General features: G+C 66.2%; 53 protein-coding genes, 1 pseudogene and 1 riboswitch. Of the genes and pseudogenes, 34 read left to right on the top strand and 20 right to left on the bottom strand.

Going from position 1 to position 56,611, the window contains the following annotated elements; translation table 11 throughout:
• The 7 genes from ffh to NLR35_RS32315 all read left to right on the top strand — a co-directional run.
• Positions 1-1,407: signal recognition particle protein (ffh, locus tag NLR35_RS32345; protein WP_257170601.1), on the top strand; the 1,407-nt coding region annotated here is incomplete at its 5' end.
• 137 nt (positions 1,408-1,544) lie between these two features.
• Positions 1,545-1,877 (top strand): 30S ribosomal protein S16, encoded by a 333-nt coding sequence (rpsP, locus tag NLR35_RS32340; protein WP_257170600.1) that lies wholly within the window; start codon positions 1,545-1,547, stop codon positions 1,875-1,877.
• A 128-nt stretch (positions 1,878-2,005) separates the two neighbouring features.
• On the top strand, positions 2,006-2,602 hold the full coding sequence (gene rimM, locus NLR35_RS32335) for a ribosome maturation factor RimM (RefSeq protein WP_257170599.1): 597 nt from the start codon (positions 2,006-2,008) through the stop codon (positions 2,600-2,602).
• A gap of 205 nt (positions 2,603-2,807) precedes the next feature.
• Positions 2,808-3,581, top strand: a complete 774-nt coding sequence (gene trmD / locus NLR35_RS32330) for a tRNA (guanosine(37)-N1)-methyltransferase TrmD (protein ID WP_257170598.1) — start codon at positions 2,808-2,810, stop codon at positions 3,579-3,581.
• Between the two features lie 107 nt (positions 3,582-3,688).
• Entirely contained in the window at positions 3,689-4,075 is a 387-nt protein-coding gene (rplS, locus tag NLR35_RS32325) for a 50S ribosomal protein L19 (protein ID WP_011923604.1), read from the top strand.
• Positions 4,076-4,525: 450 nt separating this feature from the next.
• Entirely contained in the window at positions 4,526-5,932 is a 1,407-nt protein-coding gene (gene leuC / locus NLR35_RS32320; protein ID WP_257170597.1) for a 3-isopropylmalate dehydratase large subunit, read from the top strand.
• A gap of 195 nt (positions 5,933-6,127) precedes the next feature.
• Complete coding sequence (locus NLR35_RS32315; protein WP_257170596.1) at positions 6,128-6,343, top strand: hypothetical protein; 216 nt, start codon at positions 6,128-6,130, stop codon at positions 6,341-6,343.
• An 82-nt stretch (positions 6,344-6,425) separates the two neighbouring features.
• On the opposite strand, the gene NLR35_RS32310 is transcribed toward NLR35_RS32315, so the two are convergent.
• The 4 genes from NLR35_RS32310 to NLR35_RS32295 all read right to left on the bottom strand — a co-directional run bounded on the left by NLR35_RS32310 (position 6,426) and on the right by NLR35_RS32295 (position 8,586).
• Positions 6,426-7,106 (bottom strand): hypothetical protein, encoded by a 681-nt coding sequence (locus NLR35_RS32310; RefSeq protein WP_257170595.1) that lies wholly within the window; start codon positions 7,104-7,106, stop codon positions 6,426-6,428.
• Positions 7,107-7,340: 234 nt separating this feature from the next.
• Positions 7,341-7,676 (bottom strand): hypothetical protein, encoded by a 336-nt coding sequence (locus tag NLR35_RS32305; RefSeq protein ID WP_257170594.1) that lies wholly within the window; start codon positions 7,674-7,676, stop codon positions 7,341-7,343.
• A 92-nt stretch (positions 7,677-7,768) separates the two neighbouring features.
• Positions 7,769-8,041: a hypothetical protein gene (locus NLR35_RS32300; RefSeq protein WP_257170593.1), complete on the bottom strand. Its 273-nt coding sequence runs from the start codon at positions 8,039-8,041 to the stop codon at positions 7,769-7,771.
• A gap of 230 nt (positions 8,042-8,271) precedes the next feature.
• Complete coding sequence (locus tag NLR35_RS32295) at positions 8,272-8,586, bottom strand: hypothetical protein (RefSeq protein WP_257170602.1); 315 nt, start codon at positions 8,584-8,586, stop codon at positions 8,272-8,274.
• 138 nt (positions 8,587-8,724) lie between these two features.
• Here NLR35_RS32295 and NLR35_RS32290 point away from each other — a divergent pair, with 138 nt between their 5' ends.
• The 5 genes from NLR35_RS32290 to NLR35_RS32270 all read left to right on the top strand — a co-directional run bounded on the left by NLR35_RS32290 (position 8,725) and on the right by NLR35_RS32270 (position 11,627).
• Positions 8,725-9,123 (top strand): metallopeptidase family protein, encoded by a 399-nt coding sequence (locus NLR35_RS32290; protein WP_257170592.1) that lies wholly within the window; start codon positions 8,725-8,727, stop codon positions 9,121-9,123.
• A gap of 94 nt (positions 9,124-9,217) precedes the next feature.
• Entirely contained in the window at positions 9,218-9,823 is a 606-nt protein-coding gene (leuD, locus tag NLR35_RS32285) for a 3-isopropylmalate dehydratase small subunit (RefSeq protein ID WP_257170591.1), read from the top strand.
• 84 nt (positions 9,824-9,907) lie between these two features.
• Positions 9,908-10,705, top strand: a complete 798-nt coding sequence (locus NLR35_RS32280) for a hypothetical protein (protein WP_257170590.1) — start codon at positions 9,908-9,910, stop codon at positions 10,703-10,705.
• Positions 10,706-10,804: 99 nt separating this feature from the next.
• The gene (locus NLR35_RS32275) at positions 10,805-11,221 is read left to right on the top strand and encodes a hypothetical protein (protein ID WP_257170589.1); all 417 of its coding nucleotides are present in this window, start codon (positions 10,805-10,807) and stop codon (positions 11,219-11,221) included.
• A gap of 34 nt (positions 11,222-11,255) precedes the next feature.
• The gene (locus NLR35_RS32270; RefSeq protein ID WP_257170588.1) at positions 11,256-11,627 is read left to right on the top strand and encodes a cytochrome c; all 372 of its coding nucleotides are present in this window, start codon (positions 11,256-11,258) and stop codon (positions 11,625-11,627) included.
• A gap of 25 nt (positions 11,628-11,652) precedes the next feature.
• Here the strand turns inward: NLR35_RS32270 and NLR35_RS32265 are convergent, their stop codons facing one another.
• Positions 11,653-12,531 (bottom strand): CoA ester lyase, encoded by an 879-nt coding sequence (locus NLR35_RS32265; RefSeq protein WP_257170587.1) that lies wholly within the window; start codon positions 12,529-12,531, stop codon positions 11,653-11,655.
• A 102-nt stretch (positions 12,532-12,633) separates the two neighbouring features.
• Here NLR35_RS32265 and NLR35_RS32260 point away from each other — a divergent pair, with 102 nt between their 5' ends.
• Complete coding sequence (locus NLR35_RS32260; protein WP_257170586.1) at positions 12,634-13,278, top strand: carbonic anhydrase; 645 nt, start codon at positions 12,634-12,636, stop codon at positions 13,276-13,278.
• A gap of 72 nt (positions 13,279-13,350) precedes the next feature.
• On the opposite strand, the gene NLR35_RS32255 is transcribed toward NLR35_RS32260, so the two are convergent.
• Positions 13,351-13,917 (bottom strand): TIGR00645 family protein, encoded by a 567-nt coding sequence (locus NLR35_RS32255; RefSeq protein ID WP_257170585.1) that lies wholly within the window; start codon positions 13,915-13,917, stop codon positions 13,351-13,353.
• A gap of 148 nt (positions 13,918-14,065) precedes the next feature.
• Entirely contained in the window at positions 14,066-15,100 is a 1,035-nt protein-coding gene (locus NLR35_RS32250; RefSeq protein ID WP_257170584.1) for an aspartate-semialdehyde dehydrogenase, read from the bottom strand.
• Between the two features lie 114 nt (positions 15,101-15,214).
• On the opposite strand from NLR35_RS32250, the gene NLR35_RS32245 reads away from it, so the two are divergent.
• Both NLR35_RS32245 and NLR35_RS32240 read left to right on the top strand, forming a co-directional pair.
• Entirely contained in the window at positions 15,215-16,018 is an 804-nt protein-coding gene (locus tag NLR35_RS32245) for a hypothetical protein (RefSeq protein WP_257170583.1), read from the top strand.
• Positions 16,019-16,245: 227 nt separating this feature from the next.
• A complete protein-coding gene (locus NLR35_RS32240; protein ID WP_257170582.1) occupies positions 16,246-16,617 on the top strand; it encodes a hypothetical protein in 372 nt (123 codons plus the stop codon).
• Between the two features lie 1,328 nt (positions 16,618-17,945).
• On the opposite strand, the gene NLR35_RS32235 is transcribed toward NLR35_RS32240, so the two are convergent.
• The 4 genes from NLR35_RS32235 to leuB all read right to left on the bottom strand — a co-directional run bounded on the left by NLR35_RS32235 (position 17,946) and on the right by leuB (position 23,236).
• Entirely contained in the window at positions 17,946-18,887 is a 942-nt protein-coding gene (locus NLR35_RS32235; protein WP_257170581.1) for an ABC transporter substrate-binding protein, read from the bottom strand.
• 82 nt (positions 18,888-18,969) lie between these two features.
• Positions 18,970-20,007: an ABC transporter permease gene (locus NLR35_RS32230; protein WP_257170580.1), complete on the bottom strand. Its 1,038-nt coding sequence runs from the start codon at positions 20,005-20,007 to the stop codon at positions 18,970-18,972.
• Positions 20,004-21,524 (bottom strand): sugar ABC transporter ATP-binding protein, encoded by a 1,521-nt coding sequence (locus NLR35_RS32225; protein ID WP_257170579.1) that lies wholly within the window; start codon positions 21,522-21,524, stop codon positions 20,004-20,006. The genes NLR35_RS32230 and NLR35_RS32225 overlap by 4 nt, the downstream gene beginning before the upstream one ends.
• A 599-nt stretch (positions 21,525-22,123) precedes the next feature.
• Positions 22,124-23,236: a 3-isopropylmalate dehydrogenase gene (leuB, locus tag NLR35_RS32220; protein WP_257170578.1), complete on the bottom strand. Its 1,113-nt coding sequence runs from the start codon at positions 23,234-23,236 to the stop codon at positions 22,124-22,126.
• 268 nt (positions 23,237-23,504) lie between these two features.
• Here leuB and NLR35_RS32215 point away from each other — a divergent pair, with 268 nt between their 5' ends.
• Complete coding sequence (locus NLR35_RS32215; protein ID WP_257170577.1) at positions 23,505-24,701, top strand: MFS transporter; 1,197 nt, start codon at positions 23,505-23,507, stop codon at positions 24,699-24,701.
• 165 nt (positions 24,702-24,866) lie between these two features.
• Here the strand turns inward: NLR35_RS32215 and NLR35_RS32210 are convergent, their stop codons facing one another.
• From NLR35_RS32210 to NLR35_RS32200, 3 genes are all read right to left on the bottom strand, one after another.
• Entirely contained in the window at positions 24,867-25,649 is a 783-nt protein-coding gene (locus NLR35_RS32210; RefSeq protein WP_257170576.1) for a molybdopterin-dependent oxidoreductase, read from the bottom strand.
• Positions 25,650-25,663: 14 nt separating this feature from the next.
• The gene (locus NLR35_RS32205) at positions 25,664-26,293 is read right to left on the bottom strand and encodes a cytochrome b/b6 domain-containing protein (RefSeq protein ID WP_257170575.1); all 630 of its coding nucleotides are present in this window, start codon (positions 26,291-26,293) and stop codon (positions 25,664-25,666) included.
• 198 nt (positions 26,294-26,491) lie between these two features.
• Complete coding sequence (locus NLR35_RS32200) at positions 26,492-27,046, bottom strand: fasciclin domain-containing protein (RefSeq protein ID WP_257170574.1); 555 nt, start codon at positions 27,044-27,046, stop codon at positions 26,492-26,494.
• Positions 27,047-27,526: 480 nt separating this feature from the next.
• Between NLR35_RS32200 and NLR35_RS32195 the strand changes: the two genes are divergently transcribed.
• The gene (locus tag NLR35_RS32195) at positions 27,527-27,892 is read left to right on the top strand and encodes a hypothetical protein (RefSeq protein ID WP_257170573.1); all 366 of its coding nucleotides are present in this window, start codon (positions 27,527-27,529) and stop codon (positions 27,890-27,892) included.
• Positions 27,893-27,898: 6 nt separating this feature from the next.
• On the opposite strand, the gene NLR35_RS32190 is transcribed toward NLR35_RS32195, so the two are convergent.
• Positions 27,899-29,086 (bottom strand): DNA topoisomerase IB, encoded by a 1,188-nt coding sequence (locus NLR35_RS32190; protein WP_257170572.1) that lies wholly within the window; start codon positions 29,084-29,086, stop codon positions 27,899-27,901.
• Positions 29,087-29,467: 381 nt separating this feature from the next.
• Here NLR35_RS32190 and acs point away from each other — a divergent pair, with 381 nt between their 5' ends.
• The 7 genes from acs (at position 29,468) to cysN (ending at position 39,143) form a co-directional block, all read left to right on the top strand.
• The gene (gene acs / locus NLR35_RS32185; protein WP_257170571.1) at positions 29,468-31,420 is read left to right on the top strand and encodes an acetate--CoA ligase; all 1,953 of its coding nucleotides are present in this window, start codon (positions 29,468-29,470) and stop codon (positions 31,418-31,420) included.
• 3 nt (positions 31,421-31,423) lie between these two features.
• Complete coding sequence (locus NLR35_RS32180; RefSeq protein WP_257170570.1) at positions 31,424-32,245, top strand: hypothetical protein; 822 nt, start codon at positions 31,424-31,426, stop codon at positions 32,243-32,245.
• Between the two features lie 201 nt (positions 32,246-32,446).
• Entirely contained in the window at positions 32,447-32,980 is a 534-nt protein-coding gene (locus NLR35_RS32175; protein WP_257170569.1) for a L,D-transpeptidase, read from the top strand.
• A gap of 164 nt (positions 32,981-33,144) precedes the next feature.
• Positions 33,145-35,175 (top strand): methyl-accepting chemotaxis protein, encoded by a 2,031-nt coding sequence (locus tag NLR35_RS32170; RefSeq protein WP_257170568.1) that lies wholly within the window; start codon positions 33,145-33,147, stop codon positions 35,173-35,175.
• Positions 35,176-35,260: 85 nt separating this feature from the next.
• Positions 35,261-36,280 (top strand): sulfotransferase family protein, encoded by a 1,020-nt coding sequence (locus NLR35_RS32165; protein WP_257170567.1) that lies wholly within the window; start codon positions 35,261-35,263, stop codon positions 36,278-36,280.
• Between the two features lie 35 nt (positions 36,281-36,315).
• Complete coding sequence (gene cysD / locus NLR35_RS32160; protein WP_257170566.1) at positions 36,316-37,248, top strand: sulfate adenylyltransferase subunit CysD; 933 nt, start codon at positions 36,316-36,318, stop codon at positions 37,246-37,248.
• Entirely contained in the window at positions 37,248-39,143 is a 1,896-nt protein-coding gene (cysN, locus tag NLR35_RS32155; RefSeq protein WP_257170565.1) for a sulfate adenylyltransferase subunit CysN, read from the top strand. Before cysD ends, cysN begins: the two co-directional genes overlap by 1 nt.
• Positions 39,144-39,178: 35 nt before the next feature.
• Here cysN and NLR35_RS32150 read toward each other — a convergent pair whose 3' ends face one another.
• Entirely contained in the window at positions 39,179-39,373 is a 195-nt protein-coding gene (locus NLR35_RS32150; protein ID WP_374940876.1) for a DUF1674 domain-containing protein, read from the bottom strand.
• A gap of 246 nt (positions 39,374-39,619) precedes the next feature.
• Here NLR35_RS32150 and NLR35_RS32145 point away from each other — a divergent pair, with 246 nt between their 5' ends.
• From NLR35_RS32145 to purH, 3 genes are all read left to right on the top strand, one after another.
• Positions 39,620-40,972, top strand: a complete 1,353-nt coding sequence (locus NLR35_RS32145) for an RsmB/NOP family class I SAM-dependent RNA methyltransferase (RefSeq protein ID WP_257170563.1) — start codon at positions 39,620-39,622, stop codon at positions 40,970-40,972.
• A 269-nt stretch (positions 40,973-41,241) separates the two neighbouring features.
• Positions 41,242-42,933: a heparinase II/III family protein gene (locus NLR35_RS32140; RefSeq protein WP_257170562.1), complete on the top strand. Its 1,692-nt coding sequence runs from the start codon at positions 41,242-41,244 to the stop codon at positions 42,931-42,933.
• Between the two features lie 392 nt (positions 42,934-43,325).
• Positions 43,326-43,406: riboswitch (ZMP/ZTP riboswitch) on the top strand.
• A 26-nt stretch (positions 43,407-43,432) separates the two neighbouring features.
• Positions 43,433-45,025: a bifunctional phosphoribosylaminoimidazolecarboxamide formyltransferase/IMP cyclohydrolase gene (purH, locus tag NLR35_RS32135; RefSeq protein ID WP_257170561.1), complete on the top strand. Its 1,593-nt coding sequence runs from the start codon at positions 43,433-43,435 to the stop codon at positions 45,023-45,025.
• Between the two features lie 116 nt (positions 45,026-45,141).
• Here purH and NLR35_RS32130 read toward each other — a convergent pair whose 3' ends face one another.
• Positions 45,142-46,545: an MFS transporter gene (locus NLR35_RS32130; RefSeq protein WP_257170560.1), complete on the bottom strand. Its 1,404-nt coding sequence runs from the start codon at positions 46,543-46,545 to the stop codon at positions 45,142-45,144.
• A 145-nt stretch (positions 46,546-46,690) separates the two neighbouring features.
• Between NLR35_RS32130 and ggt the strand changes: the two genes are divergently transcribed.
• Both ggt and NLR35_RS32120 read left to right on the top strand, forming a co-directional pair.
• Positions 46,691-48,397, top strand: coding sequence for a gamma-glutamyltransferase (gene ggt / locus NLR35_RS32125; RefSeq protein ID WP_257170559.1), 1,707 nt, complete (start codon positions 46,691-46,693; stop codon positions 48,395-48,397).
• 163 nt (positions 48,398-48,560) lie between these two features.
• Positions 48,561-49,982, top strand: coding sequence for a serine hydrolase (locus tag NLR35_RS32120; RefSeq protein WP_257170558.1), 1,422 nt, complete (start codon positions 48,561-48,563; stop codon positions 49,980-49,982).
• 4 nt (positions 49,983-49,986) lie between these two features.
• Here the strand turns inward: NLR35_RS32120 and NLR35_RS32115 are convergent, their stop codons facing one another.
• Positions 49,987-50,652 (bottom strand): glutathione S-transferase family protein, encoded by a 666-nt coding sequence (locus NLR35_RS32115; RefSeq protein ID WP_257170557.1) that lies wholly within the window; start codon positions 50,650-50,652, stop codon positions 49,987-49,989.
• Positions 50,653-50,821: 169 nt separating this feature from the next.
• Here NLR35_RS32115 and NLR35_RS32110 point away from each other — a divergent pair, with 169 nt between their 5' ends.
• The 5 genes from NLR35_RS32110 to panE all read left to right on the top strand — a co-directional run bounded on the left by NLR35_RS32110 (position 50,822) and on the right by panE (position 55,437).
• Positions 50,822-51,394, top strand: a complete 573-nt coding sequence (locus tag NLR35_RS32110; RefSeq protein WP_257170556.1) for a DUF2239 family protein — start codon at positions 50,822-50,824, stop codon at positions 51,392-51,394.
• Between the two features lie 113 nt (positions 51,395-51,507).
• On the top strand, positions 51,508-52,854 hold the full coding sequence (locus NLR35_RS32105) for an MATE family efflux transporter (RefSeq protein WP_257170555.1): 1,347 nt from the start codon (positions 51,508-51,510) through the stop codon (positions 52,852-52,854).
• A gap of 108 nt (positions 52,855-52,962) precedes the next feature.
• Positions 52,963-53,571: a 2-hydroxychromene-2-carboxylate isomerase gene (locus NLR35_RS32100; protein WP_257170554.1), complete on the top strand. Its 609-nt coding sequence runs from the start codon at positions 52,963-52,965 to the stop codon at positions 53,569-53,571.
• Between the two features lie 104 nt (positions 53,572-53,675).
• On the top strand, positions 53,676-54,413 hold the full coding sequence (locus NLR35_RS32095) for an SDR family oxidoreductase (protein ID WP_257170553.1): 738 nt from the start codon (positions 53,676-53,678) through the stop codon (positions 54,411-54,413).
• A 100-nt stretch (positions 54,414-54,513) separates the two neighbouring features.
• Entirely contained in the window at positions 54,514-55,437 is a 924-nt protein-coding gene (panE, locus tag NLR35_RS32090; RefSeq protein WP_257170552.1) for a 2-dehydropantoate 2-reductase, read from the top strand.
• A gap of 213 nt (positions 55,438-55,650) precedes the next feature.
• Here panE and NLR35_RS32085 read toward each other — a convergent pair whose 3' ends face one another.
• Together NLR35_RS32085 and NLR35_RS32080 are read right to left on the bottom strand one after the other, a co-directional pair.
• Positions 55,651-56,226, bottom strand: coding sequence for a cytochrome c (locus NLR35_RS32085; protein ID WP_257170551.1), 576 nt, complete (start codon positions 56,224-56,226; stop codon positions 55,651-55,653).
• Positions 56,227-56,374: 148 nt separating this feature from the next.
• A pseudogene (locus NLR35_RS32080) lies at positions 56,375-56,611 on the bottom strand (sorbosone dehydrogenase family protein); the annotation flags it as partial.

The following is a 56,611-nucleotide window of genomic DNA, read 5'->3' as shown; positions in this document are numbered from 1 at the left end:
GTCCGCAGCTTCACCGAGCGCGTGCGCGAGCAGGCGATCGGCGCCACCGTCGTCAAGTCGGTCACTCCGGGCCAGATGGTCGTCAAGATCGTCCATGACGAGCTGGTCAAGACGCTCGGCGACGACGGCCAGACCATCGACCTCAACGCCGTGCCGCCGGTGCCGATCATGATGGTCGGCCTGCAGGGCTCCGGCAAGACGACCACGACCGCCAAGCTCGCCCGCCGCATGGTCCAGCGCGACAAGCGCAAGGTGCTGATGGCCTCGCTCGACGTCTACCGTCCGGCCGCCATGGAGCAGCTCGCGGTGCTCGGCCGCGACCTGGACATTCCGACGCTGCCGATCGTCGCCGGCCAGATGCCGCCGCAGATCGCGCGCCGCGCCATCGAGGCCGCCAAGCTCGGCGGCTACGACGTGGTGCTGCTCGACACCGCCGGCCGCACCACGCTCGACGAGGACATGATGAAGGAGGCGGCCGAGATCAAGGCCGTCGCCAATCCGCACGAGATCCTGCTGGTCGCGGACTCCCTGACCGGCCAGGACGCCGTCAACCTCGCCCGTTCGTTCGACCAGCGCGTCGGCCTCACCGGCATCGCGCTGACGAGGATCGACGGCGACGGCCGCGGCGGTGCGGCGCTGTCGATGCGCGCGGTCACCGGCAAGCCGATCAAGCTGCTCGGCACCGGCGAGAAGACCGACGCGCTCGAGGACTTCTATCCCTCGCGCATCGCCGGCCGCATCCTCGGCATGGGCGACATCGTCTCGCTGGTCGAGAAGGCCGCGGCGAACATCGACGCCGAGAAGGCCGCGCGCGCCGCCGAGAAGATGCGCAAGGGTCAGTTCGACCTCAACGACATGCGCGAGCAGCTGTTGCAGATGTCGCAGATGGGCGGCATCAGCGGCCTGATGGGCATGATGCCCGGCATCTCCAAGATGAAGAACCAGATCGCGGCGGCCGGGATCGACGACAAGATCCTCAAGCGCCAGGTCGCGATCATCGATTCGATGACCCGCGACGAGCGCAAGCATCCCGACCTGCTCAAGGCGAGCCGCAAGAAGCGCATCGCCGCCGGCTCCGGCCAGAGCGTCGAGCACGTCAACAAGCTGCTCAAGATGCACCGGAACATGGCCGACGTGATGAAGGCCATGGGCTCCGGCAAGCGCGGCCCGCTCGCCGGCATCGCCCAGGCGATGGGTTTCGGCGGCGGTGGCGGCATGCCCTCGCCGGAGCAGCTCAAGGCGATGGCCGAGAAGATGCCGGGCGGCATGCCCGGCGGACTGCCGAATTTGCCGAAGGATCTGCCCGCCGGCCTGCGTGGTGGTTTGCCCAATCTGCCGGGACTCACCGGTCTCAGCGGCAAGCCGAACCTGCCGGGTTTGGGCCTGCCCCCGGGAAAGAAGAAATGACCTCACTCCCGTCATTGCGAGCGGAGCGAAGCAATCCAGGGCGTCACGCGCGACTCTGGATTGCTTCGTCGCTTCGCTCCTCGCAATGACGCCCCATCCAACTTCGTATCAAGACATCGACACTCAGGAGAACTTTCATGTCCGTCGTCATTCGTCTCGCCCGTGCCGGCACCAAGAAGCGCCCGGTTTATCACGTCGTCGTCGCCGACTCGCGCTTTCCGCGTGACGGCCGCTTCATCGAGCGTCTCGGCCACTTCAATCCGCTGATGGCAAAGGACAACGAGGCGCGCCTCAAGCTCGACATGGAGAAGGTGAAGGCCTGGCTCGCCAAGGGCGCGCAGCCGTCCGACCGCGTCGCCCGCTTCCTCGATGCCGCCGGCGTCAAGAAGCGCGACGCCCGCCAGAACCCGATCAAGGCCGTGCCGCGCAAGGAGCGCAAGGCGCAGGCCGAAGCCGCCGCCAAGGGCTAACGTCCTTTGGCGATCATGGCCTCATGCGTCGAGACGCACGGCTTCCGCCGTGCTCCCTGGCATGAGGGGTTGGCTCCTCGTCCTGAGGAGCGCGCCCTGGCGCGCGTCTCGAAGGACGAGGCCGGCTGATGTCCAAGCTCATTTGCGTCGCCAAGATCGGCGCCGCGCACGGCGTGCGCGGCGAGGTGCGGCTGTGGACCTTCACCGAGGATCCGCTGGCCGTGCTGCACTACGGCCCGCTGACGACCAAGGACGGCAGTCGTTCGCTCGAAGTCGCGAAGGCGCGCGAAGCGAAGGATCATCTGGTCGCGAGCTTCAAGGGCGTCACCGACCGCAATGCAGCCGAGCGGCTCAACGGGCTCGAGCTCTACGTTCCGCGCGATCGCCTGCCCGAGACCGATGACGACGAGTACTATCACGCCGACCTGATCGGTCTCGCCGCGGAAACCACCGCAGGGGCGCCGCTCGGCCGCGTGCTCGCGATCCATAATTTCGGCGCCGGCGACATCATCGAGATCGCCCCGCCCTCCGGCAGCACACTGATGCTGCCGTTCACGAATGCCGTGGTGCCGACGGTGGATCTGGCCGGTGGGCGCGTGATCATCGAGTTGCCGACGGAAATCGAGGGCGAGGACAAAGACGCCGCCGATGAGCCGGCTTCGCAAGAGGACGACTCTGCCTCCACGCCCTCCGCTCGTCGTCCCCGCGAAAGCGGGGACCCATAACCACCGCAGCCGATTGGTTGGCGCGTGACGGGCCGCGTGCCCCTTTCTAACATGACGCGGTATGGGTCCCGAATCGGCGCCGCGATGCGCTGACGCGCGTCACGGCTTGTCCGGGACGACACCGGTGGTGGAGCCGCACCAATCTTGGCGCTCAGCGCTCTGAGTAGGGCTCGATCTCATCGCGCCGGTGCCGTAACAGTTCATCATGACCACTTCGTCCTCTCCCACCGCGCCCTGGCGGGCCACCGTGCTGACGTTGTTTCCCGAGATGTTTCCGGGGCCGCTCGGCGTGAGCCTCGCCGGCCGCGCGCTCGCCTCCGGCATCTGGGCGCTGGAGGCGCGCGACATCCGGGCGTCGGCCACCGACAAGCACCGCAGCGTCGATGACACGCCGGCCGGGGGCGGCCCTGGCATGGTGCTGCGCGCCGACGTTCTGGCGGCCGCGATCGACGCCGCCGCCGTCGCACCCGAGCGGCCGAAGCTGCTGATGAGCCCGCGCGGTCGGCCATTGACGCAAGCGCTCGTCCGCGAGCTCGCCGCCGGTCCAGGACCGCTGATCGTGTGCGGCCGCTTCGAGGGCATCGACCAGCGTGTGATCGACGCGCGCGAGCTGGTCGAGGTCTCGATCGGCGACTACGTGCTGTCGGGAGGTGAGATCGCGGCGCTGGTGCTGATCGACGCCTGCGTGCGGCTGCTGCCGGGCGTGATGGGCAAGCTCGAATCCGGCAGCGACGAGAGCTTCTCCCACGGCCTACTGGAGTACCCGCAATACACCCGGCCGCAGCTGTTCGAGGGCCGTAGCATTCCGGATGTGCTGACATCCGGTGACCACGCCAAGGTCGCGGCGTGGCGGCGCGCGCAGGCCGAGGCCCTCACTGACGCGCGAAGGCCGGATTTGTGGGCCGAATGGCAGGCGCGTCAGCCCCGAGAACAAAGCAGGACCCGCCAAAAAGCGCCAAAAAGCACGACAGACGGGTGACAAGCCTCGCGCTTTGCCTTATAGGAGCGCCCAATTCCGCAAGTGACGGCAGGAACAAGCGCAGCCCGCGTGACCCGGCTGGGCGCGCCGCCGATGGAGATTTACCCGTGAACCTGATTCAGCAGCTCGAAAAAGAGCAGTTCGACAAGCTGTCCGCCAACAAGACCATTCCGGAGTTCGGCCCGGGCGACACCGTGATCGTCAACGTGAAGGTCGTCGAAGGCGAGCGCACCCGCGTGCAGGCCTATGAAGGCGTCTGCATCGGTCGTTCCGGTGGCGGCATCAACGAGAGCTTCACCGTCCGCAAGATCTCCTACGGCGAGGGCGTGGAGCGCGTGTTCCCGATCCTCTCCCCCATGATCGACTCGATCAAGGTCGTGCGCCGCGGCAAGGTGCGTCGCGCCAAGCTGTATTACCTGCGCCAGCTGCGCGGCAAGTCGGCCCGCATCGTCGAGAAGCAGGACCGCCAGCAGGCCGCCGCGGTCAACGAGTAATCGTTGCTTCCACTGGATTGACGAAAAGCGCGGGCTGGTCCCGCGCTTTTTTGTTTTGGCCACGCCGTCATTCGGGGCAGCCCCGAAGGGGCTGAACCCGGAATCTCGAGATGGGATGATCAGCTCGGGATTCCGGGCTCGATGCTGCGCATCGCCCCGGAATGACGGCTGAGAGACCCAGCGAGTCTTCCCTGCGACAAACGCATCTCGCACTCCCGCGCCTGCGTGCTATATATCGCCCTGAAATGGTTCTAGATCGCACCAGCATGGCCTGCCGCCGCGTCGTCATCGACGATCATAGCCGGCTGCCCGGGCGGTTCTTCGGACGCTTCGCCACTTCGGCAACGTCAGAGCTTAGGCACGCGCTGTAAGCCGCAGCGCCGCTCTGCCTGTTCACGCGTGCCCGTCACGCGTCCTGTTTCAAACCTTCATTCCCGGGAGCATTCGCTCATGTCGAAGCCGACCACCCTGTACGACAAGATCTGGAACGACCATCTGGTGCACGAAGCCGAGGACGGCACCTGCCTGCTCTACATCGACCGCCACCTGGTGCACGAGGTGACCTCGCCGCAGGCGTTTGAAGGCCTGCGCGCCACCGGGCGCAAGGTGCATGCGCCGGAGAAGACGCTGGCCGTGGTCGATCACAACGTGCCGACCACCGACCGTTCCAAGCCGAACCCCGATCCGGAGAGCATCGAGCAGATCAAGGCGCTGGCCGAGAACGCCAAGGAATTCGGCGTCGAATATTACAACGAGTTCGACCGCCGCCAGGGCATCGTCCACGTCATCGGCCCGGAACAGGGTTTTACGCTGCCCGGCACCACGATCGTGTGCGGTGACAGCCACACCTCGACGCACGGCGCGTTCGGCGCACTGGCGCACGGCATCGGCACCTCAGAGGTCGAGCACGTGCTGGCGACGCAGACGCTGATCCAGAAGAAGGCAAAGAACATGCGCGTCACCGTCGACGGCAAGCTGCCGGACGGCGTCACGGGCAAGGACATCATCCTCGCCATCATCGGCGAGATCGGCACGGCCGGCGGCACCGGCTACGTGCTGGAATACGCCGGCGAGGCGATCCGTGCGCTGTCGATGGAAGGCCGCATGACCGTCTGCAACATGTCAATCGAGGGCGGCGCCCGCGCCGGCCTGGTCGCGCCGGACGAAAAGGCCTACGACTTCCTGCGCGGCCGTCCCAAGGCGCCGCAGGGCGCCGCCTGGGACGCGGCGATGCGCTATTGGGAGACGCTGCGCTCCGACGACGGTGCGCATTTCGACCATGAGCTGCGGCTCGACGCCGCCAAGCTGCCGCCGATCGTCACCTGGGGCACCTCGCCCGAGGACGTGATCTCGGTGACCGGCATGGTGCCCGATCCGGACAAGATCGCGGATGAGGCCAAGCGCATCTCCAAGCATCGCGCGCTGAAGTACATGGGCCTGACCGCGGGCACGAAGATCACCGACATCAAGCTCGACCGCGTCTTCATCGGCTCCTGCACCAATGGCCGCATCGAGGATCTGCGCGCCGCCGCCAAGATCGCCGAGGGCAAGACCGTGTCCGGTCATGTCAACGCGATGGTCGTGCCAGGCTCGGGCATCGTCAAGGAGCAGGCCGAGGCGGAAGGTCTGGACAAGATCTTCATCAAGGCCGGCTTCGAGTGGCGCGAGCCGGGCTGTTCGATGTGCCTCGCCATGAACCCGGACAAGCTGGCGCCGGAAGAGCGCTGCGCCTCGACCTCGAACCGCAACTTCGAAGGCCGCCAGGGCTTCAAGGGCCGCACCCACCTGGTGTCGCCCGCGATGGCCGCAGCGGCGGCGATCGCCGGCCACTTCGTCGACGTGCGCGACTGGCGCTGAGACCTCTTCGCCGGCGCGGCAGAGCTGCGCGGCGACCGACCTGCAAACGAGCGCGGCGGCTTCCAATGAGGCCGCCGCGTTTTCATTTCGACTCAACGTCGATCAGACGCGGCAATCGCTTATTAAAATCTCTTGACGCACAATCCTACCGCAGGGCGCGCCGCGTCCGCAGAGGAACGTGCCGAGGAGCCTGCCATGGCCAACAAGCCGGAATACGTCGACCTCATTCGCGACGCGACACGTCAGCGCCGCAAGACGCCGCCCGCCAAGATCATCGCCAAGCCCGAAGAACCGAAGGAGGAGCGCCGGCTGTCGAACTGGCCGCCGGGACGCTTTGCCAAATGGCGGCTGGACACGTTGGTGCCGTGGAAACTGAGCGTGAAGAACTGGCAGTTCAAGGACTGGCTCTGACGCAGTGCCGAATTCTCCCCGCTGAAACGACAGAAGGACGCCGTTGGGCGTCCTTCATTGTTTCGATCAGCGCTCAGACGAATCAGTAGTAGCGGTGGTGACGGTGATGCCACCGATGATGATGGCGCCAGTGATGACCACGCCAATGCCGGTAGTGGCAGATGCGGCGCGGGCCGTAATAGGTGTAGACGATCCGGCAGCGACGATAGGGGTAGTAGTAGCCCGTGGTGTAGGTCGGGGTGTAGTAGCTGCGGTAGCCGTAGAAGTGCCGGCGGTGATGGTGGTAATATGGCCGATAGCCGTAATGCGGGCGATGATAGTAGCCGCCGCCATGGAACACCGGCCGCGGACCGCCTCCGCCATGGAACACCGGACCGCCGCCGTGGAACACGTGACGCGGGCCCCCGCCGCCGAATGCGTGACCGCCGCCGCCATGGAAGGCGGGAGCACCTCCGCCTCTGAACATTCCACCACCACCATGGAAGGCCGGGCCGGCGTGAAAGCCGCCACCACCATGGAAGCCACCGCCGCCGTGGAAGCCACCGCCACCACCGCCGAAATGTCCGCCGCCATGGCCGCCCGGACCACGGACCTGAATTGTCACGGCGTCAGACGCGGCCTGTGTCGCAGGCCCAGCGCCAGGCCCAACAGGCGACATCGCCGACGCGGGCCGACCGGACGCACCTGCGAATACGAAAAGTGCTGCCGCCGCAAGACTGAGGCGACGAGCAAGACCAGCACGCTGGTCCTTCATCCTCATCATGGTCCCTTCTCCCTGAATGCCGTGAAATAACGATGGACCCATGCAGCGCCTTTGCTGGTCGTCCGATCGATGGATTGGCGCACCCCCAACATGAACGTAGAGATAGCGACGTGAATGCGGCATGAATGATGCACGCTGCGCGCGCATCTGCGGCGTGGCGTCGCGGCAAGAGATCATCTGCATGAGCGCCTGCGTCGTCGAGCGAACGCGATAGGCGGCGCGGCGATAGCAAGCTCAGTCGAAGAACGGCGTGAACAGGACGACAGGGCCGGGCGGATAAGCAGGCACATATTCGATAGGGCGCCCGTGATAGCGAGGCGGCACGATGATCGATCTTGCAACTTGCCGCGAACGAGGCTGCCGATGGGCGCCCACGTCCGTCGCGGCTGCCAAACGGCCGGCCGCAACGTCAGCGGAAGCCGCGATCACGGGCGAGGTAGCGGCGGAGCTTGCGATCAACATAGCGACGGTGACGACGCCGATACCGAGCCAAGTCTTGTTGATCGAATAAGTCTTGTTAATCGAATAAGTCTTGTTGATGGAATAAGTCTTGTTGATGGAAGATGCCATGACGGACCCCATTCCCAGCCCACCATAACGTACAGGCCCGCAGAGCGGGCCTGTTTGATGTCGATCATGGATCGGCAGCGCTGGAGCCGCGCTCACCAACGGCCGTGATGGCGATGGCCGTAATGATGCGGGCGCCAGTGGTGGCGCGGATGATAGTGATGCCGCGGATAATAATGCCGGCGCGGATGCCAGTGGTGGCGGCGTCCATGCCAATGCGCCTGGGTGGTCTCCTGTGCCGCGCCCTGCTGCACTGCTGTCGCAGCGCCAGGATTGCTCAGCGACAGCGCCTCTGCGCGCTGCGCCGGCGCAGCCAAAGCCAGGACGGCACCGACCGCCGCAATGCCCAACAGCTTCATCACAGTCATGAACTTCTCCTTCGATCGCCTGACATCACGCCGGGCACCGTGCACCGCCATCTCCGATGATGGCCGCCGCTGCGGTACGACGCAGATCAGTCTCGAATGAGCGACGTGAATGGGACCTGAAGACCTGCGCCCGAGCAGAATGCCGAACTGCTACGCCCAGTTCCGGCTGATCTCGCGACATATCGGCACTGTTGCACGACAGGCACTATCGGATGAGCACGCGAGCGGGTTCAGCCGCGGCGCCAATAGCAGCTCATATGCGGCACGATGACGGTGCCGCTCGGGCGATGTTCCGGAACATAGGACGCGTCACAGACGCGAACCGCATTGGGGCCGGGATTGTAGCGCGGCACGACGTCCGGGTCCCAATGGCCCTCATAGCGGCGGGGATAGATCATAATGCGCCGCGGGCGTCGCTGCGCCGAGAAATCCGTGCTGGTCTCGCCCCGAACGGTTCGAAGCTCGGTTCGTGTCGCCGGCTCAGCCCGCACGCCTGCCGACATCGAAATCACGACGGCCACGGCCAGCGCCGTCCCGGCCAGCATCACCGACTTCTGTCGCATGCGTCCCCCAAAACCCAAATCGCGCGCCGCGGACGGTCGCCGTTTTCACCGCCCGCGTCAACCGCTGCACGCGGCATAAAGCGGGATGCAAGATGATCAAGGCCGGGCTAGAAGGCGGCAATGTGGACCGATCTGAAAGCCCCCTCGCTCGCCGACATGGAAGCCATCGCGCACGAGATGTTCGAGCGGCTGCCTGCGCATTTCCGCGGGATGTGCGAGGGCGTCATCATCCGCGTCGACGACTTCCCGACCGAAGAGGTGCTCGACGAGATGGAGGCTGAGAGCGAGTTCGATCTGCTCGGCCTGTTCCAGGGCACCGGCCTGCCGTTCCGCAGCAATGACGACCTGCCGCGGCTGCCCAACATGATCTGGCTCTACCGCCGGCCGATCCTGGATTACTGGGCCGAGCACGACGAGAGCCTCGGCCACATCGTCCGCCACGTGCTGATCCACGAGATCGGGCATCATTTCGGGATGTCGGACGACGACATGGAGGCGATCGAGGCCGCCGCCGACTGAGCTGTCAGGCTGATTTTCCGGGCAATTTGACTTTATCCGCTCCGCGCTTCGGGCTAAACAGCGGCCTGCCCGATATTCTCGAAGGTGCTCCCCGATGGACAAGTTTACCACGCTGGAAGGCGTCGCCGCGCCGCTGAAGATCATCAATGTCGATACCGACATGATCATTCCCAAGCAGTACCTGAAGACCATCAAGCGCACCGGCCTCGGCAAGGGCCTTTTCTCCGAACAGCGCTACAAGGACGACGGCAGCGAGAATCCGGATTTCGTGCTCAACCAGCCGGCCTATCGGAACGCCAAGATCCTGGTCGCAGGCGACAATTTCGGCTGCGGCTCCAGCCGTGAGCACGCCCCCTGGGCCCTGCTCGATTTCGGCATCCGCTGCGTGATCTCGACCTCGTTCGGCGACATCTTCTACAATAACTGCTTCAAGAACGGCATTCTGCCGATCCGCGTCGAGCAGGCTGATCTCGACAAGCTGTTCGACGACGCCGAGCGCGGCGCCAACGCGACCTTGACGATCGACCTCGCCGCCCAGGAGATCCGCGGTCCCGACGGCGGCACCGTCAAGTTCGAGATCGACCCGTTCCGCAAGCACTGCCTGCTCAACGGGCTCGACGACATCGGCCTGACCTTGGAGAAAAAGGCCTCGATCGACAGCTACGAGGCCAAGCTCAAGACCGAGCGCGCCTGGGCCTGAGCGCCGCCTGACAGCCAGGAGTTCGCGGGCCCCGGACCTCGTCCGGGGCCTTCTTTCGAGAGCAGCCCGAACACAGGTCCGCCGTTGACGCGCGTATTGCCCGAAGTCGTCACCTTCTGGCGCGGACCGCTCGACCGGCTGCGCCAGACCTGCCTGCGCTCGCAGCTGGCGGCCGGTCACAAGGTCACCGTCTACAGCTTCGATCCGCTTCCCGGCCTGCCTGACGGCGTCCGCAATGCCGAGGCCGAGGCGATCCTGCCCTATGCGTTCTCCGAGCGGCTCCGGCCGCCGCAGCCGGACGGCAGCTGGCGCGACTGGACCACCCTGCAGTTCAGCGACTTCTTCCGCATGCGGCTGATGGCGCAGCGCGCGGGCCTGTGGCTCGATGCCGACGTGCTGCTGCTGCGGCCGGTCGAGATCGATCCCGCCCTGCCCTTTTTCGCCTGGGAACGGCCGCGTCAGCTCGGCAACTCCGTGCTGTATCTGCCGCCGGACGATCCGATCGTCGGCGAGTTCGATGCGCTGATGGCGCAGGATCAGCTGACGCCAAACTGGCTGTCGCTGCGCCACCGGATCACCTTTGCGATCCGCCGGCTGCGCGGCGGCTCCGACCGGCTGTCGGACATCCGCGTCGCCATCTTCGGCCCGGCCGCATTGACCGCGCTGGCCCGCCGCCATGGCTCGCTGCGGCATGCGCTGCCGAAGCGCAGCTTCTATGCCGTGCATGCCGAGCCCAAGGCGTTCTTCGATCCCAGCGACTTCTCCGGCCTGATCAGTGATCCCGGTATCATCGGCCTGCACATCTCGCCGAAGGGCCGCGGCGGCGAGGCACCGATTCCGGGCAGTCTCTACGCTTGGGCCACGGAGCGGTTCGGCGCCTGACGGTCTGCGCCTCCGGCAGGGCTGTTCCGCTGCTTGATCTACCGCAACGTCCACGCGCCCACCCGGTGATTGATTGCGGGTAATCATCGGAGACGAGCCATGCCTGCCCAAGCCAAGCCCTATCCCCGCGTTCAATTCCTGATCGACACGTTCGCGCAGTGGCTGCGGCACCGGCGCGAGCTCAGCGAGCTCAGGCAGCTCGACCGCGACGATTTCGAGCGCATCGCGATGGACCTTCAGGTCACTCCGTCGGATCTCGACGAGCTGGTCCGCCATGGCGAGCACGCGGCCGACGAGTTGCCGCTGATGCTCAAGGCGCTCGGCATCGACGAGGCAGCACTGGGCCGCGCCGAGCCGCTGGTGCTGCGCGACATGGAGCGGGTCTGCGCGATGTGCAAGGACAAGCCGCGCTGCCATCGCGATCTCGCCGCGGGCACATCCGGCGCGCATTACGAGGAGTACTGCCTCAACGCGCCGACCATCGACCGGCTGGGTGCCGCCGTCGTCAAGCACTGATCGCCGCCTCCCATTCCCCTAGCGGAGCAACGCGATGAGTATGCCCAACCTGCACCGCCACACTTGGCTCCATGTCGGCGCCGCGCTGCTGCTCGCGCTCGCCGCGCTGCTGCTGATCCGGCTGCACTACGCAAGCGGTGCGACGCCCGCGGCGGAGAGCGTGCAGGCCGGCCGCAAGCTGGCCGAGGCCTGGTGCAGCCCCTGCCACGCCATCGACGCGAGCGCGGCCCGAGCCCAGACCCGCACGGCGCCCGATTTCGCGGCGGTCGCCAACATGCCCTCGACGACCGAGCTGTCGCTGAAGGTGTTCCTGCAGAGCAGCCACCCGACGATGCCCAACGTCATCCTGACGCCGGAGCAGCGCGGCGACCTCGTCAACTACATCCTCAGCCTCAGACAGATCTGACGCGGCGCGTCCTCCTCCGTCTCGACTACTTCACCATCTCGGCGATCGCGTCCGCGATCGCGATCGTGCGCTTGGCCATCTCGGCATGCAGCCGCTCGACCATGCGGCCGTCGATCTGGATCGCGCCGCGCGAGGCATTCTCCGGCAATTCGAACGCGGCGAGGATCTTGCGCGCCTCGGCGACCTCGGCCGCCGGCGGCGTGAAGATCGCGTTGCAGGTATCGATCTGGCCGGGATGAATCAGCGTCTTGCCGTCAAAGCCGAGATCGCGGGCCTGGATGCATTCCTGCGAGAAGCCGTCGGTGTTGGCGAAATCGCTGTAGGGGCCATCCAGAATTTCCAGCCCATGCGCGCGGGTCGCCAGGATGCAATGGCTGATCATCGGCAGCATCGTCGAGCGGCCCGGCACCATGCGGATGCGCGTCTCACGCGAGATGTCGTTCGGCCCGAACACGAAGCCGGCGAGCCGGGAGCCCGCCTCATGCACCGTTGCCGCCAAGAGATCGGCATCGAGCACGGAGCGCGCGGTCTCGATCATCGCCCAAACTTTCAGCGCCGGATCGGCGCCGACCTCGGCGAGGCGGCTCGTCACCAGGCGCAGATCCTCGACGGTCGACACTTTGGGAACCAGGATGCCATCGGTTGCGGTCTGGCCGGCCATCGCGACGTCGTCGCTCCACCACGGCGTATCCAGGCTGTTGATGCGGATCAGCAGCTCACGCTTGCCGTAGCCGTCGGCGGCGACCGCCTTGGCGATCTGCTCGCGCGCGGCTGCCTTGGCATCGGGCGCCACGGAATCCTCGAGGTCCAGGATCAGCCCGTCGGCCGGCAGGTTCCGTCCCTTCTCCAGCGCGCGGGCATTGGAGCCGGGCATGAACAGGAGACTGCGGCGCGGGCGGATCATTTCGGCGTTTCCCTTGGTTTATGGCAGCGGCCCGCGATACCATTTCGACCGCCGGGCCGAAAGGCTTGTTCCCGCAGGCCTCGTGTGTTTAAGGCAGGGCCCATGATCTCGTTTCCGCAACGTCTGCTCGAAGGCTATCGCGCCTTCACCACCCAGCGCCTCCCCACCGAGCAAAGCCGCTATCTGGAGCTTTCCGAGCGCGGCCAGTCGCCCGAAGTGATGGTGATCGGCTGCTGCGATTCCCGCGTCTCGCCCGAGGTCATCTTCGATGTCGGCCCGGGCGAATTGTTCGTGCTCCGGAACATCGCCAACCTCGTGCCGATCTATCAGCCGGACGCCAACGCCCACGGCGTGTCGGCAGCGCTGGAATATGCGGTCACCGTGCTGAAGGTGAAGCACATCGTCATCCTCGGCCATGCCCAATGCGGCGGCATCCGCGCCTTCGTCGACAAGGCGGCGCCGCTCTCGCCGGGCGACTTCATCGGCCGCTGGATGTCGATGTTCATCAAGCCCGGCGAGGTCGTCGAGCAGCGCGACCATGAGAGTTTTCAGGATTTCGTCGTTCGCATCGAGAAGGCTGCGGTGTTCCGCAGCCTCGAGAACCTCATGACCTTCCCGTTCGTGCGCAGCCGCGTCGAGGCGGGAGATCTTCAGCTGCACGGCGCCTATTTCGGTGTGTCCGAGGGCTCGCTGTTCGTGCTCGACAAGACGACCAAGGAATTCAAGAGCGCGCGTACCGGCGAGTAGCGAAGTGGGAGTAGCGAGTAGATTCGGTCTCAATTCCCTATTCGCCATTCGCACCTCACTATTCGCCCCTCATCAGTGATCGCCCGACCACCGGTCGGACAGCGCCAGCATCACCGTCGACACCACGAAGGTCATGTGCACGCCGACCAGCCAGGCGAGCTTGACCGAGTCGTAGCCGGCGTCGAGATTCATGAAGGCCTTCAGCAGCTGAATGGCCGAGATCGCGACGATCGAGGCCAACAACTTCTGTTTCAGTCCGGCGAAATCGACCTTGGTCATCCATTCCGGCCAGTCCGGATGGCCGCCGGGATCGATGCGCGAGACGAAGTTCTCGTAGCCCGAGAACACCACGATCAGCACGAGATTGCCGGTCAGGCAGACGTCGATCAGGCTGAGCACGCCGAGGATGATGTCGCTCTCCTTGGCGGTGGGGAGATGGACGACATTCTCCCACAGCAGCAGCACGAACTTGAACAGCAGGACCACGAGGCTGACGACGAGGCCGACATAGAACGGCGCCATCAGCCAGCGGCTCTTGAACAGGAAGCCTTCGAGCCCGCGCTCGAGCGGCCCCGGCGCATGCTTGGCCGTCACGGGCGCCTGCGCCGCTGCCGGCTCGGTCTTGCTATTCTCAGCCACGCGCAGCCCCACCCCGAATTTGCTCTGTCGTCCTACTCCGTCATGGAGTGCGGTGAGTTCGTTTCACCATGCAAACCACCCGTGCGGCTGCCCCCTCACCCCAACCCTCTCCCCGTAAGGACGGGGAGAGGGGGCGCACTGGTAACTATTAGGCGGCCTTCTTCTTGGCGGTGATCAGCTTGCGGTTGATCAGCACCTCGGCGATCTGGATCGCGTTCAGCGCGGCGCCCTTGCGGAGGTTGTCGGACACGCACCAGAAGGCGAGGCCGTTCTCGACAGTGCCGTCCTCGCGGATGCGGCTGATATAGGTGGCGTCCTCGCCGGCCGCTTCATAGGGCGTCACGTAGCCGCCCGGCTCGTGCTTGTCGATCACGAGGCAGCCCGGCGCGTTGCGCAGGATGTTGCGGGCCTCGTCGGCCGTGATCGGATTCTCGAACTCGACATTGACGGCTTCGGAGTGGCCGACGAACACCGGCACGCGCACGCAGGTGGCGGTCAGCTTGATCTTCGGGTCGAGGATCTTCTTGGTCTCCGCCATCATCTTCCACTCTTCCTTGGTGAAGCCGTCTTCCATGAAGACGTCGATCTGCGGAATGACGTTGAAGGCGATGCGCTTGGGGAACTTGTTATTGACGAGCTCGTCGTTGGTGTAGACGGCCTTGGTCTGCGAGAACAACTCGTCCATCGCGTCCTTGCCGGCGCCGGACACCGACTGATAGGTCGACACCACGACGCGCGTGATCTTCGCCTTGTCGTGCAGCGGCTTCAGCGCCACGACGAGCTGCGCGGTCGAGCAGTTCGGATTGGCGATAATGTTCTTCTTGTTGAAGCCGGCGGCTGCGTCGGCGTTCACCTCCGGCACGATCAGCGGCACGTCCGGATCCATGCGCCAGGCCGAGGAATTGTCGATCACGACAGCACCGGCGGCGCCGATCTTCGGCGACCATTCCTTCGAGACCGATCCGCCCGCGGACATCAGGCAGATGTCGACATCGGCAAAATCGTAGTGCTCGAGCGCCTTACACTTCAGGGTGCGGTCGCCATAGGACACCTCGACGCCGACGCTGCGGCGCGAGGCGAGCGCCACGACCTCGTCGGCGGGGAATTGCCGCTCATCGAGAATATTGAGCATTTCCCGTCCGACATTGCCGGTCGCGCCGACCACTGCGACTTTGTAACCCATCGTTCACTCTCCGAAGAAATTTGGCCGATCGCGCATCTGAGCGGAAACGGAAGCGGCAGCGCTTCTATGCGAGAAACGTCCCTGACACAACGTTACCACGACGTCTCGCCTTCGATGCATCCTGATTCGGCCAGCACAGCCGCGACCATCCGCAAACCCCGCATCTCGCCCGGCCTCAAGGCCGTCGCGGACGAGGTCTGCGGCACCTTTGCGCGTCTGTTCGCCTATGTGGGGGCTCTGGCGCTGATCGCCATGCTCGGCGTGGCCGCCTGGAACCGGCTCGACAGCGGCGACGACGCGCCCGCCGGCCGCGCCGGGTGGACACTCGCCGATGCCGCCGTGCCGGCGTTTTCGCTGCGCCTCACCGACCAACCCGACCGCACGGCCACCTATACCGTTCTGACCCACGCCGCCGGCGGCCGCAAAGACGTGCTGCGCTGGGGCGAGCCGGCCGACCGGCCCGCGGCCGAGATCGAGGTCTACCGGATCGGGCCGGAGCGCGAGGGCATGCGCAATCCGGTCGGACATCTGGCGACCCGTCTCGGACGTCATGCGCCCGAGCTCGAGGCGGCGGGGATCATCGACAGCCGGTTCGGCCCGGTCAGCCTGCTGCGCCAGGCCGGCGCGCCGGATGGGCCCGGAGCCTGCCTCGGCTTTCTGAAGACCATTGCCGTGCCGGCGCTGCGGATTTCCGGCTGGTCCTGCCAGGGCGCCGCCCTGCAGACCCGGCGCGCCGCCGTCGGCTGCATGCTCAACCGCCTGACCCTGCTGTCGTCCGCCGGTCATGATCCGGCCCTGGTCGAGCTGTTCGCCCAGGCCGAGCCGCGGCGCGCCGATTGCGATGCCCCGGGGCTCGCCAAGACCCTCAACGACTGGATCACCGCGCTGGACAATCCCAGGCTGCGCGGCACGTTCTGACGGCCCGTTTGCGTCCGCATGTTGCCGGCCGCCGCTGAGCCATGGTCCGCCACAGGCGGCTTCGGCAAGCTACGGAAATTGATGCAACTTTCCCGCCACAGCCGGAATTTATCTTGCGCGCGGTCGCGGGAATGACCTTGTGATGCCACAGCCGACCCAGATATTGTGCGGGCCAAATCATGCGCATGGCGAGCGCCCGCCCCTTTTGGCGCGAGGAAGAGGACGTGATGATCGAATTTTCTGCTGCGACCCGGGTCATGGCCCTGGCGGTGATCGCCGCGACCGGCCTTGCCGTCACGTCTCTCGCCGCCGACGCCGCCCCCGCCAAGCGCCGCGCTGTGGCGGTCACGTCCAACGGCCCGAACTATTCCTACCAGTCCGGCCCGCGCACCCGCATCTACATCACCCGCCGCTCGTTCCTCGATGGCGGCACCGAGGTGCTGCCGGGCGACCGCAAGTTCTCGGACTACGCCTTCCCGCCGGCCGTCGGCTACCCGTCGTTCGCGCGCGAAAACCTCAACCGCCCGATCGACCGCCAGCCGCTGATGGCGCCGTCCGATCTCGGCGGCTACCCGACCCGGATTCCGATCCCGTACTGAGAGAGACGGCATCATCCGATCACCAAGGCCGGGCTTCGCCCGGCTTTTTTGTTGTGGCGAGGGTCTGCCAGACGGCTCTCCTGCGCACTGTTGCCCCGGCATTCACGGCCGCCTTGTTCTTCCTGCGTCATTGCCAGGAGCGTAGCGACGAAGCAATCCAGGTAGCGGGCGGGACTCTGGATTGCTTCGCTCCGCTCGCAATGACGGCCGAAAGACTCTGCCCCGCAACAGACGGCGGCTGGGCGGTGAACCAGCCTCTCCGCGTCATTGCGAGGAGCGCAGCGACGAAGCAATCCAGGGGCTGCGACGGGACTCTGGATGGCGTCCTCCCCAGACGGGCGTCGGCGGATCGATCGCGTCGCTCGCAATGACCATGACATGCGCTCTCATCCTCGCGCCCGCTTTCGCGTCCGAGTGTGACGATCCGTTCCGCCCCCATTCACAACAAGGGCGCAGGGAAGGCCGGGCCTCGGCTGAGGCCCGTGGCCCCCGTGCGGGAAGAAGTGCACGGGGCAGGAACCACAGGTACAGCCGGCTTGACCCGGCCCTCCCTGCGCGATGGGCTTACGCTTACTCTGCGCTCTCCCCGGTGTCCGGCTTGTTAGCCACCGTCGCCCGCGCGATGCGCCAGCATCGTCGCGAACTTGGCGCCAGCTTCGGGGCGCCAGGACCACGCAGCTTCACGTCCGCAAGAGCCTCGTTCGTCCGCACGTCCTGTCAGACGTGCTGCGCGCCCTCGCGGCCACCGCATCCCCGCCTCACGCCTCGTGACGATCGCGAAACGCCCCTCGTGGCGAGACGGGATGAGGTGAGAAAACATGAATTCTGGAATTACGAAAGAGGAAATTTTGCTGCGGGCTCGGCGATCCAGCTCATCGATTTGAGGGCGAAGGCGAAATGAATTTTTCGGCGCAGCCGATTTCGGGCCGCACCGAAGGCGATCGCCGCCGTCGAGGCGCATCAATCGCGAAAATTCAGGAGCTGATTTGCTCGACGGGCAGTGTCGGCTTGTGAAGTTCGGGCGACACCAAACACGAAGCTCATCGCCACAACACTCCACTCTCGAACGCCGAGCGGTGCCGGTGAATGCGCCCTCTCCCCTTGCGGGAGAGGGCATGTAGGACAGCGCAGCAGACTCGGTTGGGTGAGGGGTATGTCTCAACGAGCTGAGTCCGCGGAGAGATACCCCTCACCCAACCGCATGCTTAGATGGGCCGGTGATGCCCTCTCCCGCAAGGGGAGAGGGCACTGTATCTCACAGAGCTGACGCTCGTTGACCTGGGTGGGCAACTGGGCGCTTCTCCTCTTTGCCCATCGTCGCATCGACCTCAATCGTACAGCACCGCCGCGATCTTCGCGTCACCGATGTTGGACTTGTCGTACCAGTAGAAGCCGGTGTCGGTGATCTTGGGCAGCTTCTCGCCCTTCAGCGCCTTGACGGCCGAGTCCACGGTGCAGCTGCCGATGCCGATCGGATTCTGGGTGATGGCGCCGGCCATCTCGCCCGACAGGATCGCGGCCTTCTGCTGCTTGCCGGAATCGTAGCCGATCACGACGATCTTCTTCTTCATCTCCTTGACGCCGTTGAGCACGCCGATCGCCGAACCTTCATTGGCGCCGAAGATGCCCTTGACGTTCGGGTTGGCCTGCAGGATCGACTTGGTGATCTCGGTCGACTTCAGCTGATCGCCGCCGCCATACTGCACGCTGACGATCTTGATGTTCGGATGCTTGTCCTTCATCTGCTTCAGGAAGCCGTCGCGGCGGTCGATGCCGGTGCGGCTGGTCTGGTCGTGCACGACGACGGCGACCTCGCCGGCATCGCCGATCAGGCCGGCCATCTTGTCGGCGGCGAGGCCGGCGGCGGCGAGGTTGTCGGTGGTGCAGGTCGTCAACGGAATGTCGCTGTCGACGCCGGAGTCGAAGGCGATCACCGGGATCTTGGCGGCTTGCGCCTTCTTCAGCAGCGGAATGGCGGCTTTGGAATCGAGCGCGGCAAAGCCGATCGCCTGGGGCTTCTTGGCGAGCGCGGCCGAGAGCATGTCGATCTGCTTGTCGACCATGGCCTCGGTCTCCGGCCCCTCGAAGGTGATCTTGACGTTGGCGGCCTTCGCCGCCTGCTCGGCGCCGAGCTTCACCGCCTGCCAGAACTGGTGCTGGAAGCCCTTGGAGACGAGCGGGATGTAGGTGTCCTCGGCGCGGACGGCCGTTGACGCGCCGGCGATGACGAGGGCGCCGAGCGCGACGCTCAGGAGATGCTTTTTGAACATGGGTGTTTCCTCTCGTTTGTTGGTTGATTGTGTCGTCGTGGAGAAGTTCTCGGCAGGCGGACGGTCGCGTTCCGCTCGACGATCAGGCGCGCTTTCGACGCAGCATGTCGGCATAGACGGCGAGAATGATGATGATGCCGGTGACGACGAACTGCCACTCCTGCGCCACCGACAGGATGCGCAGGCCGTTGGTCAGCACGCTCATGATGAAGGCGCCGATGATGGTGCCGAGAATGGTGCCGGTGCCGCCGCTGAGCGACGTGCCGCCGATCACGACGGCCGCGATCGCGTCGAGCTCATAGCCCTGGCCGAGCGCGGGCTGCGCGGAATTTATGCGCGAGGCGATCAGGAGACCGGCCACGCCGCAGATCGCGCCGCCGAGACCGTAGATGATGATCTTCCAGCGGTCGACATTGACGCCGGACAGCCGCACCGCCTCCTCGTTGCTGCCGATGGCGAAGGTGTAGCGGCCGAGCGCGGTGCGGTTGAGAACGATGGAGGCGAACACCGCCATCACGATCAGGATCAGCGCCGCATTGGGGATCGGCAGGTCCGGCACGATGGCGCCGAGCAGCGAATCCTGCGAGATCATCGAGAAGTTCTCGGTGTTGGTGAAGTAGATCGGCTTGCTGCCGGAAACGACCAGCGCGAGGCCCTTCAGCACCAACATCATGCCGAGCGTGGCGATGAACGGCGGCACCTTCATCTTGGTGATGACGGTGCCTGACACGACGCCGCTGAGCGCACCGGTGGCGATGGCCGCGACGATGCCTGTCCACATCGGGAGTTCCCAATAGGTGAGGAACACACCGGCCATGACCGCACAGAACGTCATCAGCGTGCCGACCGAGAGATCGATGCCGGCGGTGATGATCACGAAGGTCGAGGCGATCGCCAGCACGCCGTTGACCGCCGTCGCCTGCAGGATGTTGATCATGTTGTCGGTCTGCATGAAGGCGGGCGAGGCGAAGCTGAAATAGATCATCAGCAGCACGAGGCTCGCGAAGGCCAACAGCTTCTGCAGCGCCGCAGGCCCCAGCAGCCGGCGCCGCAATGCTGCGACAGCGTCGCCCGTCGTCATGCCGTCCTTGTCGTCCTTGACCAGTGCCGGGTCGCTCATGCCGTCGTGCCTGCCTTCATGGTTTCGCGCTGGGTGGCCAGCTGCATGATCCGCTCCTGCGTGGCTTCGTCCGGCGACAGTTCGCCGGTGATACGGCCCTCGCACATCACGACGATGCGGTCGCTCATCCTGATCACCTCAGGCAGCTCCGACGAGATCATCACGATCGCCTTGCCCTGGTCGGCGAGAGCGCGCAGCAGCCGGTAGATCTCGTTCTTGGCGCCGATGTCGATGCCCCGCGTCGGCTCGTCGAAGAACAGGATGTCGCAATCGCGATCGAGCCATTTGGCGATCACGATCTTCTGCTGGTTGCCGCCGGACAGCAGCCGGACCTCCTGCGCCGCCGAGGGCGTGCGGATGTTCAGCATCCGGATGAAGCGGCCGGCGGTGTCGCGGATCGCGCGTTTCCGCAGCATGACCTTCAGCGCGAGGTAGTTCGCGAGATTCGACATCACGACATTGGATTCGACGTCCATGCCGGTGGCGAGCCCGAAGCGCTTGCGGTCCTCGGAGAGATAGCCGATGCCCTGGGCGACGGCGTGCGCGGGCGTGCGGATCGTGACCCGGCGATCGTTGACGCGGATCTCGCCGGAGGGCACCGCATCGGCGCCGAAGATCGCCCGCGCCACCTCGGTGCGGCCGGCGCCCATCAGGCCGGCGAAGCCGAGGATTTCGCCCTTGCGCAAGGTGAAGCTGATGTCGCGGACCAATGGACCGCAGTTGAGCCCGCGCACCTCGAGCGCGATCTCGCCGGGCGGCGCCTCGCCGACGATGCGCGCGTCGCTCAAGCTGCGGCCGACCATCATGCCGATGATGGTCTCGATCGGCGTTGTGGCGGTCGGCACGGTGGCGACATACTCGCCGTCGCGCAGCACGGTGACGCGGTCGGAAATCTGCTTCAGCTCGTCCATCTTGTGGGAGATGTAGACGATGCCGACGCCGCGCGCCTTCAGCGCGCGGATCATCTTGAACAGCTCGGCGATCTCGCGATCGTTCAGCGCCGCCGTCGGCTCGTCCATGATCAGGACGCGCGAGTTGAAGGACAGAGCCTTGGCGATCTCGACCATCTGCTGCTTGGCCACCGTCAGGCCGCCGACTGTCGTGCGCGGGTCGATCGACAGATTGAGCTGGCCGAGCAGCTCGGCCGCCTGCCGGTTGAGCCTGTCCTCGTCGAGCAGCAACCCGAACGCCTTCATCGGCTCGCGCCCGATGAAGATGTTCTGCGCCACCGTGAGGTGGTTCATCAGCTGCAGCTCCTGATGAATGATGCCGATGCCGGCAGCCTGCGCCTCGCGCGGGCCGGGAAAATCAACGCTCGCGCCGTCATAGAGGATCTCGCCCGAGTCCTTGCGATAGACGCCGGCGAGGATCTTCATCAGCGTCGATTTGCCGGCGCCGTTCTCGCCCATCACGGCATGGACCTCGCCGGCGAGCAGCTCGAACCTGATATTGTGCAGCGCCCGCACGCCGGGGAAGCTCTTGCACAGGCCGTGGACGGCGATCAGCGGCGCGCTCATGGGTCAGCGGATGCTGTGTGGAAGGTGGCAAACGGCCACCACCGCGTCATCGCAGCGACGCTGCCGACGACGACTCGCATGGCGCGCGACATAGGGCATCGCAGCCGCGATCACATTCATCCTCCCCCATCGTCGCAGTCGTCGTCTCCGCCGGCTGCGAACCCGCGTCCATTCCATGGCGCGGCATTGGAGTCAGGCTATTCATCGGGAGATGAAAGTCTATAGGTAAAATTGACAGGCGCTGGTGAATGCGGCGCGCGATGTGAATGCCTGCGACGATCGCGGATGGCTCTCGTGAAACGATCGACACCCGTTCGATCACGCCGTTGCGCGTCAGATTCGAGCTATCCCGACAACGGCGGTGAGCCCCCTCCCCCTTGCGGGGAGGGGTCGGGGGTGGGGGTCCCCCGGGCGATGCTCTCCGATGAGTTCGCGTCGCGACGCGCGATGATGAAGGATGATCGTCGGGAAAGAGTAGGACCTTGCGCAGAACTGAGCTCACTGGGTGTGGACCCCCACCCCCGACCCCTCCCCGCAAGGGGGAGGGGAGCCGACCGTCGTTGCGGTGAGAGCTCCGCCCCAATGAGCAGCTGCTCCAATTACGCCGTGAGCTTCTCCAGCTCCTTGATGATCGCCTCGCCCATCTGCGTGGTCGACGCCGGGGTCGAGCCCTCGGCCTTGATGTCGGCGGTGCGCAGGCCCGACGCCAGCACGGCGGCGATGGCGGCGTCGAGCTTGTCGGCGAGCGCGCCCATGTCGAAGGAGTAGCGCAGCGCCATGCCGAACGAGGTCAGCATCGCGATCGGGTTCGCCAGGCCCTTACCGGCGATATCAGGCGCCGAGCCGTGCACCGGCTCGTACAGCGCGCGGCGCTTGTGGGTCTTGGCGTCGACCTCGCCGAGCGAGGCCGAGGGCAGCATGCCGAGCGAGCCGGTCAGCATCGCCGCGATGTCCGACAGCATGTCGCCGAACAGATTGTCGGTGACGATGACGTCGAACATCTTCGGATATTTCACCAGGTTCATGCCGCCGGAATCGGCGAGCTGGTGCTCGAGCGTGACGTCCTTGTACTCGCGCGCGTGGACGGCGGTGACGACCTCGTTCCAGAGCACGCCCGACTTCATCACGTTGCGCTTCTCCATCGACGTCACCTTGTTCTTGCGCTTGCGCGCCAGATCGAAGGCGACGCGGGCGATGCGCTCGATCTCATAGGTGTCGTAGACCTGGGTATCGATCGCGCGCTTCTGGCCGTTGCCGAGATCGGTGATGGTCTTGGGCTCGCCGAAATACACGCCGCCGGTCAGCTCGCGCACGATCATGATGTCGAGCCCCTCGACGATCTCGCGCTTGAGGCTGGAGGCGTCGGCCAGCGCCGGATAGCAGACGGCGGGACGCAGATTGGCGAACAGGCCGAGATCCTTGCGCAGGCGGAGCAGGCCGGCTTCGGGACGGACCTCGTAGGGAACGCCGTCCCACTTCGGGCCGCCGACGGCGCCGAAGATGATGGCGTCGGCCGCCTTGGCCTTGTCCATGTCGGCTTCGGAGATCGAGGCGCCGTGGGCGTCATAGGCGGCGCCGCCGACCAGGCCGTCTTCGGTCTCGAACGAGGCCAGCCCCTTGCCGTTGAGCCAGCCGATCAGCCGCTTCACCTCGGCCATCACTTCGGGGCCGATGCCGTCGCCGGGCAGCAAAAGGAGCTTCTGGGTCGCCATGGTCGTTATCCTCGCGGAGCTTGTCATGCCCGGGCATCGCCCGGCATCCATCATGCTTGGGATTACCGGCCTGCCGCCGATCCGATCGAGGGCAGGCGGCCGGCAATGCCGCTGTCGAAATCGGCGGAGTGCTAAAGCCCTCCTGCGCCCTTGGCAAGCCACCATTGCCAGGGCATCTCTTCCGGAGCGGGGAGGCGAGCGATAATGTGCTCGATATCAGCCGCCGCGCAGCAGGATTTGCCGGCCGATCGCCGCGCCGGAGCATGTCTTGCCGATCTCCCGTTCCGACCCGACGCCGGCTCATCCGGCGTTGACCAATCTGACGCTCTCGCTCGGGCCGATCATCGGCCTCGGCATCGGCCGCTTCGCCTACGCGCTGGTGCTGCCGGACATGCGGGACACGCTGCACTGGTCGTATTCGGCGGCGGGCTTCATGAACACCGTCAATGCCGCCGGCTACCTGATCGGCGCGCTGATCGCCTCGCAGACGGCGAGGCGGTTCGGCGGCTTGACGGCCGTGCGCGGCGGCACGCTGGCGGCGCTGGCCTCGCTGGTGGTGTGCGCCATGACCGGCGACTTCGTCGCGCTCAGCCTGGCGCGGCTGGTGACCGGGATCGGCGCGGGCGTGGCGCTGGTGGCCGGCGGCGCGGTGGCGGCACGGGTCGCCTTGGCGCGGCCGGCGCAGGCGAGCTTCGTGCTCAGCCTGTTCTATGCCGGGCCGCCGCTCGGCATCGTCATCTCGGGCCTGATCGCGCCGTTCGTGCTGCAGGCGTTCGGGCCGGGCTCATGGTGGATCGTGTGGGCGGTGCTCGCAGGCGTCGGCGTGGCTCTGATCGTGCCGCTGCTCGCGATGCGGCTGCCGGCGAACGCCGCCATGCCGGAGACGCGCGCCGACCGCGTGTCGCTACGGCCGATGGCGATCTATCTGTTCGGCTACTTCCTCTACGGCGCGGGCTATATCGCCTATCTCACCTTCATGATCGCCTATGTGCGCGATCTCGGCGGCGGCGCCGCGGCGCAGTCCGGCTTCTGGTGCCTGATTGGCCTCGCCGGTTTCACCACGCCCTGGGTGTGGCGACGGGTGCTGGCGCTCGACCGCGGCGGCTGGCCGACGGCGCTGATCCTGACGGTGAATGCGATCGGCGCCGCCCTGCCCTCGCTCAGCCATTCGCCTGTCATGCTGACCTTGTCAGCCGCTGTGTTCGGCCTCGCCTTCTCGACCGTCACCACGGCGACGACGGCTTTCGTCCGCTTCAACCTGCCGCAAGCCGCCTGGCCGCGCGCGATTGCGGCGCTGACGATCTCGTTCGGCATCGGGCAAACGCTGGGACCGTTCGCCGTCGGCGCGATCACCGATGCGATGGGGAGTTTGACCTACGCGCTGAATGTCTCGGCGGCGCTGTTGCTGCTCGGCGCGGTGATGGCGGCGATGCAGGGCAGATTGAAACGCATCGATCGCGCCTAACCAACGGTGTCGTCCCGGCGAACGCCGGGACCCATACCGCGGAATCTATCGAGGGATTTGGCTGGCAGTTGCCTGCCTCATCACGGCCGGTGGTTATGGGTCCCGGCTCAAGGCCGGGACGACAGCGGAGGTCGGCGTCGGCATCCGGGCTGTATCGACTGGAGATCAACTCCCGCTGAACGAATTGTACCCCTGGTCTTCCCAATAGCCGCCCTTGTAGTCGTTGGTGACTTCCATCGCGACGACGTATTTCGGGTTCTTGAAGCCGAGCTTGGTCGGCACGCGAATCTTCATCGGATAGCCGTAGGCGCGCGGAAGGATCTGATCGGCGAACTTGAACGTCATCTGGGTCTGCGGATGCAGCGCGGTGCGCATGTCCAGCGGCGAGTTGTAGCCCTGCGCATCGGCGCAGTTGAACCAGACGTATTTCGCCATTGTGTCCGCGCCGATCAGCTTGAGGAAGTCGCGTAAGGGAGTGCCGGTCCAGGAGCCGATCGCGCTCCAGCCTTCGACGCAGATGTGGCGCGTCACCTGCGTGACCTGCGGCAGCGCGTGCAGCTCGTCGAGCGTCCACGACTTCTTGTTGTCGACTAGGCCGCGCACCTCGAGCTTCCAGTCGGCGGCGTCGATCTCCGGCGCCTCGTCGAGCGTGTAGTAGGCGTTGAACGGGAACGGTTTCGTGATCGCGCTCTCTGGGAAGGTCGGCGCCAGCGCGTCCGGATTGAAGATCCAGGACTGCACGGCGTCGTTGAACTTGGAGACCTTCTTGAGCAGCTCCTCGGCGGTGTCGCCGTCGACGACGTCGCAGCCGGTGAGAAGGGTGAGCGCGCCGAGGCTGGCGCCGCCGGTGAGGAAGCGGCGCCGGGTGAGATCGGGCATCACCTTGAGCGAGTCCTTGACGAGAAGCCGCTTGTCGACGCCGGGAATGAGGAACGGACGCTTGGCCATGATGGTCTCTCCTCTCAGCGACCGATGATCATCGCGCGCAGGCTCTTCGGCACCAGCAGCGCGAGCAGGATATGGATGACCAGGAAGGCGCAGATCAGCGCCATGCAGACGAAATGGACGTAGCGCGCCGCCGGATAGTCGCCGAAAAGCGTGACCAGCCAGTGCAACTGCACCGGTTTCCACATCGACAGGCCCGTGAGCACCACGAAGATGCCGACCAGGATGATGCCGAGATAGAGCAGCTTCTGCACCGCGTTGTAGACGGTGAGATCGCCATGCGAGAGCTTGAAGGTCAGCGCAGCCTTGATGTCGGCGAACACGGAAGCCGGCGAGATCGGCAGCAGCTTGCGGCGGAAGCGGCCGGTGGCAAGGCCGGTGACGAGATAAGCGAGGCCGTTGAGCATCAGGAGCCACATCGCGGCGAAGTGCCACAGCAGCGCGCCGCCGAGCCAGCCGCCCAGCGTGATGCTGCGGTCGAAGCGGAAGTCGAACAGCGGCGAGGCGTTGTAGATCTGCCAGCCCGACATGATCATCAGGATCATCGCGACCGCGTTGATCCAGTGCATGACGCGGACCCAGGCCGGCTGGATAACCTTGGTTTGCTGGGTGCTGATCGTCGTATCGGTGGCGGCGATGCTGGACATGGCGGGCTCGATGGTTCGGGGTGGTTCCAGGACGATATACGCCAAAGACTGGCCGCCCGTTACGGGCTCAAACCGGCAAATCGATGCTTTCCGAGCGAAGGCTCTCACAAAAAAGCGAGCCGGGGTGGGCCCGGCTCGCTCGTGGTCACATCCGCGAGGAGGAGGAAGAACGGATGCAACCGGTCTCCAAGGGCTCGATCAGGACGCCGGCATCAGCACGGTGTCGACCACGTGGATGACGCCGTTCGACTGGTTGACGTTCGGGATGGTGACCATCGAGGTGCCGCCCTTGGCGTCGACGATCATGACGTTCTTGCCCTCGCGCTTGACGGTGAGCTGCTCGCCCTCGACCGTCTTCAGCATCTGCCCGTCCTTGAGGTCGGCCGCCTCGAGCTTGCCGGGCACGACGTGATAGGTGAGGATCTTGGTCAGGGTCGCCTTGTTCTCCGGCTTGACGAGCGTATCGACGGTGCCGGCCGGCAGCTTGCCGAAGGCGGTGTTGGTCGGCGCAAACACCGTGAACGGACCCTTGCCTTCCAGCGTCGGCACGAGGCCCGCGGCCTTCACGGCGGCGACCAGCGTGGTGTGATCCTTCGAATTGACCGCGTTCTGCACGATGTTCTTCGACGGATACATCGCCGCGCCTCCGACCATCACGGTCTTCTCCTCGGCGCGGGCGGGCGCAACGGCGATCGAGGTCAGCGACAGCGCGCTGAAGGCGGCGGCGGCGAGGAAGGCAATGCGCTTGGACATGGGTAGCTCCTGAAAGACGGCGGCAGGGCCGCGTTATGAGTTCGACTGCGACACCGATGCTGATGTGAGCGATGGCGCTCTTTGCGTCGTGTCGGGCCGAGCTACGCGCGCTTCGGGAGGCGAGTTTCGCGGCATAATTTAACGTGATCCGTGAAACCAACGGCGGTTGAGATCGTCTCACCGACTCACTGGCCGAGATGTTGCGCGCCGCAATGTCGCAGAGTGACGGAACTACCAGCGCGATGTCGGCCATTGGCTGACGGCGGATCATCGCGCTCGGCCATTAACTACAATGCGAACCGGGCCCGGCCAAACCTGCCGAAAACATTGCGAGTAAGACTTTCTTAAGGTTGATTGGTCGGCACGGCAGCCGGCTGCGGGAAGGGGATGTCCTGCACTGTCCGGCGCGATCGGCGGGGGTTTCCTACAGTGAACAGAACGATCTGGATTGCGGGGTTCTGCCTCGTGATAATCTGCTGCTTGCTTGCAACCAAGATGGTGCTCGCCGCGGCGACGCCCGGCGACATCGGCGAAACGACGTCGTCGCTGATCCGCGAGCCGATCCCCGGCGTTGATACGTTGAGCGAGAGCGATCGCAGCTTCGAGGTTCAGCCGATCGAACTCAACGAAGGCGTACGGCTGCCGCTGGTCTCGAAGGCCGTACGCGCCGAGGGACGGAACGCGTCGGTTGCGCGTCGGGCCAATGCTGCGAACAAGAAGGCCGTGCTGCGTCCGGCCAAGCGCGACGCTGTTTCGGTGAAGAGCGCGGCGGTGCCGTGCAAGCAGCTCGATCCGATCGCGCGCTTCCTCGCCTCGGCCAAGATCGGGCCGCGTTGTCAGGCTTGATGAATCTCAGGCCGAGACAGCCGTGACCACCTGGGCCAGCAGCTGCTCGCGCTTGGTCTGCGAGCGCTGGCCCTTCATGGTGGCGGCGAAGCGTTCGAGGATGCCGTCCTCGAACGCGGTCACGATGGTGTCGTGCACGTAGCTCTTGCGGCAGATCGCCGGCGTGTTGGTGAGCTCGTCGGCGGCGGCGCGGATCGCTTCCAAAATCTGCTTCTTGCGGCCGCGCGCACTTGCCGCCGGCGTGATCCGCGACAGCGTCTCCAGCGCCACGGCCGAAGCCATCAGCGTGCGGAAATCCTTGGCCGAGATCTTGATGCCGGCGATCTCGCGCAGGAACGCGTTCACCTGGGTGGTGGACACCGCGCGCACCACGCCCTGCGCGTCGCGGTACTGGAACATGCGCCGGCCGGGCAGGCCGCGCAGGACGCCGACGGCGCGCACCAGCTTGGTGGCGTCGCATTCCTTGCGCACCGCCTTGCCGCCCTTCGCCTTGAAGGTCAGCACCAGGCAGTCGTCTTCCAGGATGACGTTCGACTTCAACAGCGTCGCGGCGCCGCGGGTGCCGTTGAGGCGCGCATAGGACTCGCTGCCGGGACGGATCGCGGTGCGCGCGATCAGCTCGATCACGGTGGCGAGCGCGAATTCGCGCGTCGGCTCGTCGCCGGCGAGATGCTTCGAGACGGCGCGGCGGATGCGTGGCAGTGCGCCGACCAGCTTCGCCAGCCGATGCGCCTTGCGATGCTCGCGCACCTTTTCCCAATCGGTGTGATAGCGATATTGCAGCCGCCCGGCGGCATCGATGCCGACCGCCTGCAGATGCAGGCTCGGGTCCGGCGCGTAGCGCACCTCGCGATAGGCCGGCGGCACCGCCATCGCATGCAGCCGGCGGATGGTGCCGGCATGGCGGATCTGCGTGCCGTTGGCGCGGATGAAGGTATAGCTCTTGCCGCGCTTGATGCGGCGGATGGTGAGCTCGCTCTGGTCGCCGAGCTTGAGCCCGATCCGCTTGGCCAATTCCTCGACCGTGGTCTTGGCATTGCCTTGCGCATTCGCCGTCTTGGCGTGGGCGAGATCCTTCAAAGTGAGCTTGCGGCGCCCCGGCTTCGGCGGCCATTGGCCCAGCGCCTTCGCGAGCGCGACCTCGGCATCGGCCGCGCCGACCCGGGAGCCCTCGAAATTCTGCTGGTCCATCATTGCTTTAGACGCCCTGCCGTCGTGTTCATCCGCTCAATGCCCCGGGCCGCATTTTGGTTCCGGCCGGGTTATCCACAGCTTGCACGCGATTTAGGGCGTCACAGCGCCAATGGCGAGTCCCTAAATTCAGGCAAAAAGGTCATTGGATACCGCAAACGAGTCTCTATCCAGGTAACCTTGACGATATCAAGCGGATCGCCGGAGTCGGAAAATCCGGCGAACGCAACCTCTGCGCACAAATCTTTGATCCTGCGCAGACCGCCTCCCCGCCGAAGGTTCTACTTGTCTTGCCTTGTCGCCGCCGGTTACGCGGACGCATAGTGGAAACAACGACGGCCTGTGACGGGGTTCATCCGCAGGCCGCATGGTGGAGGGTGTGAAATGTCCGAGAAGATCTACGACGTTCCGGCCGAGTGGGCGAAACGCGCCTTTGTCGACGACGCGAAGTACCAGGAGATGTACGCGCGCTCGATCAAGGACCCCAACGGCTTCTGGGCCGAGCAGGCCAAGCGCGTCGACTGGATCCATGCGCCGACGAAAATCGAGAACGTCTCCTACGCCCCCGGCAACATTTCGATCAAATGGTTCGAGGACGGCGTCCTCAACGCGGCCTACAATTGCATCGATCGCCATCTCGCCACTCGCGGCGACCAGACCGCGATCATCTGGGAAGGCGACGATCCCTCGGACTCGAAGCACATCACCTATCGCCAGCTGCATGACGAAGTGTGCAAGATGGCCAACATCCTGCGCAATCGGAACGTCAAGAAGGGCGACCGCGTCACCATCTATCTGCCGATGATCCCTGAGGCGGCGTATGCGATGCTCGCCTGTGCCCGCATCGGCGCGATCCACTCGGTGGTGTTCGCCGGCTTCTCGCCGGATTCGCTCGCCCAACGCATCAAGGATTGCGACTCCAAGGTCGTCATCACCGCGGACGAGGGCCTGCGGGGCGGCCGCAAGGTGCCGCTCAAGGCGAATGTCGACGCGGCGCTGAACAAGGTCGACAATGTCGACTGGGTCGTGGTGGTCAAGCGTACCGGCGGCAAGATCGAGATGAAGCCCACGCGCGACCTCTGGTACCACGAGGCCGCGGAGATGGTGACGACCGAATGCCCGGTCGAGCACATGAACGCGGAGGATCCGCTGTTCATCCTCTACACCTCGGGCTCGACCGGTCAGCCCAAGGGCGTGCTGCACACCACCGGCGGCTATCTCGTCTACGCCGCGATGACGCACCAATACGTGTTCGACTATCACGAGGGCGACGTCTACTGGTGCACCGCCGACGTCGGCTGGGTCACCGGTCACAGCTACATCCTTTATGGGCCGCTGGCGAACGGCGCCATCACGCTGATGTTCGAAGGCGTGCCGAACTATCCGGACAATTCGCGGTTCTGGAACGTCATCGACAAGCACAAGGTCAACATCTTCTACACCGCGCCGACCGCGATCCGCGCGCTGATGCAGGGCGGCGATGGCCCGGTGACGAAGACCTCGCGCGCGAGCTTGCGCCTGCTCGGCTCGGTCGGCGAGCCGATCAATCCGGAAGCCTGGGAATGGTATCACCGCGTCGTCGGCGACGGACGCTGCCCGATCGTCGACACCTGGTGGCAGACCGAGACCGGCGGCATCCTGATCACCCCGCTGCCCGGCGCGACCAAGCTCAAGCCGGGCTCGGCGACGCGGCCGTTCTTCGGCGTGGTGCCGGAGATCGTGGATGCCGACGGCAAGCCGCTGGAGGGCGCGACCGAAGGCAATCTCTGCCTGACCCGCTCCTGGCCCGGCCAGATGCGCACGGTCTATGGCGACCATGCCCGCTTCGAGATGACCTACTTCTCGACCTACAAGGGCAAGTACTTCACCGGCGACGGCTGCCGCCGCGACGCCGACGGCTACTACTGGATCACCGGACGCGTCGACGACGTCATCAACGTCTCCGGCCACCGCATGGGCACCGCCGAGGTCGAGAGCGCGCTGGTCGCGCACGCCAAGGTCTCCGAGGCTGCCGTGGTCGGCTATCCCCACGACATCAAGGGCCAGGGCATCTACGCCTATGTCACCCTGATGGCCGGGGAGACGCCGAGCGAGGAGCTGCGCAAGGAGCTCGTCGCCTGGGTGCGCAAGGAGATCGGCCCGATCGCCTCGCCCGACCAGATCCAGTTCTCGCAGGGGCTGCCCAAGACCCGCTCCGGCAAGATCATGCGCCGCATCCTGCGCAAGATCGCCGAGGACGAGCCGGGCGCGCTGGGCGACACCTCGACGCTCGCCGACCCCGCTGTCGTCGACGACCTCGTGCAGCACCGGCAGAACCGCAAGGAGAAGCAGGCCTAGCGCATGCCTGCGGCACCTGTCAGGAAACGATTCGAGAACGCGGCCCGGATGGGCTGCGTTCTCTTGGTTTTGGCGGCAGGAATCGGCCCGTCGGCGGCGCAATTGATGCCGCAGTCGCCGGAGCTGAAGGCCTCGACCGCATTCTTCTACAAGGATCCGCGCGTCGAAAGCCTCGTCAACGTCTTCGCGACCTTGAAGTCGGAAGGTCGCGATTGGACCCACTACCCGCCGGTCACCGGCCTGCTGGCGCGGTCGTTCGTGCTGCATCCTGATTGGATCGAGCGGCTGGCGCCGCCGGCAGACGACGGCAAGGCGGCCTCGGCGTTCCTCGCCGCTCTCAAGCTCTCGGGCCATGCCACTGATGCCAGCAAGTATCGCGACCGCTTTGGCGCCGACGGCCTGGACTCCACGCTGGAGGATCAGTTCCGCCGCGCCCCTGCCCGGCTCGAGGACATCGACATCAGGACGCCGACCGACCTGGACCTGCTGTGGGGCGCCTCCTTTGTCGAGGGGGATGGCCGCTACGTCCGCATGATCCTCGACTTCTTCGCCTCGATCACCAATCAGTCCGAGCTGATCGCGCTCGACACCGCGCGGATCACCGTGGCCATGGTCGGCGGCCCGAAGGACATCTACGACCAGCTGAAGCAGCGCTATGACGCTGCCCAACGTGGCCGGATGGTCGTTGCAGCCGCCGCATTGTGGGCGGTCGGCGCGAATGCACGCCAGCACGACTACGTCCGAGAGACGACGGCAAACTATATCCGTGACCACAAGGGTGAGTCAGCCGTGCGAGCGCTCTCAGCGATCACCGGGCTCAAATGAGACTGAGGTCCGCGGACAGACCGATCATCGGCCCGTAAGCTCGAGCAGAGAGTCCCAGCAGCAAGTCGCCGGTCAGCCACAATTCCAGCCGGGTGTTGTTTTTCGGTCATTTACTTGCAGACGAAGTTTTCATTTCCTCGAGCCATCCGAGTGCTCCCGTCTGGGGGAACGCGACGGCGGAACGGGCTTAAGGGGATGACGATGCGGATGGGAGCGGTTGGGCTGGCCGTGAAGGCCGCGATGGTGGCAGCGTCGGCACTGGGCGCCCTGGTGGCCGCGAGCGGGACAGCGACCGCGCGTCCCGAACTGGTCGGCATCGCCGGCGACTATTCGCCCGGCACGATCGTCGTCAAGACCGGCGAGCGGAAGCTCTATCTCGTGCTCGATGGCACCCACGCCATGCGCTACACGGTCGGCGTCGGCAAGGCCGGGCGGCAATGGGCCGGCACCACGAAGATCGACGGCAAGTACAAATATCCCGCCTGGGCGCCGCCGGCCGCCGTCAAGCGCGACAAGCCGAACATTCCCGACGTAATCGCCGGGGGCTCGCCGCAGAATCCGATGGGCGTTGCGGCCATGACCCTGGCGGGCGGCGAATATGCGATCCACGGCACCAATGTGCCCGGCTCGGTCGGCGGCTTCGTCTCCTACGGGTGCATCCGCATGCTCAATCCCGACATCACCGATCTCTACGAGCGGGTGTCGATCGGCACCACGGTGGTGGTGACGCGCTAGAGAACGCCGGCCGATTCCGTGGGAATTCCGCCCGGAGAATAAAGCTCCCTCTCAACGGTTCCTGCGTGGAACTTTTTACCTGTAGTTGTACGGCTTGCGGTATTTATATCTTCTTTAATCTTGGTTGAGCCTACTACGCCCCTACAACTCTGGGGTGGGTGGGAATGTTGGGGTTCAATTTCAAGATCGGAACAAAGCTCGGCATCACAGCCGGAATCGGCGTGGTTCTGGTGGCGGGCATGCTGGCCAACCAGATCGTCGGCAACCAGTCGATCGCCGAACTGACTCGCTTGGCCGTCATCAACATGGCCAACAAGTCCAATGCGCAGGGGGCCGACGCGGCGCTGCTGCGCGCTCAGCTCAACCAGCAGGACATCGCCCGCGCGACGACGCCGGACCGGCTGCAGGCGAGCCTGCAGGCTCTCCAAGGCAATCTCGCTGCGGCCGGCAATGAAGTCGAGGCTGCACGCCAGCGTGCGACCCGTGCGGTGGCGCAGCAGCTGTACGCCGAGATCCGCCAGTACATCGACAAGTCTGCCGCCGCCGGCGCCGACTTCGCCAAGGCGCGCGGCGACGTGCTCGCCAAGATCGCGGCCCGCAGCCAGGCCTTCGATGCCTGGACGCGCAGCTTTCCGAAGCTGACCGCGCTGCCCAGCCTGCTCGCCTCGCCCGTGCATTTCAGCATCGAGGCCGAGCTGCGCACCGCCGATGCCGCCATGGCATCGGTGAGCGCGGCGAGCTGGCGCTTCGGAACGACGGCCGACCCGGTGCAACGGGACATCGTGACCAACGGCTTGGAGACCTTGCTCGCCGACCTGCAGAAATCCCGTGAACTCACCAACAACAAGGACGTCCAGGCCGGCATCGACGAGCTGATCACCATCGCGACCGCCTTCAAGGCGGCGGCGCTGGACTACTTCAAGGCCGACGAGGCGAGCCGGCGCATCTTGGAGGAGACCGTCGTCACCGCCGACCAGGAGATCAGGAAGCGCCTCGGCGAGGGCGTCAAGATCGCCACCGATATGCTGTCGCTGCGTCAGAGCCAATTGTCCGGGGAGATGGAGCGCGTCGGCAGGGTGGCGATCCTGGTCGGCGCATTGGTGGTTCTGATCCTGATCGGATCGGCCGTGTTCTCCTCGCTCACCATCGCCCGCCCGATCCGGCGCGTCGGCGACGTGCTGCTCGAGCTCGCCGGCGGCAACAAGGCGGTCGAGATTCCCTACACGCAACGCGGCGACGAGGTCGGCGACAACGCCCGCGCGGCCCGCACCTTCAAGGACAATCTGATCCGCATCGAGCAGATGGAGCAGGATCAGAAGAACCGGGACAAGATCGCGGCGCAGCAGCGCAAGGCGGAGATGATGAAGCTCGCTGACGCCTTCCAGGCGGCCGTCGGCGGCATCGTCACCACCGTGTCCTCGGCGGCGCATCAGCTCGAGGGCGCGGCCGGCACCCTGTCGGGCACGGCCAACCAGACGCAGTCGCTGTCCAGCATGGTCGCCGCCGCATCGGAGGAAGCCTCCACCAATGTCGGCGCGGTCGCCTCCGCCACCGAGGAGATGAGCGCCTCGGTCACCGAGATCAGCCGCCAGGTGCACGATTCCAGCCGCATCGCCAATGAGGCTGTCAAGCAGGCCGAGCGCACCGACGGCCGCATCAACGAGCTGCAATCGGCCGCCGGCCGCATCGGCGACGTCGTCAAGCTGATCACCGCGATTGCCGAGCAGACCAACCTGCTGGCGCTGAATGCGACCATCGAGGCCGCGCGTGCCGGAGAATCCGGACGCGGCTTCGCCGTGGTCGCGAGCGAGGTCAAGGCGCTCGCGGCGCAGACGGCGAAAGCCACCGAAGACATCGGCACGCAGATCGCGGGGATGCAGGCGGCAACACAGGAGTCGGTGGCGGCGATCAAGGAAATCGGCGCGACCATCACGCAGATCTCCGACATCGCGGCCACCATCGCCGCCACGGTCGAACAACAGGGCGCCGCGACGCGCGAGATCGCCCGCAATGTCGGCGAAGCCGCCAAAGGGACAGCCGAAGTGGCGCAGCGGATCACGGAAGTGAACCGCGGCGCGAGCGCCACCGGAACGGCCTCCGGCCAGGTGCTCGACTCCGCGCGATCGCTGACGCACCAGAGCAGCAGTCTCAAAGTGGAGGTCGAGAGGTTCCTCGACACGGTTCGCGCGGCCTGATCGATCGGCGCGGCCGCGCCCCGCACTCATTGCATCCCGAAGCACATTTTCAATCCAATTTTGAAACTCAGACAGGGGCAGGCACATGCTTCTCGACGTGACGTCGGCTGATTCCATTGCAGAGATGGCCACTCTGATCCGGACTGGGCACCCATCCCTCGACACCATGCCGCTGGCCCCGGTCGGCGCGTTCCAGAGCAGGACCGTCACGCTGGAAACGCTGATGCGCGAGGTGACGGAGTGTCTCGCCGCGGGGTTCCGGCAGCGCCCGGCGCAGGACTTTCCGATGCTCACCTTCGCCTGCGGCAAGGCCCGCGTCGGCTCGACGGCGCTGAGCAACCTGTTCGGCATGACCGGGATGCCGTCCTACTATCAGCCGCTGAAGGCGATGCTGCGCGACGCGATGGTCGGTCGGCCGCTCACGCCCTGGATCATTCCGTCTTCGGCCGACGAGCCGAACCTGTTCAGCAAGGAGACGATCGGCCCCTATGTCGTCGCGGAAAGCCTGTTCAATCCGCTGCAGCTGCTGATCGATGCGGGCTATCCGAGCCACCGGCTGCATCTGATCTCGCTCGACCGCGAACCGGAGAGCGCGCTCGCGTCCTGGCTCGACAAGCTGATCTCGCGCGCCTCGGACAGCACGCTGCTGGCGCATTATGTCATCGCCGCGCTGAGCGCGGCACGCGTTTCAGATTACGCCAGGCAGCACGGCGTCCCGGTCACTCATTACGTCTACGAAGTCAGCAAGGAGCCGATCTCATCGGTGCGCGTGCTGTTCGACCGTCTCGGCCTGTCGGCAAACTTCGCCGAAGACGCCGTGACGAGCTGGCAGCCGCCCGGACAGGGGCACGCGACCAATGCGCGCGTCATCTTTCCGAGCGAGGCTGCGATCTACAAGGTGCCCAATCTCCACACCTCCGACAACGCCTATCGGTACCAGCCTCGCGCGACAGGCGCCGTGAATCCGGCTCAGCTCGAGCTGTTGGAGCGCTGCGGTGTCAACGACGTCTACCGCGCTTCGGTCGCCGCCTGCATCCGCGATCTCGACCTGAACGCGACGACGGCGGCGCGGCTGTTCGGCGAGCGCGCGGGGGTGGCGGCATGAATGGGACAGTTCATCAAGCCCCCGGGATCGTTCCCATGCCCGCTCCGGAAGCGGCTGATCCGCAGCCATTGGTGCTCAGCCATCTGCGCCGACTCGAAGCCGAGAGCATCGCCATCCTGCGCGAGGTCGCGGCCGAGTTTCGCAACCCTGTGATGCTGTATTCGATCGGCAAGGACTCCTCGGTGCTGCTGCACCTGGCGATGAAGGCATTCCATCCCGGCAAGCCGCCGTTTCCGCTGCTGCACATCGACACCACCTGGAAGTTTCGCGACATGATCGCGTTCCGGGACCAGCGCGTGCGCGAGCTCGGACTCGAGCTGCTCGTGCACGTCAATCCGGAAGGGCTTGCCCAGCGCATCGACCCGTTCGTCCATGGCTCGGCGCTCTACACCGACGTCATGAAGACGCAGGCGCTGCGACAGGCGCTCGACATGCACGGCTTCGACGCCGCCATCGGCGGCGCGCGCCGCGACGAGGAGAAATCGCGCGCCAAGGAGCGCATCTTCTCCCATCGCAGCATCACCCATCGCTGGGATCCGAAGAACCAGCGGCCCGAGCTCTGGTCGCTCTACAACACCCTGCTCGCGCCCGGCGAGAGCATGCGGGTCTTCCCGCTCTCGAACTGGACCGAGCTCGACGTGTGGGACTACATCCAGCTCGAGAACATTCCGATCGTGCCGCTGTATTTCGCCAGCCTGCGGCCGGTGGTCGAGCGCGACGGCGCGTTGATCATGGTCGATGACGAACGCATGCCGCTGCGGCCGGGCGAAACGCCGGAATGGCGTTCGATCCGCTTCCGCACGCTCGGTTGCTATCCGCTGACCGGCGCTGTGCCGTCGACCGCATCCGACCTCGCCGCCATCGTGCACGAGATGATGGCGTCCCGCACCTCCGAGCGACAGGGCCGCGTGATCGATCGCGACAGCACGGCCTCGATGGAGCGCAAGAAGGTGGAGGGCTATTTCTGATGGCCGTTCATCACGCCATCGCCGCACGGGCGCACGAGCCGGCAACAACGCACGCCCAGGACAAGCCGACCCTGCGTCTCGTCACCTGCGGCAGCGTCGACGACGGCAAGAGCACGCTGGTCGGACGGCTGCTGTATGATTCGAAGATGCTGCTCGACGACCAGCTCGACGCACTCAGCGCCGACAGCAAGGTGGCGGGCACCACGGGGCCGGCGCTGGATTTCGCCCTGCTGGTCGACGGCCTGCAGGCCGAGCGCGAGCAGGGCATCACGATCGACGTCGCCTACCGGTTCTTCGCGACACGGCGCCGCCGCTTCGTCGTCGCCGATACGCCCGGCCATGTTCAATATACGCGCAATATGGCGACCGGCGCCTCGCAGGCCGATCTCGCGGTGGTGCTGATCGACGCCCGCAAGGGGGTCATCAGCCAGACACGCCGCCACAGCCATATCCTGGCTCTGCTCGGCGTGCGTCACGTCCTGGTCGCCGTGAACAAGATGGATCTCGTCGGCTTCGATGCCGACCGCTTCACCGCGATTGCGATCGCCTTCCGCACCATGGCCGGGCAACTCGGCATCGCCGACGTGCAATGCATTCCCGTGGTGGCCTGCGACGGCGACAACATCATCAACGGCAGCGCGCGCATGCCCTGGTATGACGGGCCGAGCGTGATGGACCATCTCGAACAGGTCGATGTGTCCGACGGCATTGCCAGCCGGCCGTTCCGCTTTCCGGTGCAATGGGTCAATCGGCCGAATGCGGAGTTTCGCGGCTTCAGCGGCCGCGTTGCCGGCGGCGCGATTCGCTGCGGCGATCCCGTGGTCGTGCAGCCCTCGGGACGACGCAGCCGCGTCTCCGGCATCGTCACGGCCGACGGCCGTCTGCAGCAGGCCGTCTCCGGACAATCGGTGACATTGCTGCTCGCCGATGAGATCGACGCGAGCCGCGGCGATGTGCTCACCTCCGGCACCGCGCCCTTGGTCACCGACCACATCACGGCGCAGTTGATCTGGTTCGACGACGAGGCGATGCGGCCCGGCCGCCGCTATTTGCTCAAATCGGGAACGTCATCGATCGGCGCCACGGTCGCGACGATGAAGCATCGCGTCGACATCGAGACGATGGCGCAGGAGGCTGCGTCCACGCTCGATGCCAACGAGATCGGCTGCGTCGAGATCGCGCTCGACCGGCCACTGGTCTGCGATGCCTATCGCGACAATCGCGATCTCGGCAGCTTCATCCTGATCGACCCGTTCAGCCGGCACACGGTGGCGGCCGGCCTGATCGATGCGCCGCTGCGCCGGCCCGCCAACATCAGCTGGCACCCGACAACGGTCGACAAATCGGTGCGTGCCCGCCTCAAGCAGCAGAAGCCCTGTGTGCTCTGGTTGACCGGACTGAGCGGCGCCGGCAAGTCGACGATCGCCAATCTCGTCGACCGGCGGCTGTGCGAGCTCGGCCGTCACACCGCGCTGCTCGACGGCGACAATCTGCGCCATGGCATCAACCGTGATCTCGGCTTCACGCCGGAGGCGCGGGTCGAGAACATCCGGCGGGTGACAGAGATCGCTGCGCTGTTCGTCGAGGCCGGCCTGATCACGCTGGTGTCGCTGATCTCGCCGTTCCGCGCCGACCGAGCCATGGCGCGCAAGCGCTTTGCCGAGGGCGAGTTCATCGAGGTCCACGTCGCGACCGCGCTCGCCACCTGCGAGGCGCGCGATCCCAAGGGCCTCTACAAGCGGGCACGCGCCGGGGAGCTGTCGAACTTCACCGGGATCGACCAGGCATACGAAACCCCGGAGAGCCCGGACATTACGATCGATGGGGCCGTCCTGTCGGCAGAGGCTGCGGCCGAGCTGATCGTCCGGCATCTGCGCGCGCATCACTATGTCTGACGTGCGGATGAGCCGTGGGCATCAAACGTCGGGCATCAAAAGTCGGAGATGATGCCCTTCCTCTCCCAATCGCCGTAACGGGTCGGTTCCGGACCCTTCGGTCCCTGCAGCTCCGTGGGCATCGGCGTCTTCGCCTGCTCGGCCGCGAGACGCCGGCGCTCCTCCGCTTCGGCAAGCGCGCGTTGCGCCGCCGGGCTCAGCGGCTTGCGCGGTGCCTCGTTGCTGGCCACCAGCGTCAAGGCAGGCTTGCCTTTCAGCTCGTTGTTCGGCTCGTCGCTCATTGTACTATTCCACCGTTACACCGGGTCATTGCTGACCTCATCAGATCGTGTGCCCACGTCAGACAAAACAGGTCTAAAAAAAGCAGAGCCGATTCTTACATTTGGCATATTCCCGTGGCAGTGGTCCCGCAAGCTGATGGCATGCACCCGATCGTCGCGGAACTGCCTTTCTTCTTTCGCGAGTAATTCCCAGGCATGCCTCCGCCGCGTTTTGCGACTCCTTCCGAAGTTCCCGGCCTTGCGGCCCGACGCATCGCCGCCGATGTCGTCGACGGCGTGCTGCACAAGCATCGCACGCTCGACGACCAGCTCGATGGCAGCGGCGCGCATCCCGGCCTCAAGCATCTCGCCGACCGCGACCGCGCGTTGATGCGCCGCCTCGTCGCGACGACGCTGCGCCGGCTCGGCACGCTCGGAAACGTGCTGTCGCGGCTGTTGGATCGCGGCATCCCGACCGACGCGCCGCGGGCGCAGAGCGCGCTGCTGATCGGCGCTGCGCAGATCCTGTGGATGGATGTGCCGGATCATGCCGCCGTCGATCTGTCGGTGCGGCTGGTCCAGGCCGATCGGCGCGCGGCGAAATACGCGGGCCTCGTCAACGCCGTGCTGCGGCGCTGCGCGCGCGAGGGAGCGGCGCTGCTCGACGATGCGAAGGGCCAACCGCTCGACATCGCGCCCTGGCTGCTGAAGCGCTGGATCGATCATTACGGTGAGGCCACCGCCAAGGACATTGCCGCCGCGCTCGGCCAGGAGCCGTCGCTGGATCTCACCGTGAAGTCCGATCCGGCCCAGTGGGCCGCGCGACTGCATGGCGAGGTGCTGCCGACCGGCACCGTGCGCACCCTGCTGCACGGCTCGGTGACGGTGCTGCCCGGCTTTTCCGAGGGACAATGGTGGGTGCAGGACGCCGCAGCGGCGCTGCCTGCGCGCCTGCTCGGCGACGTCAGCGGCAAGACCATTGCCGATCTCTGCGCCGCGCCGGGCGGCAAGACGGCTCAGCTCGCCCATGGCGGCGCCCGCGTGACCGCGGTCGACCGTTCGCCGGCGCGAATGAACCGGCTGAAAGAGAACATGACGCGGCTGCAGCTGACGGCCGAGACCGTCGTCGCCGACGCCGCGGAATGGCAGCCGGCCGAGGCCGGCGGTTTCGACGGCCTGCTGCTGGATGCGCCGTGCACCTCGACCGGCACGATCCGCCGCCACCCGGATGTGGGCTGGCTGCGCACCGAGGCAGACATCACCGCGCTGTCGGGCCTGCAGGCGCGGCTGCTGACACGGGCGGCCAGCCTGCTCAAGCCGGGCGGCACCCTGGTTTATTGCACCTGCTCGCTCGAGCCCGAGGAAGGTGAGCAGCTGGTCGACGGCGTCCTGGCCGCTGGCAGCGAGCTTCGCCGCGTTCCCATCACCGCGAGCGAGGTGGCGGGCCTGGCCGAACTGGTGACGCCTGCGGGCGATCTGCGAACGCTGCCCTGCCATCTGCCGCACGAGGATCCGCGGCTCGGCGGCCTCGACGGTTTTTATGCGGCGAGGCTGGAGCGCAGGCCATGAGCGTGGCATCGTGTGCGCAATCTATGGCTGCCCGGTGACGGTAGCCGGTTGAGGGCGTCGGTGTTGCGTCCGTCAGTTAAATCCTGATTTTGCACCAGTTTCTCGTCCCGCGATGGTGCTGCACCGGGGCCAAAAATGGTGTATCGGCGGCAGTTGCGATTCTCTCGAGATCCGCAACCGAATCCCCCTCTCGCTGAAGGCTTGGCGTGTCCGCCGCTCAACGCAGACGCATATCGACACTGGTTTTGGGCCGCGCCGCGCGCAGCCTGATGTCCAATGTCAGCGGCGTGTCGGTATCCGTATCCGGTCTATGGCCGGGCCGGGCCGACAGGCTGATCATTGCGCCGCATGATCTGCGCACCTCGGACGCCACCCGCGCGGCCGAGATCTACGCCGGACGCTTCGTCTTCGCCGGCAAGATCGTCACCTGCCACGGCCGCTCGATCTTCGACCTCGAGCCGCCGTCGGAGGACTGGGAAGTCGCCCTGCTCGGCTTCGGCTGGCTGCGGCACTTGCGCGCAGCCGACACCGCGCTGACCCGGGCCAATGCGCGCGCTCTGGTCGACGACTGGATCACCAACCAGATCGGCCGCCACCCGCTGAGCCGCCGTGCCGACGTGCTGGCGCGTCGGGTGATCTCGCTGCTGTCGCAGGCGCCGCTGGTGCTGGCCGATTCCGACGGCAAGTTCTACCGGCGCTATCTGCGCGGCCTGACCCGCGAGATCCGCTATCTGCGCTATTCGACCATCGACATTCCCGACGGCGTGCCGCGGCTGCAGGTGCTGATCGCGCTGTGCTATGCGGCGCTGTGCCTCGCCAATCAGGCCAAGCACATCCGCAACGCCAGCAAGAAACTGTCGGAGGAGCTGCAGCGCCAGATTCTGCCCGATGGTGGCCACGTGTCGCGCAACCCCGGCGCGCTGATAGAGCTGCTGATCGACCTGCTGCCGCTGCGCCAGACCTTCGCCGCCCGCAACATCGCCCCGCCGCCGGCGCTGCTCAACGCCATCGACCGGATGATGCCGATGCTGCGCTTCTTCCGGCATGGCGACGGCAACATGGCGCTGTTCAACGGCATGGGCGGTACGCCGTCCGACCTCCTGGCGACGCTGCTGGCCTATGACGACACGCACGGCACGCCGATGGCCAGCATGCCGCATTCCGGCTTCCAGCGGCTCGACGCCGGGCAGATGACCGTCATCGTCGACACCGGCGCGCCACCGCCGCCGCATCTCAGCCACGAGGCGCATGCCGGCTGCCTGGCGTTCGAGCTGTCCTCGGGCGCGAGCCGCATCGTCATCAACTGCGGCCTGCCGTCGACCAGCCGTGACAACTGGCGCACCTTCGCGCGCTCGACTGTCGCGCATTCGACGCTGACCTATCACAACACCTCGTCCTGCACCTTCGTCGAGATGTCGGCGATGAAGCGCCTGCTGCACGGCGCGCCGATCGTGTCGGGTCCGACGCGGGTGGAGAATTTCCGCGAGATCGTGCCCGACGGCACCGTGCTGTCGACCTCGCATAATGGCTATGCGGCGAAGTTCGGCCTGATCCACCGCCGGGTGCTGGTCGCCGCCGAGGACGGCGCGCGGCTCGACGGCGAGGACACGGTCACCCCGGCGCAGGGCGCGCGGCTGCGCGGCGGCGGCTCGGACTACACGCTGCGTTTCCATCTGCATCCCGCAGTGAAGGCCAGCCGCCTCAGCGACGGCCGTGGCGCCATGCTGGTGCTGCCCAACCGCGAGGTCTGGACGTTCGAGACCTTCGAGGACCGCGTGGATCTCGAGGACAGCGTCTTCCTCGCCGGCAATGACGGCCCGCGCCGGACGACGCAACTGGTGATCCGCCAGGACGCCCAGCAGGCCCCGTCGATCCGCTGGAGCTTCGTGCGTTCGTCGACGTCACCGAGCGAGACGAATGCGCGCCGGAACGCCAAGCGCGAGCCCGAGCTGCCGCTGTAGCAGCGGCGGGGCTGGACAGACCTAATCCTCGGTGTTGCGCACACGCTGCTTCCAAAAATGCCACTGCGCTCCCTCTCCCCGTTCTTCACGGCGCCGCGACGAGCTTCGCTCGCGCTGAGAGGGTCGGGGTGAGGGGCCGCGGCACGGGTAGTGCTTGGCAGGCCTCGGACGTGCGAGTCCGATGGACCTGCCATGTGGTCTCGTATGTGCCATGCCCACCCGGATTGCTGCGCAATCCAACCTCTCCCCGCGAAGGGCGGGGAGAGGCTGCACCGTCCGTGCCGGCAGAGATTGCCTCAATGATTCAGCGTACCATCGTGAGCGCGGCGGACGGCATAGCTGCGAGCTGAAACACTCCCCGTTGTCGCCCTCGCCGAAACCTGCTATGCACCCGGCTTCCGCGCGACTGGCGACTTTGGATGGAGCACCATCGGGGAGCGCGGGATTGACCGCCGTGCGCCTGGGCAACTGAACCTCCTGCACAAGGATTCTGCCCGCCATGACCAACCAGCTTCGTCCCGTTCGTCGCGCTCTGCTGTCCGTCTCCGACAAGACCCGCCTGACCGACTTCGCCCTGGCGCTCGCCGCCCGCGGCGTCGAGTTGATCTCGACCGGCGGCACCGCCAAGGCGATTGCCGAGGCGGGCCTGAAGGTGAAGGACGTCTCCGACCTCACCGGCTTCCCGGAGATGATGGACGGCCGCGTCAAGACGCTGCACCCGAAGGTGCATGGCGGCCTGCTCGCGATCCGCGGCAATGACGAGCACAGCGAGGCGATGAAGACCCACGGCATCGCGCCGATCGACCTGCTCGTCGTCAATCTCTATCCGTTCGAGGCCACCGTCGAGCGCGGCGCGCCGTTCAGCGACTGCATCGAGAACATCGACATCGGCGGCCCGGCGATGATTCGCGCGGCCTCCAAGAACCACGAGGATGTCGCCGTGGTCGTCGACGTCAACGACTACGAGGCCGTGCTCGAGGATCTCGCGCGCCACGATGGCGCGACCACGCTGCTGCTGCGGCGCCGGCTCGCCGCCAAGGCCTATGCGCGCACGGCCGCCTATGACGCCGCGATCTCGAACTGGTTCGCCGCGACCATCCAGAACGACACTCCCGATTATCGCGCCTTCGGCGGCAGGCTGATCCAGCCGCTGCGCTATGGCGAGAACCCGCATCAGCATGCGGCGTTCTACGCGCTGCCCGGCCGCCGCCCCGGCGTCGCCACCGCCCGCCAGGTGCAGGGCAAGGAGCTGTCCTACAACAACATCAACGACACCGACGCGGCCTATGAGTGCATCGCCGAGTTCGACCCGGCGCGCACCGCCGCCTGCGTCATCGTCAAGCACGCCAATCCCTGCGGCGTCGCCGAGGGGCCGGACCTGATCACGGCCTATCAGAAGGCGCTGGCCTGCGATTCGACCTCGGCGTTCGGCGGCATCATTGCGATGAACCGCAAGCTCGACACGGCCACCGCGCGCGCGATCACCGGCATCTTCACCGAGGTGATCATCGCGCCCGACGCGACTGAGGAGGCGATCGCGGTCATCGCTGCGCGCAAGAACCTGCGGCTGCTGCTCGCCGGCGCCCTGCCCGATCCGCGCGAGGCCGGCCTCACCGCCAAGACCGTCGCCGGCGGCCTCCTGGTGCAGAGCCGTGACAATGCCGTCGTCGACGACATGGCATTGAAGATCGTCACCAAGCGCGCGCCCACCGACGCCGAGCTGCGCGACCTGCGCTTCGCCTTCCGCGTCGCCAAGCATGTGAAGTCGAACACCATCGTCTACGCGAAGGATTCGGCGACCGTCGGCATCGGCGCCGGGCAAATGAGCCGTGTCGATTCCGCGCGCATCGCCGCCCGCAAGGCGCTGGATGCCGCAGCCGAGATGAAGCTCGCCGAGCCGCTGACCAAGGGCTCGGTGGTCGCCTCCGACGCGTTCTTCCCGTTCGCCGACGGCATGCTCGCCTGCATCGAGGCCGGCGCCACCGCGGTGATTCAGCCTGGCGGCTCGGTCAAGGACGATGAAGTCATCAAGGCCGCCGACGAGCACGGCATCGCGATGGTGCTGACCGGCGTGCGGCACTTCCGGCACTGATCAGGTCGTCATTGCCGGGCTTGACCCGGCAATCCATCGTCTGACAAGGCCTTGTCGAAGCGTGATGGATGCGCGGGCCTTCGCCGCGCCGAAGGGGCTACGGCCCCGCAGGCGGGTCAAGCCCGCGCATGACGGTCGGAGTTGACCCGCGCCAACAACACCAGACCCACCGCGAAGAACAGCACCAGCACGGCCATGCCGGCCTTCTGACTCGCGGTTGCCGCGGTGATGATGCCGATCAGCAGCGGGCCGATGAACGACGTCACCTTGCCCGTGAGCGCGAACAGCCCGAAATATTGCGCGACGCGCTCCTTCGGCACCATGCGGATCAGCAGCGAGCGCGAGGCCGCCTGCAGCGGTGCGCCGCAGGCGCCCATCACGCAGCCGAGCAGCAGATAGGCGCGCTCCGGCAGCGAGGCGAACAATGGCCCGCCGGGCGCAGCGGGCGCGACCGGAATGAACAGAATCGAATCGCGGCTCACCAGAAGGATCGCGATGATCGCGAGCAGCAGCAGGGTCATGCTGCCGGCGATGACGCGTTTCGGTCCGAGGAGATCATCGAGCTTGCCGCCGAGCCAGCCGCCGAGCGTGCCGGCCGCCGCGAGGATGATGCCGAAGGTGCCGATCTGGATCGTGTTCCAGCCGAAGGTGCCGGCCGCATAGATGCCGCCGAAGGCGAACAGCGACACCAGACCATCGGTGTAGATCATGTTGGCGATCAGGAAGAGCGCGACGTCGCGCTGCTGCGGCAGGCTGCGCAGCGTCTGCTTCAGCTCGCCGAGTCCCTCGCGCACCGCGGCGCCGAGCCGTTGACGCGCCGGGAAGTCCGGCGTGAACAGGAACATCGGCAGCACGAACAGGATGAACCACAGCCCGGTGAGCGGCCCGGAGATGCGGTCGCCCTCATGCGTCACGGGATCGAGCCCGAACAGCGGGGTCAGCCCGAACAAGGTGCGGCCGGTCGTTGGATTGGCCGCCATGAAACCCAGCACGAGCACCAGTGAGAGGATGCCGCCGACGTAACCCGTGGCCCAGCCGGTGCCGGACAGACGGCCGATGCGCTCGGGCGGCACCAGGGTCGGCATCATCGCATTGTTGAAGACGGTGGCGAACTCGACGCCGATGGTCGCGAGCACATAAGCCGCGAGCACTTGCGGGATCAGTTCGGGTGCGCCGGGCCGCCCGATCCACATCAGGCTGGAGCCGATCACCAGCATCGCGCCGAAGACGGCAATCCACGGCTTGCGCCGGCCGGCGGCGTCGGCGATCGCGCCGAACACCGGCGACAGCAGCGCAATCACGATACCGGCGGCCGCGGTGGCGAAGCCCCACAGCGCCTGGCCGCTCGCCGCGTCGGGCGCAACATGTGCGGCGAAATAGGGCGCGAAGATGAAGGTCGTGATCAGCGTGAAATAGGGCTGCGTGGCCCAATCGAAGAAGATCCAGCTGACCACCGCCGCTTGCCCGGGATAGCTGAGCTGGTCAGCAGCATCGGTACTCTCCATCGTGGTGATGGCCATGCCAAATCCTTCTGCGATGACGCGGACGCATTTTACCTCGGCGACGCGGCCCTATAACATCTGACGATCCCAGGCGGATGTCAGCAGCGGCAGAATTGCGATGACCCTCTTCACGATTGATCGACGACGGCTCCTCGCAGGAGCCATGCTGTTGCTGGCGGGCTGCTGGCCGGCGCATGCGCTCGATTCGCTGCCGGTCGAGATTCCCCAGCCGCCGAACGTCGCTGCCCCCGCGCAGGCTCCGGCGCATGGCATGGTCGTGGCGCAGGAGCGCATCGCGGCCGAGGTCGGCCAGCGCGTGCTCGCGCTCGGCGGCAACGCCGTCGATGCCGCGGTCGCCACCGGCTTCGCGATGGCCGTGACCTATCCTGTCGCCGGGAACATCGGTGGCGGCGGGTTCATGGTCATCCACCTCGCCAAGACCAACGAGGATGTCGCGATCGACTATCGCGAAACCGGCCCCGCGGCCATGACGCGCGACATCTTCCTCGGCGCCGACGGCAAGCCTGACAATGCGAAGTCACGCGACTCGGCGCTGTCGATCGGCGTCCCCGGTTCCGTAGCCGGCCTCGCGCTGGCGCTGGAGAAATACGGCTCGGGCAAGTTCACGCTGGCGCAGCTCGTGGCGCCGGCGATCGTGCTGGCGCGCGACGGCATTCCGGTTGCCGACGATGTCGCGGTCACGCTGCCGATGATGGCGCCGCGGCTGGCGAAATGGCCGTCCTCGGCCGCGATCTTCATCCGTCCCGACGGCACCGTGCTCAAGGAGGGCGACCGGCTGGTGCAGCGCGACCTCGCAGCGACGCTGACCGCCATCGCCGAGCAGGGGCCGCGCGGCTTCTACGAAGGACCCGTCGCCGAGAAGCTCGCCAAGGCGATCCAGGCCGCCGGCGGCATCATGACGTCGGACGATCTCAAATCCTATCAGCCGGTGCTGCGCGTGCCGGTGCGCGGCACCTATCGCGGCTATGACATCGTCTCGATGCCGCTGCCGTCCTCCGGCGGCACCGTGCTGGTCGAGATGCTGAACATTCTCGAAGGCTTCAAGCTGAACGAGCTGAAGCAGGGCTCGCCGGCCTCACTGCATCTTCTGATCGAATCGATGAAGCGCGCTTACGCCGACCGCGCCCGCTATCTCGGCGATCCCGCCTTCGTCGACGCGCCGGTGCGCGCGATGCTGTCGAAGGATTATGCAGCCCAGCAGCGCGCCGGCATCGACCCGGCCCACGCCACCAGCGCCGGCGACGTGCTCAACATCAAGCCGCTGCGCGAGGGCAGCAACACCACGCATTTCTCGGTGGTCGACAATGACGGCAATGCCGTCAGCAACACCTACACGCTGAACTTCCCCTATGGGGTCGGCTTGATCGCCGAAGGCACCGGCGTGCTGCTCAACAATGAGCTCGACGATTTCACCGCCGCGCCCGGCGCCTCCAATGCGTTCGGCCTGGTCGGCTTCGAGGCCAATCTGCCGGGGCCCGGCAAGCGGCCGCTGTCGTCGATGTCGCCGACCATCGTGCTCAAGGACGGCAAGCCGGTGCTGGTCACGGGGTCGCCCGGCGGCAGCCGCATCATCTCGACCGTGCTGCAGGTGATCGTCAACGTGCTCGACTACCAGATGGACGTGCGCCAGGCCGTCGCCGCGCCGCGGCTGCACCATCAATGGATGCCGGACGAGGTCCGGATCGAGAAGGGCTTCTCCGACGCCGTGCTCGCGGATCTGCGCGCCCGCGGCCACAAGATCGAGGAGCCGATGGGACGGACCTCCGCCAACTCGATCCTGGTGACGGCGGACGGCCTGGTCGGCGCGCCCGATCCACGCAGCAAGGGGGCGACCGCCGCCGGGCGGTGAGTCCGGTCGCTGCGTGCGGCTGCCTGGTTCCTTGCTTGGTCTTGTGCCCGGAGGACGATTTGCCGCCGTCGGCCGGGCGCGTTCCATCGCGTCCCTCCGTTGGCGAGGTGCCTGAGCCGGGCTAGAACACGTCCGGGGCGCGGCGTCGCTCGCCCATGAGACGATGTCAGGCGTTCTGGTGAACTTGCGCAGATTTTCAGTTGGGCTCTTGGTGTTCGCGGGTCTGCTGGTGGCGGGTTGGCTCACCTATCGGCCTGATCGCGCGTTGCGCTCCGCCACGACCGCCGTCGCCGAGATGATCTGCGCCAAGACCTTCGTCTCCGGCCTGGACCCGCAGACCACCTTTGCCGAGACCATGGAGCGGCCCGGCCTGAGGCGGTTGCGTGCGGTGATGCGCTACAGGGTCGAGCCCGAGATGCGGGCCGTCGACGCCTCGCTGCTCGGGCTGCATGCGAGCCGCGCATCCTATCATGACGGCCTCGGCTGCGTCTCGCTGCAGGGCCAGAAGCCGCCTTACGTGCCGCACAGCGACGTCAGCGCGCTGCGCGCCGCCGGCCCGGCGCCGGCCCTCCCCAATTTCGCGGACGTGAACCCGGTCGAGCCGGCCGACCCAGCTCTCAAGGCCGCGCTCGACCAGGCGTTCGAGGAGCCGGCGGGTCCGCCACTCCGGCGGACCAAGGCCGTCGTCGTCATCAAGGACGGCCGGCTGATTGCGGAACGCTATGCGCCCGGCATCGGCGTCGAGACGCCGCTGATGGGTTTCTCGATGACCAAGACGGTCACCAACGCGCTGCTCGGCATTCTGACCCGGCAGGGCAAGCTCGGCCCATCGATCCCGGCGCCGGTCGCGGAATGGCGAGGTCCCTCGGACGGCCGGCGCGAGATCACCGTCGAGCAGCTGATGCGCATGACATCAGGGCTGGCGCTGGACGAGACCAATTCGGGCTTCGATGCGTCGAGCCAGATGGCGATCCACCGCGACATGGCGGCCTTCGCCGTCCATGCGCCGCTGATCGCGCCGCCCGGCCAACGCTGGGCCTATTCGAGCGCGTCGACGCAGATCCTGGCCAGGATCATCCGCGATGCCGCGGGAGGTCCGGAGCAGACCATCGAGCTCGCCTGGCGCGAGCTGTTCAACCCGCTCGGCATGCGCAGCGCGACGCTGCAATATGACGGCACCGGCACGATGCAGGGCCACGCCAACATGCTGGCAAGCGCGCGTGACTGGGCGAGGCTCGGGCTGCTCTATCTCGGCGACGGCGTCGTCGGCGACCGGCGCATCCTGCCGGAGGGCTGGGTGGCGATGTCGGCGACCGCGACGCTCGACACCGACTATGGCGCAGGCCTCTGGACCAATCGCAGCCGGCACGCTCATGCGCTGGGGCGGGCGCGCGCCGGCATCCCCGCGGATGCGTTCTTCGCCTTCGGGCTGCTCGGCCAGCGGATCGTGATGATGCCGAGCCAGCACATGGTGGTGGTCAGGCTCGGCGATTCCATCGATCCGGACGGCGACATCAAGGGCGTCGCCCGGCTGGTGCGCGAGGTGATCGCGGCAACCGAGGCGCCGGCCACGGCCGCCAAGTAGATCCTCAGCGGCCGATCTCGTAGGGCCCGCCCTTCTCCAGCGCGATCTTGTAGGCCGGCCGCGCCTCGATGCGGGCGAGCCAGTCCATCGCGCGCGGATGGCCCTGCTCCAGCCCGCCGCGCGCGGCAGCCGCCTGCAACGGGAAGCTCATCTGGATGTCGGCGGCGGTGAACGCGTTGCCGGCGAACCAGTCGCTCTTTTGCAGCTCGCTCTCCCAGAACGCCATGTGCTGCTTCAGCTGCGGATTGACCAAGGTGGTCAGCGCCTGGCTCGACACCTTGCGCACGATCGGACGCAGCAGCGCCGGCGCCCGCTTCGGCATGATGTTGAACAGCAGCTTCAGCAGCAGCAGCGGCATGGCCGAGCCCTCGGCGTAATGCAGCCAATACGAATAGCGCAGCCGCTCCGGTGTCTTCGGCGGCGGGATCAGCCGTCCATTGCCGTAGGTCTCGACGAGATATTCGACGATGGCGCCGGATTCGGCGACCGTGTTGCCGTTGTCGGTGATGACGGGCGACTTGCCGAGCGGATGAATAGCGCGCAGCTCCTTCGGAGCGCGCATGTCGGGTTGGCGCTCGTAGCGGATGATTTCGTAGGGCACCCCGAGCTCCTCGAGCAGCCAGAGCACGCGTTGCGAGCGGGAATTGTTGAGGTGGTGAACGGTGAGCATGACGTCCCCGAAAAGGCCGATCGAGTGGTGGGCGCTGTTCCGTAGCAGGACAGAACGGGTTCGGCGAGGCGCCCGGCCGCGGCGAATGATGTCGAAATATTCACCCGGGTAATATTGACATTTATTTTTATCCGGGTCTTATTAGCCCCTCACGACAGGATTGACGGACATGGATACCTACACCGCTTTTGCCGGCCATGATCGAATCGCGGCGGGACCGCTGCCGAAGGTGGCGCTGGCCCTGAAGCACGCGCCGGCCAACGCGGCGCCGGTGATCATCTTCAGCGACCGCTCCGGGCGGCCGATCGACCTCGATCTGCGCGGCAGCGACCGGGAGATTCTGGCGAGGCTTGCCGGCGGCCCCGCGATGCCGGCGGAGCCTGCGCCCAGCGAGCCTCGCGGGCGCGGGCGGCCCCGCCTCGGCGTCGTCGCCCGCGAGGTGACCTTGCTGCCGGAACATTGGGAATGGTTGAGCGCGCAACCCGGCGGCGCCTCGGTCGCGCTGCGCAAGCTCGTCCACGAGGCCCGCCGCGCCAGCGGCGACAAGGACCGCGTCCGTGAGGCGCGCGATGCGGCCTATCATTTCATGTCGACGATGGCCGGCAACCTGCCGAATTTCGAGGAGGCGGCGCGCGCGCTGTTCGCGGACGATCTCAATCGCGTCACGGCTTTGATCGTAGACTGGCCCGCCGATATCCGCGACCATGCGATGGCGCTCGCCCACCGCCACCGCATCGATTGAGATCTGTTTATTTCGATAAGCCAACGGGAGCAGCCGTTCGTGCGCGCTCCCGTCCTATTCCTTCCAACGCGAGCCGCTGCCTTCGTTCGAAGCACGGCCGACGGATTCATGCCGTGTCAACGCCCGCTCCCCTGCGCAAGCCGTTCCTGATGTTTCTCGCGCCGATGATGCTGAGCAACATCCTGCAATCCCTGTTCGGCACCATCAACAACGTCTATCTCGGCCAGATGATCGGCGTCGACGCGCTCGCCGCGGTGTCGGTGTTCTTTCCGGCGATGTTCTTCTTCGTCGCCTTCGTGATGGGGCTCGGCTCCGGCGCGAGCGTGCTGATCGGCCAGGCCTGGGGCGCCAAGGAGCCCGGCAAGGTGAAGGCGATCGCCGGCACGACGTTGACGATCACTCTGCTGCTCGCCGGACTGATCGCCATCGGCGGCCTCTACAGCCGCGAGCTGCTGACGGCGCTCGCAACGCCCGCCAACATCATCGATGCCGCCTCCGGCTATGCGCGCATCATGATGCTGACGATGCCGCTGACGTTCGCCTACATCATGTTGTCGTCGCAGATGCGCGCCGTCGGCGACACCGTGACGCCGCTTGCCGCGCTGGCTGCATCGACGGTGCTCGGGCTGGTGCTGACCCCGATGTTCATCCGCGGCTGGTTCGGCATGCCGCAGCTCGGCGTCGCCAGCGCCGCCTGGGCGTCGGCGGCGTCGACCCTGATCACGCTGACATCGCTCCACCTCTATCTGCGCCGGCGCAAGCATCCGCTGGCGATCGATGCGACGTTCATCCGAGGCATGCGACCCGATCCGACGCTGCTGCGCGTCGTGCTGCGGCTCGGCATTCCCGCGGCGATCGGCATGATCGTGATGTCGCTGGCAGAGATGGTTCTGATCGGGCTCGTCAACGGCTTCGGCTCGGATGCGACGGCGGCCTATGGCGCGGTCAACCAGGTGCTCGGCTACGTGCAGTTTCCCGCGCTCTCGATCGCGATCTCGGTGTCGATCTTCGGCGCCCAGGCGATCGGCCGCGGCCATGCCGAGCAGATCGGCCGCATCGTCCGCACCGGGATCGAGATGAACGTCGTGCTGACCGGCGGCCTGGTCGCGATCGGCTATCTGTTCTCGCGGACACTGATGGGCTTCTTCATCACCGACCCCGCCGTCATCGAGGTGGCGCAGCGCTCGCTGCACATCGTGCTGTGGAGCTCGGTGCTGTTCGGCATGTCCACCACCTTCTCGGCGGCGATGCGCGCGTCGGGGACGGTGTGGATGCCGCTCGCGATCTCCGCGTTCTGCATCGCGGTGATCGAGGTGCCCGCGGCGACGTGGCTCAGCCGCAGCATCGGGCTCGACGGCGTCTGGTGGGCCTATCCGATCACCTTCACGGCCATGGCGCTGCTGCAGATGAGCTTCTATCTCCTGGTCTGGCGCAAGCGCACGGTGCAAAGGATGATCTGAGACACGTCGCGCATCGTCCGCCCTCCGCAATATGACGATCATCATAAAGCCCTGGACGCCAAGGGCGACCCGGGTCACAATGCGCAAAACGTTTCGAGGAGACCGCCCGTGAGCCGACCCGCACCGGAGTTCATGTTCGATTTCGGCAGCCCGAATGCCTTTCTCAGCCATCAGGCGATCCCGGCGATCGAAAAGCGCATCGGCGTGCAGTTCTTCTACGTGCCGGTGCTGCTCGGCGGCATCTTCAAGGCGACCAACAACAAGTCTCCGGCAGAGTCGCTCGCCGGCATCAAGAACAAGCGCGAGTTCCACGAGATCGAGACGCAACGCTTCCTCAAGCGCTTCCACGTGCAGCCCTGGGTCTGGAACCCGAACTTTCCGGTCAACACGCTGAACCTGATGCGCGCGGCGATCGCAGCCCAGCTCGAAGGCGTGTTCGAGAAATATGTCGACGCGGCCTTCCATCACATGTGGCGCGAGCCGAAGAAGATGGATGATCCGGACGTAGCGATCGCGGCTATCAATTCCTCCGGGCTCGACGGCGCCAGACTGTTCGCGCGCGCCCAGGAGCCGGAGGTGAAGGCGAAGCTGGTCGAGAACACCCAACGCGCGGTCGAGCGCGGCGCATTCGGCTCGCCGACCTTCTTCGTCGGAAACGAGATGTTCTTCGGCAAGGAGCAGCTGCGCGACGTCGAGGACTACATCCTCGGCAGGTAAATGCCGCCATTGCGAGCGAAGCGAAGCAATCGAGGGCGACGCTCACGACTGTGGATTGCTCGCTTCGTTCGCAATGACGACGTGGTGAGAACGGAGACCCCCGCATGCAACAGCGCAACGCCACCGTGGCCGTCATCGGCGCCGGCGACTATATCGGCGCCGAGATCGTCAAGAAATTCGCCTCCGAAGGGTTTACGGTGTTCGCCGGCCGCCGCAATGGCGACAAGCTCGCGCCTCTCGTGGCGGAGGTCGAGGCGGCCGGCGGCCGGATCGTGGCCCGCTCGCTCGATGCGCGGAAGGAGGAGGAGACCACCGCCTTCCTCAACGACGCCGACACGCACGCGCCGCTGGAGGTCGTGATCTTCAACGTCGGCGCCAACGTCAACTTCCCGATCCTCGAGACTACCGACCGCGTCTTCCGCAAGGTCTGGGAGATGGCCTGCTGGGCCGGCTTCGTCGCCGGACGCGAGGCGGCCCGGCTGATGCTGCCGCGCGGCGGCGGCAAGATCTTCTTCACCGGCGCCACGGCATCGCTGCGTGGCGGCTCCGGCTTCGCCGCCTTCGCCTCCGCCAAGTTCGGCCTGCGCGCGGTGGCGCAGTCGATGGCGCGGGAGTTGATGCCGCAGAACATCCATGTCGCCCACCTCATCATCGATTCCGGCGTCGACACGGCGTGGGTGCGCGAGCGCCGCGCCCAGCTCTGGGGCCAGGAGGCGCTGGACAATCCCGACCTGCTGATGCCGCCGGCCTCAGTGGCCGGCGCCTATTGGCAGCTCTACCAGCAGCCGAGGAGCGCCTGGACCTTCGAGATGGAGATCCGGCCGTTCGGCGAGAAGTGGTAGGGGCGAATGGCGAATAGGGAATGGAGCCCATCCCTATTCGCCACTCGCCATTCGCTACTCGCTTCGGCATGATGCGCGCCGCTCACAGAGGGATCCACCCATGCGTATTCTCGTCGTCGGCGCCGGCGCGATCGGCGGCTATTTCGGCGGCCGGCTGCTGCAGTCCGGCACTGATGTCACCTTCCTGGTCCGCCCGAGGCGCGCTGCAGAGCTCGCCAGCGCCGGCCTCGTGATCCGCAGCCCGTCTGGCGACGTCACCTTGCCGAATCCACCGACCGTCCAGGCCGACGGCCTGAAAGAGCATTTCGATGTCGTGCTGCTCAGCTGCAAGGCGTTCGATCTCGACGATGCGATTGCGTCGTTCGCGCCGGCCGTCGGCCCGAACACCGCGATCATTCCGCTGCTCAACGGCATGAAGCACCTCGACGTGCTCGATGCCAGGTTCGGCCGCGCGCGCGTGCTCGGCGGTCTCTGTGCGATCGCAGCCACGTTGAATGAGAGCCGCGAGGTCGTGCAGTTGCAGCCGATGCAGTCGCTGAACTTCGGCGAGCGCGACGGGAGCTCGTCGGAGCGCGTCCGAGCCATCTTCGACATCTTCCAGCGCGGCAATTTCAATGCCTCGGCCAGCGACCACATCATGCAGGACATGTGGGAGAAGTGGGTGTTCCTGGCATCGCTGGCGGCGTCCACGACGCTGATGCGCGCGCCGGTCGGCGTCATCCTGACCGCGCCCGGAGGCAAGGACTTCCTGCTCGGCATGCTCGACGAATGCAGCGCCGTGGCGGCGGCTGCGGGATATCCGCCGGCGGGCGCCTTCTTCCAGCGCGTCTCCGGCCTGATCACGGCGGAGGGATCGCCGATGACCGCCTCGATGTTCCGCGACCTCCGCGCCGGCCTGCCGGTCGAGGCCGACCATGTCATCGGCGATCTCGTCGCGCGCGCCGATGCCGCCAAGGTGCCCGTGCCGCGCTTGAGGATTTCCTACACGCAGCTGAAGGTGTACGAGGCGCAGCGGGGGAAGTAGCCGCAAAGCCGACGAGGCAAGGTCCCGCTACGCATTCCGCCGTCGTCCCAGCCTTGAGCCGGGACCCATACGCCGCAGCGGTCGTGATGCAGGCAACTGCCAGCGAAGTCCCTCGATAGATTCCGCGGTATGGGTCCCGGATCGGCGTCCGCCGCCGCGTTGCGTCGGCAGACTTGTCCGGGACGACACCTGTTGTAGAAGCTGCCCCCTGAACTACAAATGCGCCAGATAATGTGCGAGCGCCGTGATCTCCTCCGCGCTCAGCGGATACGCCACGTCCGTCATCGCGGCCTGGCTGCCGCCGACGCGCTGGCCGCTCTTGTAGTCGTGCAGGGCCTTGACGAGATATTCCTCGCGCTGGCCGGCAACGCGGGCCACGCCCTTGGTGCCGGCATAGCTGTCCAGATGGCATGAGGCGCAGCGGCGGCCGGCGGCGGCTTCCGCGCCTTTCTTCGACAAGTCCGGATCGTTGTCGGGCGGCGCCTTGGCCGGCTGCAGCGAGGCGAAATAGGCGCCGAGATTGCGGATGTCCTCGTTGCTGAGCTGATCGACGATCGGCTTCATCGCTTCGTTCTTGCGGGTGCCGGCGCGGAAGAACACCAGCTGCCACTGGATGAACTGATCCTGCTGGCCGGCGAGCGAAGGAATATTCTCGGTCTGCGAGATGCCATTCTCGCCGTGACAGCCGGCGCAGACCTCCGCCTTTGCCTTGCCCGCCTCGATATCCGCCGCCTCGGCCGGAACACTCAGCAGCGCAAGCGCGAGCAGACCGGCAACTCCATGACGCATGTCTCGTCCTCCCATGTCACCACGGCCATGCACCGCAGCGCCATCCTTGCGCAGTCGCGGACCGATCGTCGAACAACGCGCATGCCGCAAAATAGTTGGGGCTGCGGCCGCCATGATGGCGACGCGCAGCCCCGCTTTGGTCAAAGGCTCACTTCTTCTCGTAGCTGATGCGATAGATCGCACCCGCCCAGTCGTCGGCCACCAGGATCGAGCCGTCCTTGGCCAGGATGATGTCGTCGGGACGGCCGAGATAGCCCTGGTCGCCCTCGATGAAGCCGGAGGCGAACACCTCCTGCTTGGCGTCCTTGCCGTCGGGCCCGACGATGACGCGCATGATGCGGGCACCCTGGTACTTGTGGCGGTTCCAGGAGCCGTGCTCGGCGAT

This window comes from Bradyrhizobium sp. SRS-191 (genome assembly GCF_024586915.1).
GTDB lineage: Bacteria > Pseudomonadota > Alphaproteobacteria > Rhizobiales > Xanthobacteraceae > Bradyrhizobium.
This window is presented reverse-complemented; position numbering and strand designations above follow the sequence as displayed.

Coding starts and splice junctions, on each gene's coding strand:
- NLR35_RS32110 (WP_257170556.1), top strand. CDS start 50,822: ATGGATACCTACACCGCTTTTGCCGGCCATGATCGAATCGCGGCGGGA.
- NLR35_RS32130 (WP_257170560.1), bottom strand. CDS start 46,545: ATGGCCATCACCACGATGGAGAGTACCGATGCTGCTGACCAGCTCAGC.
- ggt (WP_257170559.1), top strand. CDS start 46,691: ATGCTGTTGCTGGCGGGCTGCTGGCCGGCGCATGCGCTCGATTCGCTG.
- NLR35_RS32205 (WP_257170575.1), bottom strand. CDS start 26,293: ATGTCCAGCATCGCCGCCACCGATACGACGATCAGCACCCAGCAAACC.
- cysD (WP_257170566.1), top strand. CDS start 36,316: ATGCCCGCTCCGGAAGCGGCTGATCCGCAGCCATTGGTGCTCAGCCAT.
- NLR35_RS32310 (WP_257170595.1), bottom strand. CDS start 7,106: ATGATGAGGATGAAGGACCAGCGTGCTGGTCTTGCTCGTCGCCTCAGT.
- NLR35_RS32315 (WP_257170596.1), top strand. CDS start 6,128: ATGGCCAACAAGCCGGAATACGTCGACCTCATTCGCGACGCGACACGT.
- NLR35_RS32265 (WP_257170587.1), bottom strand. CDS start 12,531: ATGATCCGCCCGCGCCGCAGTCTCCTGTTCATGCCCGGCTCCAATGCC.
- rpsP (WP_257170600.1), top strand. CDS start 1,545: ATGTCCGTCGTCATTCGTCTCGCCCGTGCCGGCACCAAGAAGCGCCCG.
- panE (WP_257170552.1), top strand. CDS start 54,514: ATGCGTATTCTCGTCGTCGGCGCCGGCGCGATCGGCGGCTATTTCGGC.
- NLR35_RS32305 (WP_257170594.1), bottom strand. CDS start 7,676: ATGGCATCTTCCATCAACAAGACTTATTCCATCAACAAGACTTATTCG.
- rimM (WP_257170599.1), top strand. CDS start 2,006: ATGTCCAAGCTCATTTGCGTCGCCAAGATCGGCGCCGCGCACGGCGTG.
- NLR35_RS32230 (WP_257170580.1), bottom strand. CDS start 20,007: ATGAGCGACCCGGCACTGGTCAAGGACGACAAGGACGGCATGACGACG.
- NLR35_RS32120 (WP_257170558.1), top strand. CDS start 48,561: ATGTCAGGCGTTCTGGTGAACTTGCGCAGATTTTCAGTTGGGCTCTTG.
- cysN (WP_257170565.1), top strand. CDS start 37,248: ATGGCCGTTCATCACGCCATCGCCGCACGGGCGCACGAGCCGGCAACA.
- NLR35_RS32145 (WP_257170563.1), top strand. CDS start 39,620: ATGCCTCCGCCGCGTTTTGCGACTCCTTCCGAAGTTCCCGGCCTTGCG.
- NLR35_RS32290 (WP_257170592.1), top strand. CDS start 8,725: ATGTGGACCGATCTGAAAGCCCCCTCGCTCGCCGACATGGAAGCCATC.
- NLR35_RS32190 (WP_257170572.1), bottom strand. CDS start 29,086: ATGATGGACCAGCAGAATTTCGAGGGCTCCCGGGTCGGCGCGGCCGAT.
- NLR35_RS32210 (WP_257170576.1), bottom strand. CDS start 25,649: ATGGCCAAGCGTCCGTTCCTCATTCCCGGCGTCGACAAGCGGCTTCTC.
- NLR35_RS32165 (WP_257170567.1), top strand. CDS start 35,261: ATGCTTCTCGACGTGACGTCGGCTGATTCCATTGCAGAGATGGCCACT.
- NLR35_RS32250 (WP_257170584.1), bottom strand. CDS start 15,100: ATGGGTTACAAAGTCGCAGTGGTCGGCGCGACCGGCAATGTCGGACGG.
- NLR35_RS32085 (WP_257170551.1), bottom strand. CDS start 56,226: ATGCGTCATGGAGTTGCCGGTCTGCTCGCGCTTGCGCTGCTGAGTGTT.
- NLR35_RS32275 (WP_257170589.1), top strand. CDS start 10,805: ATGCCTGCCCAAGCCAAGCCCTATCCCCGCGTTCAATTCCTGATCGAC.
- NLR35_RS32200 (WP_257170574.1), bottom strand. CDS start 27,046: ATGTCCAAGCGCATTGCCTTCCTCGCCGCCGCCGCCTTCAGCGCGCTG.
- NLR35_RS32175 (WP_257170569.1), top strand. CDS start 32,447: ATGCGGATGGGAGCGGTTGGGCTGGCCGTGAAGGCCGCGATGGTGGCA.
- trmD (WP_257170598.1), top strand. CDS start 2,808: ATGACCACTTCGTCCTCTCCCACCGCGCCCTGGCGGGCCACCGTGCTG.
- NLR35_RS32095 (WP_257170553.1), top strand. CDS start 53,676: ATGCAACAGCGCAACGCCACCGTGGCCGTCATCGGCGCCGGCGACTAT.
- purH (WP_257170561.1), top strand. CDS start 43,433: ATGACCAACCAGCTTCGTCCCGTTCGTCGCGCTCTGCTGTCCGTCTCC.
- NLR35_RS32260 (WP_257170586.1), top strand. CDS start 12,634: ATGATCTCGTTTCCGCAACGTCTGCTCGAAGGCTATCGCGCCTTCACC.
- NLR35_RS32245 (WP_257170583.1), top strand. CDS start 15,215: ATGCATCCTGATTCGGCCAGCACAGCCGCGACCATCCGCAAACCCCGC.
- NLR35_RS32270 (WP_257170588.1), top strand. CDS start 11,256: ATGAGTATGCCCAACCTGCACCGCCACACTTGGCTCCATGTCGGCGCC.
- NLR35_RS32240 (WP_257170582.1), top strand. CDS start 16,246: ATGATCGAATTTTCTGCTGCGACCCGGGTCATGGCCCTGGCGGTGATC.
- NLR35_RS32115 (WP_257170557.1), bottom strand. CDS start 50,652: ATGCTCACCGTTCACCACCTCAACAATTCCCGCTCGCAACGCGTGCTC.
- NLR35_RS32180 (WP_257170570.1), top strand. CDS start 31,424: ATGCCTGCGGCACCTGTCAGGAAACGATTCGAGAACGCGGCCCGGATG.
- NLR35_RS32300 (WP_257170593.1), bottom strand. CDS start 8,041: ATGACTGTGATGAAGCTGTTGGGCATTGCGGCGGTCGGTGCCGTCCTG.
- NLR35_RS32225 (WP_257170579.1), bottom strand. CDS start 21,524: ATGAGCGCGCCGCTGATCGCCGTCCACGGCCTGTGCAAGAGCTTCCCC.
- NLR35_RS32170 (WP_257170568.1), top strand. CDS start 33,145: ATGTTGGGGTTCAATTTCAAGATCGGAACAAAGCTCGGCATCACAGCC.
- NLR35_RS32140 (WP_257170562.1), top strand. CDS start 41,242: ATGTCCAATGTCAGCGGCGTGTCGGTATCCGTATCCGGTCTATGGCCG.
- acs (WP_257170571.1), top strand. CDS start 29,468: ATGTCCGAGAAGATCTACGACGTTCCGGCCGAGTGGGCGAAACGCGCC.
- leuB (WP_257170578.1), bottom strand. CDS start 23,236: ATGGCGACCCAGAAGCTCCTTTTGCTGCCCGGCGACGGCATCGGCCCC.
- NLR35_RS32295 (WP_257170602.1), bottom strand. CDS start 8,586: ATGCTGGCCGGGACGGCGCTGGCCGTGGCCGTCGTGATTTCGATGTCG.
- leuD (WP_257170591.1), top strand. CDS start 9,218: ATGGACAAGTTTACCACGCTGGAAGGCGTCGCCGCGCCGCTGAAGATC.
- NLR35_RS32235 (WP_257170581.1), bottom strand. CDS start 18,887: ATGTTCAAAAAGCATCTCCTGAGCGTCGCGCTCGGCGCCCTCGTCATC.
- leuC (WP_257170597.1), top strand. CDS start 4,526: ATGTCGAAGCCGACCACCCTGTACGACAAGATCTGGAACGACCATCTG.